45 protein-coding genes, 2 tRNA genes and 1 pseudogene are annotated in these 44068 nt (G+C 61.1%); 21 read left to right on the top strand and 27 right to left on the bottom strand.

All coding sequences use genetic code 11. From position 1 onward, the window contains the following. Positions 1-93 precede the first annotated feature (93 nt). Positions 94-225, top strand: a pseudogene (locus GOQ25_RS02125) (transposase); the annotation flags it as partial. A 139-nt stretch (positions 226-364) separates the two neighbouring features. On the opposite strand, the gene GOQ25_RS02120 reads toward GOQ25_RS02125, so the two are convergent. Continuing rightward, a tRNA-Leu gene (locus GOQ25_RS02120) sits at positions 365-449 on the bottom strand. Positions 450-761: 312 nt separating this feature from the next. Here GOQ25_RS02120 and GOQ25_RS02115 point away from each other — a divergent pair. Continuing rightward, the gene (locus GOQ25_RS02115) at positions 762-1199 is read left to right on the top strand and encodes a hypothetical protein (RefSeq protein ID WP_160348782.1); all 438 of its coding nucleotides are present in this window, start codon (positions 762-764) and stop codon (positions 1197-1199) included. A gap of 4 nt (positions 1200-1203) precedes the next feature. On the opposite strand, the gene GOQ25_RS02110 is transcribed toward GOQ25_RS02115, so the two are convergent. Continuing rightward, positions 1204-2598, bottom strand: a complete 1395-nt coding sequence (locus tag GOQ25_RS02110) for a uracil-xanthine permease family protein (protein ID WP_160348781.1) — start codon at positions 2596-2598, stop codon at positions 1204-1206. 213 nt (positions 2599-2811) lie between these two features. Here GOQ25_RS02110 and htpG point away from each other — a divergent pair, with 213 nt between their 5' ends. Beyond that, the gene (htpG, locus tag GOQ25_RS02105) at positions 2812-4716 is read left to right on the top strand and encodes a molecular chaperone HtpG (RefSeq protein ID WP_160348780.1); all 1905 of its coding nucleotides are present in this window, start codon (positions 2812-2814) and stop codon (positions 4714-4716) included. A 178-nt stretch (positions 4717-4894) separates the two neighbouring features. Here the strand turns inward: htpG and GOQ25_RS02100 are convergent, their stop codons facing one another. From GOQ25_RS02100 to GOQ25_RS02090, 3 genes are all read right to left on the bottom strand, one after another. After that, positions 4895-5860 (bottom strand): tripartite tricarboxylate transporter substrate binding protein, encoded by a 966-nt coding sequence (locus GOQ25_RS02100; protein WP_160348779.1) that lies wholly within the window; start codon positions 5858-5860, stop codon positions 4895-4897. A 112-nt stretch (positions 5861-5972) separates the two neighbouring features. Further along, positions 5973-6443 (bottom strand): DUF3237 domain-containing protein, encoded by a 471-nt coding sequence (locus tag GOQ25_RS02095; protein WP_160348778.1) that lies wholly within the window; start codon positions 6441-6443, stop codon positions 5973-5975. Then, on the bottom strand, positions 6440-7702 hold the full coding sequence (locus GOQ25_RS02090) for a flavin-dependent oxidoreductase (RefSeq protein ID WP_160348777.1): 1263 nt from the start codon (positions 7700-7702) through the stop codon (positions 6440-6442). The genes GOQ25_RS02095 and GOQ25_RS02090 overlap by 4 nt, the downstream gene beginning before the upstream one ends. A 167-nt stretch (positions 7703-7869) precedes the next feature. On the opposite strand from GOQ25_RS02090, the gene GOQ25_RS02085 reads away from it, so the two are divergent. After that, entirely contained in the window at positions 7870-8361 is a 492-nt protein-coding gene (locus tag GOQ25_RS02085) for a MarR family winged helix-turn-helix transcriptional regulator (protein ID WP_160348776.1), read from the top strand. Positions 8362-8379: 18 nt separating this feature from the next. Here the strand turns inward: GOQ25_RS02085 and GOQ25_RS02080 are convergent, their stop codons facing one another. The 4 genes from GOQ25_RS02080 to GOQ25_RS02065 all read right to left on the bottom strand — a co-directional run bounded on the left by GOQ25_RS02080 (position 8380) and on the right by GOQ25_RS02065 (position 10773). Further along, positions 8380-9000 (bottom strand): glutathione S-transferase family protein, encoded by a 621-nt coding sequence (locus GOQ25_RS02080; RefSeq protein ID WP_160348775.1) that lies wholly within the window; start codon positions 8998-9000, stop codon positions 8380-8382. Between the two features lie 9 nt (positions 9001-9009). After that, positions 9010-9591, bottom strand: coding sequence for a 1,6-anhydro-N-acetylmuramyl-L-alanine amidase AmpD (gene ampD, locus GOQ25_RS02075; RefSeq protein ID WP_160348774.1), 582 nt, complete (start codon positions 9589-9591; stop codon positions 9010-9012). A gap of 80 nt (positions 9592-9671) precedes the next feature. Then, positions 9672-9929, bottom strand: coding sequence for a PP0621 family protein (locus tag GOQ25_RS02070; protein ID WP_160348773.1), 258 nt, complete (start codon positions 9927-9929; stop codon positions 9672-9674). Position 9930: 1 nt separating this feature from the next. Then, positions 9931-10773 (bottom strand): inner membrane protein YpjD, encoded by an 843-nt coding sequence (locus GOQ25_RS02065; RefSeq protein ID WP_160348772.1) that lies wholly within the window; start codon positions 10771-10773, stop codon positions 9931-9933. 177 nt (positions 10774-10950) lie between these two features. Between GOQ25_RS02065 and ffh the strand changes: the two genes are divergently transcribed. Continuing rightward, complete coding sequence (gene ffh, locus GOQ25_RS02060; RefSeq protein WP_160348771.1) at positions 10951-12360, top strand: signal recognition particle protein; 1410 nt, start codon at positions 10951-10953, stop codon at positions 12358-12360. A 196-nt stretch (positions 12361-12556) separates the two neighbouring features. Here ffh and lysM read toward each other — a convergent pair whose 3' ends face one another. The 5 genes from lysM to trmB form a co-directional block, all read right to left on the bottom strand. Continuing rightward, complete coding sequence (gene lysM / locus GOQ25_RS02055; RefSeq protein WP_160348770.1) at positions 12557-13003, bottom strand: peptidoglycan-binding protein LysM; 447 nt, start codon at positions 13001-13003, stop codon at positions 12557-12559. 163 nt (positions 13004-13166) lie between these two features. After that, the gene (locus GOQ25_RS02050; protein WP_160348769.1) at positions 13167-13874 is read right to left on the bottom strand and encodes a class I SAM-dependent methyltransferase; all 708 of its coding nucleotides are present in this window, start codon (positions 13872-13874) and stop codon (positions 13167-13169) included. 223 nt (positions 13875-14097) lie between these two features. Continuing rightward, positions 14098-14298 (bottom strand): sulfur carrier protein ThiS, encoded by a 201-nt coding sequence (thiS, locus tag GOQ25_RS02045; RefSeq protein ID WP_160348768.1) that lies wholly within the window; start codon positions 14296-14298, stop codon positions 14098-14100. A 9-nt stretch (positions 14299-14307) separates the two neighbouring features. Further along, positions 14308-15249 (bottom strand): prolyl aminopeptidase, encoded by a 942-nt coding sequence (pip, locus tag GOQ25_RS02040; RefSeq protein WP_160348767.1) that lies wholly within the window; start codon positions 15247-15249, stop codon positions 14308-14310. A gap of 2 nt (positions 15250-15251) precedes the next feature. Then, entirely contained in the window at positions 15252-16016 is a 765-nt protein-coding gene (gene trmB, locus GOQ25_RS02035) for a tRNA (guanosine(46)-N7)-methyltransferase TrmB (protein ID WP_160348766.1), read from the bottom strand. Positions 16017-16091: 75 nt separating this feature from the next. Between trmB and GOQ25_RS02030 the strand changes: the two genes are divergently transcribed. Beyond that, positions 16092-16994 carry a LysR substrate-binding domain-containing protein gene (locus GOQ25_RS02030; RefSeq protein ID WP_160348765.1) on the top strand — a complete coding sequence of 301 codons (903 nt, stop codon included), beginning with the start codon at positions 16092-16094 and terminating at the stop codon, positions 16992-16994. Positions 16995-16997: 3 nt separating this feature from the next. On the opposite strand, the gene GOQ25_RS02025 is transcribed toward GOQ25_RS02030, so the two are convergent. After that, a complete protein-coding gene (locus tag GOQ25_RS02025; protein ID WP_160348764.1) occupies positions 16998-17660 on the bottom strand; it encodes a glutathione S-transferase in 663 nt (220 codons plus the stop codon). Positions 17661-17919: 259 nt separating this feature from the next. Here GOQ25_RS02025 and GOQ25_RS02020 point away from each other — a divergent pair, with 259 nt between their 5' ends. The 4 genes from GOQ25_RS02020 to GOQ25_RS02005 all read left to right on the top strand — a co-directional run bounded on the left by GOQ25_RS02020 (position 17920) and on the right by GOQ25_RS02005 (position 21305). Beyond that, positions 17920-19113, top strand: coding sequence for a CaiB/BaiF CoA-transferase family protein (locus tag GOQ25_RS02020; RefSeq protein WP_160348763.1), 1194 nt, complete (start codon positions 17920-17922; stop codon positions 19111-19113). Continuing rightward, on the top strand, positions 19110-20057 hold the full coding sequence (locus tag GOQ25_RS02015; protein ID WP_160348762.1) for a hydroxymethylglutaryl-CoA lyase: 948 nt from the start codon (positions 19110-19112) through the stop codon (positions 20055-20057). Before GOQ25_RS02020 ends, GOQ25_RS02015 begins: the two co-directional genes overlap by 4 nt. A 105-nt stretch (positions 20058-20162) precedes the next feature. Next, on the top strand, positions 20163-21149 hold the full coding sequence (locus tag GOQ25_RS02010) for a tripartite tricarboxylate transporter substrate binding protein (protein ID WP_160348761.1): 987 nt from the start codon (positions 20163-20165) through the stop codon (positions 21147-21149). A gap of 82 nt (positions 21150-21231) precedes the next feature. Continuing rightward, a tRNA-Gly gene (locus GOQ25_RS02005) sits at positions 21232-21305 on the top strand. An 81-nt stretch (positions 21306-21386) separates the two neighbouring features. On the opposite strand, the gene GOQ25_RS02000 is transcribed toward GOQ25_RS02005, so the two are convergent. After that, positions 21387-22934 (bottom strand): hypothetical protein, encoded by a 1548-nt coding sequence (locus GOQ25_RS02000; protein ID WP_160348760.1) that lies wholly within the window; start codon positions 22932-22934, stop codon positions 21387-21389. Between the two features lie 337 nt (positions 22935-23271). Here GOQ25_RS02000 and GOQ25_RS01995 point away from each other — a divergent pair, with 337 nt between their 5' ends. Both GOQ25_RS01995 and GOQ25_RS01990 read left to right on the top strand, forming a co-directional pair. Beyond that, positions 23272-23514, top strand: coding sequence for a hypothetical protein (locus GOQ25_RS01995; protein ID WP_160348759.1), 243 nt, complete (start codon positions 23272-23274; stop codon positions 23512-23514). Positions 23515-23649: 135 nt separating this feature from the next. Beyond that, entirely contained in the window at positions 23650-24312 is a 663-nt protein-coding gene (locus tag GOQ25_RS01990; protein WP_160348798.1) for a GntR family transcriptional regulator, read from the top strand. A gap of 120 nt (positions 24313-24432) precedes the next feature. Here GOQ25_RS01990 and GOQ25_RS01985 read toward each other — a convergent pair whose 3' ends face one another. The 5 genes from GOQ25_RS01985 to GOQ25_RS01965 are packed head-to-tail and all read right to left on the bottom strand — an operon-like array spanning position 24433 to position 27078. Continuing rightward, entirely contained in the window at positions 24433-25356 is a 924-nt protein-coding gene (locus tag GOQ25_RS01985) for an ornithine cyclodeaminase family protein (RefSeq protein WP_160348758.1), read from the bottom strand. A gap of 27 nt (positions 25357-25383) precedes the next feature. Then, positions 25384-26136 (bottom strand): sulfite exporter TauE/SafE family protein, encoded by a 753-nt coding sequence (locus GOQ25_RS01980; protein ID WP_160348757.1) that lies wholly within the window; start codon positions 26134-26136, stop codon positions 25384-25386. A gap of 17 nt (positions 26137-26153) precedes the next feature. After that, entirely contained in the window at positions 26154-26432 is a 279-nt protein-coding gene (locus tag GOQ25_RS01975) for a 2Fe-2S iron-sulfur cluster-binding protein (protein WP_160348756.1), read from the bottom strand. A 3-nt stretch (positions 26433-26435) separates the two neighbouring features. After that, the gene (locus tag GOQ25_RS01970) at positions 26436-26756 is read right to left on the bottom strand and encodes a ferredoxin (protein WP_236844448.1); all 321 of its coding nucleotides are present in this window, start codon (positions 26754-26756) and stop codon (positions 26436-26438) included. Positions 26757-26778: 22 nt separating this feature from the next. After that, positions 26779-27078 (bottom strand): 2Fe-2S iron-sulfur cluster-binding protein, encoded by a 300-nt coding sequence (locus tag GOQ25_RS01965; protein ID WP_160348754.1) that lies wholly within the window; start codon positions 27076-27078, stop codon positions 26779-26781. Positions 27079-27335: 257 nt separating this feature from the next. On the opposite strand from GOQ25_RS01965, the gene GOQ25_RS01960 reads away from it, so the two are divergent. The 4 genes from GOQ25_RS01960 (at position 27336) to GOQ25_RS01945 (ending at position 31155) form a co-directional block, all read left to right on the top strand. After that, entirely contained in the window at positions 27336-28064 is a 729-nt protein-coding gene (locus tag GOQ25_RS01960) for a TenA family transcriptional regulator (RefSeq protein ID WP_160348753.1), read from the top strand. Positions 28065-28158: 94 nt separating this feature from the next. Further along, positions 28159-29616, top strand: coding sequence for an aldehyde dehydrogenase family protein (locus GOQ25_RS01955; RefSeq protein WP_160348752.1), 1458 nt, complete (start codon positions 28159-28161; stop codon positions 29614-29616). A gap of 38 nt (positions 29617-29654) precedes the next feature. Then, on the top strand, positions 29655-30131 hold the full coding sequence (locus tag GOQ25_RS01950; protein WP_160348751.1) for a heme-binding protein: 477 nt from the start codon (positions 29655-29657) through the stop codon (positions 30129-30131). A 28-nt stretch (positions 30132-30159) separates the two neighbouring features. Beyond that, on the top strand, positions 30160-31155 hold the full coding sequence (locus GOQ25_RS01945) for a 2Fe-2S iron-sulfur cluster-binding protein (protein ID WP_160348750.1): 996 nt from the start codon (positions 30160-30162) through the stop codon (positions 31153-31155). Between the two features lie 95 nt (positions 31156-31250). On the opposite strand, the gene yghU is transcribed toward GOQ25_RS01945, so the two are convergent. The 5 genes from yghU to GOQ25_RS01920 form a co-directional block, all read right to left on the bottom strand. After that, positions 31251-32129: a glutathione-dependent disulfide-bond oxidoreductase gene (gene yghU / locus GOQ25_RS01940; RefSeq protein WP_160348749.1), complete on the bottom strand. Its 879-nt coding sequence runs from the start codon at positions 32127-32129 to the stop codon at positions 31251-31253. A 130-nt stretch (positions 32130-32259) separates the two neighbouring features. Continuing rightward, positions 32260-33318 (bottom strand): phosphotransferase family protein, encoded by a 1059-nt coding sequence (locus tag GOQ25_RS01935; RefSeq protein WP_160348748.1) that lies wholly within the window; start codon positions 33316-33318, stop codon positions 32260-32262. Next, positions 33311-34504 carry an acyl-CoA dehydrogenase family protein gene (locus GOQ25_RS01930; protein ID WP_160348747.1) on the bottom strand — a complete coding sequence of 398 codons (1194 nt, stop codon included), beginning with the start codon at positions 34502-34504 and terminating at the stop codon, positions 33311-33313. Before GOQ25_RS01930 ends, GOQ25_RS01935 begins: the two co-directional genes overlap by 8 nt. 10 nt (positions 34505-34514) lie before the next feature. Then, positions 34515-35261, bottom strand: coding sequence for an SDR family NAD(P)-dependent oxidoreductase (locus tag GOQ25_RS01925; protein ID WP_160348746.1), 747 nt, complete (start codon positions 35259-35261; stop codon positions 34515-34517). Between the two features lie 137 nt (positions 35262-35398). Continuing rightward, entirely contained in the window at positions 35399-37234 is a 1836-nt protein-coding gene (locus GOQ25_RS01920) for an ABC transporter ATP-binding protein (protein ID WP_160348745.1), read from the bottom strand. Positions 37235-37391: 157 nt separating this feature from the next. Here GOQ25_RS01920 and GOQ25_RS01915 point away from each other — a divergent pair, with 157 nt between their 5' ends. The 5 genes from GOQ25_RS01915 to GOQ25_RS01895 all read left to right on the top strand — a co-directional run bounded on the left by GOQ25_RS01915 (position 37392) and on the right by GOQ25_RS01895 (position 42829). Continuing rightward, on the top strand, positions 37392-38303 hold the full coding sequence (locus tag GOQ25_RS01915) for a dihydrodipicolinate synthase family protein (protein WP_160348744.1): 912 nt from the start codon (positions 37392-37394) through the stop codon (positions 38301-38303). A gap of 27 nt (positions 38304-38330) precedes the next feature. Continuing rightward, a complete protein-coding gene (locus GOQ25_RS01910; protein ID WP_160348743.1) occupies positions 38331-38987 on the top strand; it encodes an ATP-binding cassette domain-containing protein in 657 nt (218 codons plus the stop codon). After that, positions 38984-39784, top strand: coding sequence for an iron export ABC transporter permease subunit FetB (gene fetB, locus GOQ25_RS01905; protein ID WP_160348742.1), 801 nt, complete (start codon positions 38984-38986; stop codon positions 39782-39784). Before GOQ25_RS01910 ends, fetB begins: the two co-directional genes overlap by 4 nt. A 166-nt stretch (positions 39785-39950) precedes the next feature. Further along, positions 39951-41438 (top strand): amidase, encoded by a 1488-nt coding sequence (locus GOQ25_RS01900; protein ID WP_160348741.1) that lies wholly within the window; start codon positions 39951-39953, stop codon positions 41436-41438. Positions 41439-41509: 71 nt separating this feature from the next. Further along, positions 41510-42829, top strand: a complete 1320-nt coding sequence (locus GOQ25_RS01895; protein ID WP_160348740.1) for an MFS transporter — start codon at positions 41510-41512, stop codon at positions 42827-42829. A 101-nt stretch (positions 42830-42930) separates the two neighbouring features. Here the strand turns inward: GOQ25_RS01895 and GOQ25_RS01890 are convergent, their stop codons facing one another. Further along, the gene (locus GOQ25_RS01890; protein ID WP_160348739.1) at positions 42931-43911 is read right to left on the bottom strand and encodes a tripartite tricarboxylate transporter substrate-binding protein; all 981 of its coding nucleotides are present in this window, start codon (positions 43909-43911) and stop codon (positions 42931-42933) included. Positions 43912-44068: the final 157 nt, after the last annotated feature.

Below are 44068 nucleotides of genomic sequence, written 5' to 3'. Positions count from 1 at the left end.
GAAATTTTGAGAATTACCGCATGAGAGTCTTGGCTCAGTGCGGTTGGAACGGTGTGATTAACCGGGTCTGATGAATGCTCATCCCCCGTTTATGGGGTAGAGCCGGGCTTTCACACGAAGATGGAAATGCTCTCGCGCCGGGCGTTTGGGTTCAGAAATTTTGAGAATTACCGCATGAGAGTCTTGGCTCAGTGCGGTTGGAACGGTGTGATTAACCGGGTCTGATGAATGCTCATCCCCCGTTTATGGGGTAGAGCCTTACCGCATGAGAGTCTTGGCTCAGTGCGGTTGGAACGGTGTGATTAACCGGGTCTGATGAATGCTCATCCCCCGTTTATGGGGTAGAGCCCGGCTTTTCAAATTCTGGTGCCCGGGGCCGGAATCGAACCGGCACGCCTTGCGGCGGGGGATTTTGAGTCCCCTGCGTCTACCAATTTCACCACCCGGGCTAGGAGGTCGCGAGATAGTCTGATGACTAACTGCGGGAGATGCGAAGACAGCGATTATATGCTGCTTTTTCAAAAAAGTCAGATCCCTTTAATTTTTCGCCTGAAGACATCTAACGTTGCACCGGTCGCAGTAGAATCCTTTCGCTTCTAGCGGTGTGGTGCCCGCGACGTCTACCTGACGGTCCAGGGCTCGCGCACTGGATAAAGCCGGACATAGATCCCGGATATCCCGTCGTTTCTCCATCCCCGCCGACCGCTCAACGCTACGCCGGTTCACCTACAACTTCAACGACTATGACGCGCAGCACATTGATGTCATCACGCCGCTTTGCTCTGGCCGGGTTGGCAACGCTGATGCTGGGCGCCTGCTCGACCTCACCCAAGGCCCCCGCTACCGCAGAGGCCACTGGCCCCGTCGCCTATCTGGCGCCCAAAACCAGCGGAAACACCCTACGAGGCCCCGGCAGCGGCCGTGCCGTGCTCGAGTTGCACGTGATCGAAGGTCGCGATCACGTTAAGCAAATCGCCCAGTGCGACCAGATTTACACGGGCGCGGCCCTGGGTGGCGGCACGGCCCGCGAACTCCAGGTCGTCCTATGCGACGGCGATCTCAACAACGACGGGGAATATTCCCTGATCAGCGAAACGGGCGTAGTCATCGTGCGCCGCAAGCCCGACGGCGGTACTCCTTATACCGTCCTGGAATACCGCCTGCGCGACACACAAGCCCGGGCAATCGCAAAGAGATAGGCCGTTACGCCCGGCTCTTCTCCGGCAAGAACCAATTCATCACCAGCGCACAAATCCCGCCAGTCGCCACGCCCGACTCCAGCACGCTGCTCAACCCACGCGGCAGATGCGACAGAATCTCGGGCACCTGCGACACCCCCAGCCCCAAGGCCAGCGACACCGCGATCACCAGCAGCGCGCGCCGATCCAGCTGAATCCCGGCCAGGATATTGATCCCCGCCGCCGCCACTGCGCCAAACATCACCATCGCGGCGCCACCCAGCACGGGCTCGGGCACTGCCTGCAGCGCGCCCGCCACGGCGGGGAACAGACCCAGCACCACAAGCATCCCGGCAATCCAGATGCCGACATGGCGGCTGGCGATCCCGGTCAGTTGAATGACCCCATTGTTCTGCGCGAAAACCGAGCTGGGAAACGTATTAAAAATCCCCGCCAGCAACGAATTCACGCCGTTGACCAGCACGCCGCCCTTGATCCGCTGCATCCACACTGGCCCTTCGACCGGCTGCTTCGACACCTTGCTCGTCGCCGTCACATCGCCAATCGCTTCCAATGAAGTCACCAGATAGATGATCAACATCGGCACAAACAGCGACCAGGAAAAGCCCAGCCCGAAATGCAACGGCACCGGAATCTGAAACAGCGCCGCCTCGCGCGCACCGGTGAAATCCAGCCGTCCCATATACGCCGCCGCGATATACCCCACGATCAGCGCAATCACCAGCGCGGTGCTGCGTATCCACAGCACCGGCAGGCGGTTGAGCAAAATGATGGTGCCCAGCACCAGCCCGGACAGAATCAGGTTTTCCCCGCTGGCAAAGGTGCCATCGCCCATGGCCGAATAGCCGCCGCCCATGCTGATCAAACCCACTTTGATCAGCGTCAACCCGATCAGCAGCACCACGATACCGGTCACCAGCGGGGTGATCAGCCGCTTTACAAAGGGCAAGACCCGGCTGATGGCGATCTCGACAAAGGACCCGGCGATCACGACACCGAACATGGTGGCCAGCACCGTTTCCACGGGGGTGCCCGTCTTGACCATCGCCGAGCCGCCCGCAATCAGCGGCACGACAAAATTGAAGCTTGTCCCCTGCACGATCAGCAGCCCCGCACCCAACGGGCCAAAACGGCGGCACTGCATATACGTGGCGATGCCCGAGACCACCAGCGACATCGAGACGATCAAGGTGGTGTCGCGCGAACTGACGCCCAGCGCCTGGCAAATCAACAGACCCGGCGTGACGATCGGCACCAGGATCGCCAGCAGGTGCTGCAGCGCAGCAACAAAGGCAACCGGGGGCGATGGCCGGTCATTCGGGCCATAAACGAGGTCGTGAGTAGGGGTGTCCGCGCCGGAGGCCGGACGAGCTGTAGCGGCTAAGTCAGGGGATTGCATGAAAGGAGTTGCCGCACAGGCGGCGAGAGAGGAATTTGCGGAATTTTAACGGCTCCCGCCGCAGCCCTCCCGCCAGGGTCTTGAAAACCCATCGGCGAACCCCATGTGTATGGGGTTTCTCGGATTCTGTCGCGGCCGAGCCCTCGGTTCAAATCTCCGAGCCAGCCGCCGGAAACCGCCATTTTCACTCTTGTTTTTCTGACCGCTAAAACTATGAGCCAAACCGCCACGTCTTCCACGTCTGAAACCCTGGGATTCCAGGCCGAGGTGAAGCAGCTGCTGCACCTGATGATCCACTCGCTCTACAGTAACAAGGAAATTTTCCTGCGCGAGCTGGTCTCTAACGCGTCGGACGCTTGCGACAAGCTGCGTTTCGAGGCGATTGACCGCCCCGAGCTGATGGACGGCGATAGCGAACTGGCCATCCGGGTGGACTTCGACAAGGCGGCGCGCACGATCACGATTTCGGATAACGGTATCGGTCTGTCGCGTGACGAGGCGATCGCCAATCTGGGTACGATCGCGCGTTCGGGCACGCGGGAATTCTTCTCGCAGCTGACCGGCGACAAGCAGAAAGACGCACAGCTGATTGGTCAGTTCGGCGTGGGTTTTTACTCGTCGTTCATCGTCGCGGACAAGGTCACCGTCGTCAGCCGCCGCGCCGGCGCCGCAGAGAGCGAGGCGATCCGCTGGGAGTCGGACGGTCAAGGCGAGTTCAGCATTGCCTCGGCGGATAAGGCCACCCGTGGCACCGATGTCACGCTGCATCTGCGCGCCGACGAGGACGAGTTCCTGAACGGCTGGAAACTGCGCGAGATCCTGCGTCGCTATTCCGATCACATCTCTTTGCCGATCCGCATGTTCAAGGAAGACTGGGACTCGGAAAAGAGCGAACAGGTCAAGACCGAAGAACTCGAAACCGTCAACCAGGCCAACGCCCTGTGGACGCGTAACAAGAGCGATGTCACCGAAGAGCAGTACCGCGAGTTCTATAAGACCGTCTCGCACGACTATGACGACCCGCTGGCCTGGACGCATAACCGCGTCGAAGGCCGCAGCGAATACACGCAACTGCTGTATATCCCGAAACACGCGCCCTTCGATCTGTGGGATCGCGATGCGCGCCGTGGGGTGAAGCTCTACGTCAAGCGCGTTTTCATCATGGATGACGCCGAGCAGTTGCTGCCGTCGTATCTGCGCTTTGTGCGCGGGGTGATTGATTCGGCAGATCTGCCGTTGAACGTTTCGCGCGAAATCCTGCAAGAAAGCCGCGATGTGCGCGCGATCCGCGAAGGCTCGGCCAAGCGCATCTTGTCCTTGCTGGAAGACCTCGCCGAGAACAAGCCCGAGGATTACGCCACGTTCTGGACGGAATTCGGTCAGGTGCTGAAAGAGGGCACGGGCGAGGACCGCGCCAACCTGGAACGCATTGCCAAGCTGTTGCGCTTTGCGTCCACGCATACGGGCGAGGCCATTCAGAACGTGTCCTTTGCCGACTACGTGTCGCGCATGAAGGAAGGTCAGGACAAAATCTACTACGTCACGGCCGACACCTTCGCCGCAGCGAGCAACAGCCCGCACCTGGAGATCTTCCGCAAGAAGGGCATTGAGGTCCTGCTGCTCTCCGACCGCGTGGATGAATGGATGCTGTCGTACCTGCGCGAGTTCGATGGCAAGTCGCTGGTGTCCGTGGCCAAGGGTGGCCTGGATCTGGCCGAGCTGGCGGACGAGGAAGAAAAGAAACGCCAGGAGGAAGTCGAAGAAAGCTTCAAGCCGCTGGTCGAGCGCCTGAAGGAAACGCTGAAAGATCAGGTCAAGGACGTGCGTGTCACGCTGCGTCTGGTGGATTCGCCGGCTTGCGTGGTGGTGGGTCAGAATGAACTGAGCCCGCATCTGCTGCGTATGCTCAAGGCCGCCGGGCAGGAAGCGCCGGACGTTAAACCGGTGTTGGAAATCAACCCCGAGCACGCCTTGATCGCGCGTGTGCGTGATGCGAGTGATGCCGACTTCGATCAGTGGGCGCGCTTGTTGCTCGATCAGGCCTTGTTGGCCGAGGGCGCGCAGATCGCGGATCCGGCGGCGTTTGTGAAGCGTTTGAATGCGTTGCTGCTGAAGTAAAAGACGTACGCTGCATTGCGCAGCGTGGATAACGAGACGCCCCGGTCGGCAAAGATCCGGGGCGTTTTTATTGGCTATCGGCCTAGTACAGTCACCGCACGTGGCGCACGATCCAGGCGTTTTGACCCGTGCATGGGGCTAGTTGGGGAATTCAGCCAGCCATGCCCCGAGCCAATGGCTAGTTCGCCTTGAAGCCCGTTGCCTTCACCACCTCGGACCAACGCTTCGCCTCGCTATCGAGCAGTTTCATGAGATCCTCGCGGCTGGAGCCGACCACGATGAAACCGGCGTCCTTCAACGTCCGGGCGGCCTCTGGCGCTTGCAGCGCGGCGGCACTTTCCTTTTGCAGACGATCAAGTACCGCGTCCGGCGTGCCTGCCGGTGCGAACAGTGCGAACCACGCGCCGAAATCCACCTTGTCGTGACCTTCCTGAGCAAAGGTCGGAACGCCGGGCAGGGCATCGGAAGGCTTGGCGCCCGTGATGGCGAGCGCGCGCATCTTGCCGCCTTGCACCTGGGGCGCCGCCAACGCGGTCGTGACAAAAGCAGCTTGCACGTTGCCGGACACGAGTGCGGTGACGGCGTCGCCAGTGGAGCGGTAGTGCACAGGCTCGATCTTCATGCCTGTTTCGCGCGCGAACAGTTCTGCGCCAAAATGCCCCGGTGTTCCCGCGCCAAAGGTGCCAAAGTTGACGCGGTCTTTTGCGTCCTTGCCCGCTTTGACGAAATCAGCGAGTGCCTTGTAGGGCGAATCCGCCGGCACCACCAGTGCGAAATCCGCGCGCACGACTTCGGAAATCGGTGCGAAGTCTTTGGCCGGATCGTAGTTCAGGTTGTCGTACGTGGCCGGTGAGATGCTGATCGAACCCACTTCTCCCAACAACAGGGTTTGGCCATCCGCCGGGCTACGGGCCACGGCCTGCGCGGCGATCTGCCCGCCCGCGCCGGCGCGGTTTTCCACCACAACGCTTTGTTTTAGCCGCTCGCCCAGCTGTTGGGAAAGCGTGCGTGCCACGATGTCAGGGCCGGTTCCTGGCGGGAAACCGACGTTGAGACGTACCGGTCCATTCGGATAGTCGGCCAGCACGACGGTGGGCAAGCACAGCAAGGCCGTAACGAGCAGTCGGCGCAAAGGGGATCGCATGATGTGTCTCCGTAGCAAGTGAGATAGCCAGTACTTTGCTGGCTGCTATAGGTGTTGAGATGAAGAAGTGGCGTGGTGGTAGCAGTGATCCCGGTTCGGGGTATCAGCCCGGTTAACCCACTCGATAAAAATTCAGTTCTACATGATCTGGGTAGCGCGCGCCGGTGCCCACGAATAGTTGCTCTTGCAAACAAGCCAGCTCGGGCGCAGCGGTTTCAAATCGCGGGTAGGTACGAAAGTAAACGCGCGCGGGATCCACCGCCTCGCCGCGCGCGAGCTTCGCGGTGTCTTCGGCGCTGCATGTGCGGATGCCGGTGTTCTCGACATAGACGCGATGGCCTTCGGTCGTCTCGATCACATAGCGTGCCTGGATATCGGTGTAGGTCGGCGAACGTATCGATTGAAAATCCGCCCCGCCCGGCAGGATCGTGCCGTTGAGCAGCGGGCCGGAGACATTACCGCCCAGGATGGGGATGATGCGGCGGCGGCCGCTAGGCGTCTCGCCCACTTCTTGTGGTGGACCCACATAGACGTGCAAGGTGGCGATGTGTTCCAGCAAGGGGGCGGTGGGCGTCGTCATCATGTTGCTCCGGTGGATCGGCGTAACGCGGCGGGGTCAAAGCCCGCCAGTTGTTTATATCGTAGCGAGATGGCTTGCAAGGTCTCTTGCGGAATGATGTCGTTGATGTGGGCAAAGCCGTCGGGGGCGCGGTCTTCGGCCATTTGCATGACCTGCTCGGGGCCGTTCAAGCGATTGCGCAGCACGATGCCCGCCGTACGCGGCAGACGTTCTGCCTCGTATTCCAGCAAGGCGGTCTCCAAACCGCGCAGCGCGCCTTGGCGCACTTGCGCCAGGCAATCGGCCAGACAGCGCGCATCCAGTATGGCTTGTGCCGATCCGTTTGACCCGATGGGATACATCGGGTGCGCGGCATCGCCCAACAGGGTCATGCGCCCCTTGGTCCAGCGTGGCAGCGGGTCGCGGTCCACCAGCGGGAATTCGTAGATTGCCTGCGCGCCATCGATGATGGATGGAATGTCGATCCAGTCCCAACGCCAGTCCGCGAATTTATCGGCGAAGACAGATTTATCCACGCTGCGGTTCCAGTCCGTGGCGGGCAGCGTGGCATCCGGGATGGCGAGCTCGGCGATCCAATTAATCAGCGAGCGGCCTTGGCGATGCAAAGGAGCCGAAATGGGATAGCAAACGAATTTCTGGTCCTGGTGCCCCGCCATGAACATAGTGCGGCCGTCCAGATACGGATCGGCCTCGGTCACGGCACGCCATAGCATCCGGCCCGAGAAACGTGGCTCGTCGCCGGTGGGGTAGAACTGTTTACGCAGCGCGGAATGAATGCCATCGGCGCCGATCACCGCATCTCCCGTCACGGTATGCAGCTGGCCGTCATGGCGGCTGCGAAAATGCGCGCGCGCCGTGGCGCCGTCCTGCTCGGCGGACTCCAGCACCATGCCCGTGACAATTGCGTCTTCGCCCAGGCGCTCGCGTACTGTTTCTGCGAGCAGGATCTGCAATTCGCCCCGGTGGATGGAAAATTGCGGCAGCGGATAACCGGCATTCAACCCGCGCGGCTCGCGCCAGATCGGTTGGCCAAGCTTGTTGTAGTAATGCAGCTCGGATGTCTGGATTCCGCGCGCTGCCAGCGCGTCGAGCAATCCCAGGGGTTCGAGCTCATTGACGGCGTGTGGCAGCAAATTGATGCCTACGCCCAAGGGGCGCAGCGTCTGGGTGCTTTCATAGACGCGGCATGGAATGCCTCTTGCATGCAGCATCAAAGCGAGCGTCAGCCCTCCAATGCCGCCGCCGGCGATTACGATATTCATAGCCTCACTCCAGCATGCGGGTAGGGCATGCTTGTTTGAATCTTATATTGTTATGAACCATAACAAAATCGCGGGAATGAGCGGCACTGGGACTAACCCGCAAACCGCGATGGCGCACGCCGCGCGTCTGCGGTAGTGTGTAGGTCCTTTGTATTTTGCATGTAATTATGTCCAGCGCTTCAGCATCAAGACCACGTCGGCCGCAAGCCCGTGGCGAGGCTTTTGACCCTCATGTTCCCGGCGTGAATTACGGGGCACTGGACTCTCTTGTGGGTTATGCGATCCGGCGCGCGCAGATTTTGATTTACGAGGATTTTCTGGCGGCGCTTGAGCCTTGGGATATCACGCCGCAGCGGTTTTCGGCGCTCACCCTGGTGGCGAAGAATCCGGATCTGAAGTTGACGGATCTGGCGCGCATACTGGGCATCGCGCGATCGGGGGCGGTGCAGCTGGTGAATCAGCTGGAGGTGATGGGTTATGTCACGCGCAGCGAGGTCAAGGAGGACAAGCGTGCGTATGCGCTGACGATGACGGCTGCCGGGCGACGCGCGCACGCCAGCATTACGCAGGCAGTACGCGCGCACGATGATCGGATTAGCGCGAGCCTCAGCACAGCGGAGCGTGAGCAGCTTTTTGCGCTGCTCGCCCGGCTGGGCTGATTGTCAGCGGCGTTTGACTCAGGAAAGCGGCAGTACCAGCACGCCCTGGGTGGCGGGGCGCGTCATCAGCCGGCGATACCACGCATTCATGGCAGGTGTCTTGGGGCGTTCGATCGGCATCGATAGCCATCGGTGTGCCACGCAACCCAGCACGATGTCAGCCATGGTCAGATGGCTACCGACGATGTATTCCTTTTGCTGCAGGGCGTCTTCGAGGATCTGCCCCAGCTGATTCGCTTTTGCCGTCGAAGCCTCGATCGCGGCCGTGTCGCGTTGATCTTCAGGAGTACGGATCAAGCCTAAAAACGCGGGCACCATGGCCGGCTGCCATTCCGTGGCTGTCCAGTCCATCCAGCGATCGGCCTGTGCGCGTACGGCGACATCGGTGGGCCACAGGGCGCCTTCACTGTATCGTGCTGCCAGATAGCGCACGATCGCGTTGGACTCCCACAGGATCAGTCCGCCATCGTCGATGACCGGCACCTTGCGATTCGGGTTCATCGCGCCATATTCGGGCGTGTCCAAACCGCCGAATTTGCCGCCGACTTGTTCGGCCGTATGCGGCAGCGCCAACTCGCGCGCCGTCCACAAGACCTTTTGTACATTGACCGAACTTGAACGTCCCCAGATCTTTAGCATGTTGATTCCTTAATATTGGCCGGGCAGCTGCCGGCGCAGAAAGCCAGTCAAGCGCCCGAAACGGGTCCATTGAAAAGCGGGCCCCGGATCGGTCTTGCGGCCGGGGGCGATATGTTCGTGGCCACGCACCGCGCGCAGCGGGTAGCGCGCACGCAGCGTGCGCGTCAATTTGGCCAGGCTCGTGTATTGCGCGTCGGTATAGGGCAAGGTGTCCGTGCCCTCGAGTTCGATTCCTATGGAAAAGTCATTGCAGCGCTCGCGGCGTTCGAACCGCGATACGCCGGCATGCCAGGCGCGCTTGTCAGCGGCGACGAACTGCACGACTTCACCGTTGCGGCGGATGAAAAAATGCGCCGATACGCGCATGCCTTTTAGTCGTGCGAACCAGGGATGCGCGTCGTAGTCCAGGCGGTTAAGGAACAGCCCCGCGACATGCGGGCCACCGAATTCATTGGGTGGCAGGCTGATGTTGTGTATGACCAGTAGAGAAACCGTCGTCCCGGCAGGGCGGGCGTCGCAGTTGGGCGAGGGCAGCAGGCGCACGTTCGTCGCGGGCCTGAGCCACCCGTGTCGATCTAAGCGAAAAGACATGGATGCGGCTCGTTATGGATACGTAAGCCTCATTATGCCTGCCTTGACTGCCGGTTCAAGGGGCCTCCGGGATGACTCGACTAGCGCTCGCCGAGTCGCGCGTGTTCCTGGCTGCACCAGGTCTTGCCATCAAGTAGCGTAGCTTCGGATCGGGGCAGGTGAATGCCGCAATGCGCGCAACGCACCATGGATTCGACCGGCCCCTGCCCAGGCTGGCGGGCGGGTGGCTTTGGGGGGGATTGGCGCGTCGTGTGCCGGGTGCTGTTGCGGGCGGCCACGATACGCATCACCATCATGACGGCCAGGATGATGATGACCCAGATTAGCAGCTTGCCCACTTCAGCTCCGTTGCAAAATGACTTCCAGCACGAACCGCGTACCGGTGTAGGCCAAAATTAAAAAACCGAATCCGGTCAAAGTCCAGCGCAACGCGACGCGGCCACGCCAGCCGCGTATATGGCGTCCCAGCAGTAATACGCCAAAGGTCAGCCAAGACAGCAGGGTGAAAACCGTTTTGTGATCAAAAGGCAGGATCTTGCCAGTCAGCTCCATCGACGCGACCGAGCCGGTAACCACAGCCGCCGTCAGGACCAGAAAGCCGATCCAGATGACGCGAAACAGCAGGCGTTCCTGCACCAGGAGCGGCGCCTGGGCGTCCAGGACTCGCCCTAGCAGACTGCGGTTTGCGGGCGTCTCGAGCGGGCGATGCAGATGCCGGTCCAACAGCGCCATCAGCAGGGCATGCAGCGCGGCTACGGTAATGAGTGCATAGGCGGCCAAGGCGATCAGCAGGTGGACGCGTATCGAACCATCCTCGGCATGCGGCACGCGCACGCCATCAGGAAAGATCGCTGCCAGCACACACACAATCGTGGCCGCGGGCAGCAGCAGCAACTGCAGGCCGTCGATTCGCACCACAAAGCTTTCCAGCCAGAACACCACCATGCCCAGCCACACCGTCGCCGACAGCGCCAGCGCCCAGCCTATGGTCAGGTGCGAGCCGCCCAGCATGGATTGTTGCAGGGCCACGCCCTGCAGAACCAGTGCGCCTAGCAGGCCCAAGCGCGCTACTTTGCCGGTTTTCTCGACGCGGCCGGCTCCGCGCAGGCGCTGCCAGAGGGCTGTGCCGAGCACGGCATAGGCCAGGGCGGCGGCTGCGTGAAATACAATGCCTAATGACATAAAAACCGTTGTCTGGATGGGGCCTCTCCGGCGCCGTGCGCCACAGGGGCAAAAAGCCCGTCGTCGCGCCCGCGCCTGGCTGCCCTCTACGGGGATTGGTACCTCGGGGGGTGGCCCAGCGGGAGTAGCCTGCCCGGGTCACCGTTCAATCAACTAGTGTAAGCGGAAACGCCTCTCATGCTCGATAACCTGACACAACGTTTGTCGCGCGTCGTCAAGACGCTGCGCGGCGAAGCCCGCCTCACCGAAGCCAATACGCAGGAGATGCTGCGCGAAGTGCGCATGGCGCTCCTCGAGGCCGACGTGGCTCTGCCTGTCGTGCGCGATTTCATCGCGCGCGTGAAAGAGAAAGCCTTGGGCGAGGAGGTCGTGGGTAGTCTCAGCCCTGGCCAGGCGCTGGTGGGCGTGGTCAGCAAGGAGCTGACTTCGCTGATGGGCGGCGATCTGGGCACAGGCGCCGGCGAACTGTCGCTGGCAGTTCAGCCCCCCGCCATTATCTTGATGGCCGGTCTGCAAGGTGCCGGTAAAACCACCACCACCGGTAAGCTCGGCCGCTGGCTGGCCGAGGGCAACCATACCCAAAACGGCCGCAATAGCGGCAAGAAAAAGGTCCTGACGGTCAGCGCCGACGTGTATCGCCCGGCCGCTATCGATCAGTTGAAAGCTGTCGCCGCGCAGGCCGGTATCGACTTTTTCCCCTCCGATCCCAGCCAGAAACCAGAAGATATCGCGCGTAATGCCGTAGACCATGCCCGCCGTCATCACTATGACGTGCTGATCCTGGATACCGCGGGCCGCTTGGGCATCGACGAAGCGATGATGCGCGAGATCCGCGCGCTGTACGATCTGGTCAATCCGGTCGAGACGCTGTTTGTCGTGGACGCGATGCAGGGCCAGGATGCGGTCAATACCGCCAAGGCTTTCGCCGAAGCGTTGCCGTTGACCGGTGTGGTGCTGACGAAGCTGGACGGCGATGCGCGCGGTGGCGCCGCGCTGTCGGTGCGCCATGTCACGGGCAAGCCGCTGAAGTTTGTCGGGGTGTCCGAAAAGCTCGACGGCCTGGAGCCATTCCATCCCGACCGGATGGCGCAGCGTGTGTTGGGCATGGGCGACATCGTGTCGCTGGTCGAGCAGGCGCAGAAGAACATCGACATCGCCGAGGCGCAAAAGCTCGCGACCAAGCTCAAGTCGGGCAACAAATTCGACCTGAACGATTTCCGCGAACAGCTCGGCCAGGTGAAAAAGCTGGGCGATATGGGCTCGCTGCTAGAAAAGCTCCCCGCGCAATTCCAGCAGGCCGCCGGTCAGCTGCAAGGCGGGCAGGCTGAAAAGCAACTGCGTCGCACCGAAGGCATCTTGAATTCCATGACCCCGGCCGAACGCGCCAAGCCCGAGCTGATCAAGGCGTCGCGTAAACGCCGTATCGCAGCGGGCGCCGGCGTGCCGGTGCAGGAGGTCAATCGTCTGCTGTCCCAATTCGATCAGATGCAGGGCATGATGAAGCAGATGAAAAAGGGCGGCATGGCGAAAATGATGCGCGCCATGGGCGGCTTGAAGGGCCTGGGACGCTTTGGCGGCTTACGCTAACGCTGTCCGTGCGGTGGTGGGGCCTGTGCTGCAGCGAGGCAGCGCGGGTGCCGCTGTGGCAAATGCGGATGCAAAAAAAGACGGCCAGACCGGAGTCTGGCCGAATTGACCGGCGCGAGCGGGGATAGTCCGCACCGGTACAAACCGGCAGCGCTGCGGGGGCTGCCAGTTTGAACGGATTTGCTATCGCAAGGGTTTATTGCAGGGGCGGGATACGCAGCACCTGACCGGGATAAATCTTGTCAGGGTGCGTCAGCATGGGCTTGTTGGCCTCGAAGATGACCGTATGCTTGGCACCTTGGCCCGCGCCATAGTGCGCCTCGGCGATTTTCCAGAGGTTGTCGCCTTTCTTCACGGTGTACATGGTGGCTTCTGGCGTTGCGTGCTTGGCGGTAAGCTGATTGTCGACTTGGGCCACGCCAACCGTGTTGCCCAGCGCCAAGGAGATTTTCTCGGCCTCTTCCGTCGAAGCCGCCTCGCCGGTCACGGTGACTTTGTCGCCTTCGACCTTGATGTCCAAACCATCGGCGTTCAGGCCATGCTTGTCCAGTTCCTTTTTCAACTCATCGACCGATGCCGCTTGGGCCTCGTGCGCGCCGAAGAGTTTCTCACCAACGTCCTTGATAAAGCTTAGTAGACCCATTTCGTTCCTCGCCCATGTTTAGGCACTTTTAGTGCCCGATTCGCCGCAGATCGCGTGATATCGCATGTCCGCATGCCATTGGAACATTCATTATGGGCCGATTTGCAGGCCTAGATGTGGCCGTTTGCCGTAATAGGGTAACAAATTGTATGGCGTCGTCGAATCAGACGCCTGCCGCAGTCCGACGCGTCAGTTTCCACACATGAGCCGGCGGCACATTCGCGATGACCGTTTCAACACGGCGTGCGCGCAAGTTCAGGCGGTCCAGCACCCGCAGCGGGACGGGGCAGCGCGGGCCGTAGGTGAACAATATCAGCGCGCCTGCTGGCCGCAGCTGCGCAAAGGTACCCCTCAGGATGCCGATCTGGGCTTTGAGCGGCATGTTGAGCAATGGCAAGCCGCAGATCGCGACCCCGGCCAAGCCATCGACAAATAGCGGGACATCGGCCAGGCGTGCAGCGTCGCCTTGGTAGACGTACGCCTCGGGAAACTCCTCGCGAAGTTGGCGTGCGAACTGCGGATCCATCTCGACCAGGGTGAGCTGGGCTTGAGTAAAGCCTTTTGCGATAAGGGCTCGGGTAAACGAACCGGTTCCCGCACCTAGCTCCAGACAAGGGCCGTCATTCGGTTGGAGGTCACGCGTCATGGCGGCGGCCAACCGCGCGCTGGAGGGCAGTATGGCGCCAATACTCTTGGGATTCGCACGCCAGGCTCGGACGAAGCGCACTCTTTCGGCAACCCAGGCGTGGCGATGCAGGCGCCGAACTACCTGGCCCGTCGCGCGCCGTCCGGCGCCGCCTGCCATGCGCAGCAGGCGAGCGCCCGCACCTTGAGCGGCCAAGGTATCTTCGGTAAATAGCTTGCGCAGCATATGGACTCCTCTGAAGGGAGCCGGCGCGTGGGAAACCGTCGGTGTTCCGGCGCCGGTGACAACCCAGGCGCCAGCGTACTCCTTAGAGGTTCTGGCGCAAGGGGGTCACCGGTGCCGGTAGCTCAGCGTTGAACATTTATGCACTCTGTAGCGTTGACGCCTAGTGCGGAAACGCTTGGTCACCAATGCGCGTCGCCGCTTGCCGCTTACGCTACAGGGAAGATCAACCCCCGCCCACGGCCACGACGATCTCGACCTGATCGCCATCTTGCAGCTTGGCGGCTGTATGTTGGCTCTTGGGTACGATCTCGCCATTGCGCTCGACCGCGACGCGCTTGCCGGCATAGCCGAGCGCTTCCAGCAATTGAATGACAGTGGTGTCGGCCGCGCACTCGCGTGCGGTGCCGTTTAGCATGATCTGCATCAGGGCTCCTTATCGGGTGGCGTAGGCATCGGTGGCGGCGATCAGGCGCGCGAGGATGCCAGGTTCATCGAAGGCATGGCCGGCGTCGGGCACGATATGGAATTCCGCCTCGGGCCAGGCGCGGTGCAGCTCCCACGCGGTGCGCGCCGGGGTGCAGATGTCATAGCGACCCTGCACGATGGTGCCCGGGATGTGGCGCAATTTATAGGCGTCGCGCAGCAGCTGGCCGTCTTCCATAAAACCGCCGTTCACGAAATAGTGGTTTTCGATCCGTGCGAAGGCCAACGCGGCGCGATCGGCCGCATGGCTTTGCTGATGCCGGGGGCTTGGCATGAGTGTGATGGTGCTGTCTTCCCAGCGGCTCCAGGCCTTGGCCGCGCGAAGTTGCTCGGCCGGATCATCGCCCGTCAGGCGCTTGTGATAGGCGGCAATCAGGTCGCCGCGTTCTTCGGGGGGAATGGGTTCGAGGTAGGCCTCCCAGTGATCGGGGAACAACCACGAGGCGCCTTCTTGATAGAACCACTGCAGCTCGGCGCGACGCACGCCAAAAATGCCGCGCACGACGAGTTCGCTGACGTGCTCCGGATGCTTCTGCGCATAGGCGAGCGCCAGAGTCGATCCCCACGAGCCTCCAAACACCAGCCAGCGGTCCGCGCCCATGACTTCGGTGCGCAGGCGCTCGATATCGGCGACCAGATGCCAGGTCGTGTTGTTTTCCAGACTGGCATGGGGCGTCGACCGGCCGCAGCCACGCTGGTCCAGCAACAGCACGTTATAGCGCTTGGGATCAAACAGTTGACGGTGCACGGGCGCGCAGCCGCTGCCCGGCCCGCCATGCAGAAATACCGCCGGCTTGCCCTGCGGGTTGCCACAGAGCTCCCAATACACCTGATGGCCGTCGCCGGTGTCCAGCATGCCCTGGCGATAGGGCTCAATGGCAGGATAAAGCATGGTTACTCGACTCGTTTAAAAATCAGATCCCACACGCCATGACCCAGCCGCAGCCCGCGTGTTTCGAATTTGGTTTGGGGGCGGTAGTCGGGACGCGGCGCGTAATCGGCGGCCGTGTTCTTCAGTAGCGGCTCGGCGCTCAAGACTTCCAGCATTTGCACGGCGTAGTCCTGCCAGTCCGTAGCGCAATGCAGATACCCGCCCGGCGCGATACGGCTGGCCAGCAGGGCGACGAAGGGCGGCTGTAGCAAGCGGCGCTTATGATGGCGTTTCTTTGGCCACGGGTCGGGGAAATAGACATGCACGCCAGCCAGACTATTGGGCGGGATCATGTCGCGCACCACTTCGACCGCGTCGTGCTGAATGATGCGCACGTTCTTCAGGCCGGAATCTTCGATGCGACGCAGCATGGCGCCCACGCCGGCGTTGAAGACTTCGACGCCCAGGAAGTTGTCGTCGGGGCGGGCCAGCGCGATTTTCTCGGTGGTCTCGCCCATGCCAAAGCCGATCTCGAGCACGGTCGGCGCGCTGCGCTCGAAGGGCGCGGCCAGATCAATACGCTCGGGGGTGTAGCGCAGGGACCATTTGTCCAGCAGCTGCTCCAGCGCTTCGCGCTGACCTTGTGTGATGTGGCCACGCCGATGGACGAAGCTGCGGATATGCGTGGCGCCAGGGCTGTTCGGTGCCTGGGTGGCCGGTTCCAGCGCGGCGCGGGTGGTGTCGGACAAAGGTGCCGTGTCCGGGGATTCGGGGGTGTTCGTATTCATGGGGTGGATTGTAGTAGGGCCGCAGACGAAATGTTGCGCGCCGGGCAGCGCCCGATGTGAGGTAGCATCTGCGGCATGAATGTCTCGCGTTTTGACCTCACGACTTTAGCCTTGTTTGCGGCCGTTGCCCGGGCGGGCAGTATTTCGGCTGGCGCGCGTCAGTCGCATCTGGCGGTGGGGGCGGCGAGCAAGCGGATTTCCGATCTGGAGGCCGCGTTGGGCACGCCGTTGCTGTACCGCAATCCCGCCGGCGTGGCCTTGACCGACGCGGGGCAGGCCTGTCTGGCGCATGTGCAACGGGTGCTGCACGAGGTCGAGCAGATGGCGGGCAGTTTGTCCGATTTCGCGCAAGGGGTACGCGGGCAGGTGCGGATCGCGGCGAATACCTCGTCATTGACGCAGTTCTTGCCCGAGGATCTGGCGGGTTTCATGGACGAGCATCCCGCTGTGCGCATCGATCTGGAAGAGCAAAACAGCACGGATATCGTGACCGCTTTGCTGGAGAATCGTGCCGATATCGGTGTATTTGCCGACCGTACGCCAGCAGAAGGCTTAAAGACCGCGCGCTATCGGCCCGACGAGCTTGTCTTGATTGCACCGCCCAGGCATCCCTTGGCAGGGTTGTCCCGGGTGGCTTTTGTGGATACGCTGGACTACGCCTATGTGACGCTGCCGCCCACCACCTCGCTGGCGTTGCGCTTGCATGAGGAAAGCCGTCGGTTGGGAAAGGCGATGCGTCTACGGATCCAGGTGCGCAGCTTCGATGTGCTGTGTCGCATGGTGGTCGCCACGGGTGGTGTGGGCGTGCTGCCGCGTATCGCTGCGGAACCCCATGCGCGTTCCATGTCGATCCGTTTGATCCCGCTGACCGACGAATGGGCGCATCGTTGGCTCTTGATCGGCGCGCGCGATGTCGAGGCGCTGAACGTGGCGGCGAAATTGCTTTGGACGCACTTGCACCGTGAATCCGTGCAGTGAAGATCAGCACTGCGGCGGAAACGTCACGGTTTCCGTGCCTACCTCCCAGGCAGCATATTTGTGCATGATGCGCTGAAATAGCGCAGTAGACAGAAAAGCCTTTAGCCATCGCTGCAGCTCCGGCCATGGCTGTTGATCGAACCATTGCGGTTCTACCTGCGCAAACTGACGCACAAACGGGGCAATAGCCATGTCCGCCAGGCAGGGGCGTGGGCCGAAGAGGTGATCGGTGCGCCTGAGGCGTTCATCCCAAGCGCCCAAGATTTCCCCGGCCGCCGCGCGATGCGTGAGGGGGTCTACGTTGTCGTAGCGTACCGGATACTTGTAGCGGTCCAGATGGGTTTTAAACGGCCCATCGCATTGTTCGATCAGGGCATCGTATTGGGCAGCGGTATCAGGGTCGGCGGCCAGCCAATGCTGTGGGTCATGCCGGTTAAGCGCCCAGCGCATGATATCCAGGCTCTGATCGATGACCGCGCCGTCGGGCAGCACGAGTACGGGTACGGTGCCTTTGGGCGAGGCGGCCAACAGTTGCGGCGGTTTGGCGCGCAACACGACCTCGCGCAGTTCGCAGGGTTGCTCGCTGACCGCCAGCGCCAGACGGGCGCGCATGGCGTAGGGGCAGCGGCGAAACGAATAGAAAACGGGCAGTTCGAGAGCGGTCATGCGAGGTCGCAGGCAAGGTGGTGCGTGACAGAGAAAAGTATCACGGCCGCGCTTTTCGCTCGTGCGCGGGCCATTGCGGGGAAAGGTGTGCGCAAGGTCGGGGCGGCGCTACCGGTGCAGCATGGCAGTGACGCGTGCGTGTCCCGCCAACCCAGGGGCTTTTCCATTTGCAGAAACCCGTTTCGCGTAACAATCATTCCCAGCCCACCCACTTTCGCGCACACTGCCGGCCTGGGAAAACCGCTTTCAAGGGAATGGCATGGCAGGACAGATTTTGGCCGGAATTCGCGTGTTGGAGCTGGGACAGTTGATCGCGGGTCCGTTCGCGGCGAAAACCTTGGCGGACTTTGGCGCGCAGGTCATCAAGATCGAGCCGCCCGGACAAGGGGATCCGCTGCGCAAATGGCGGCTGCTGCATGAGGGCACCTCTGTCTGGTGGGAGGCGCAATCGCGCAACAAGCAATCCGTCTGTGTAGACCTGCGCCAAAAGGAAGGCCAGGACATCGTGCGCATGTTGGCCGCGGAGGCGGATGTGCTCATCGAGAACTTCCGCCCCGGCACCATGGAAAAGTGGGGCATGTCGTGGGAGGAGCTGCACAAGCTGAACCCCCGCCTCATCATGCTGCGCGTGTCCGGCTATGGTCAAACCGGCCCCAAGGCGCGCGAACCTGGGTTCGCCGCGATCGGCGAGGCCATGGCGGGCCTGCGTTATCTGAACGGCGAGCCCGGCCGCGCGCCGGTGCGTGGCGGGTTGTCTCTGGGCGATACGATTGCCGGGCTGCATGGCGCGCTGGGTGTGATGCTGGCCCTGTATCAACGGGATGCCCGTGGTGGAGAAGGGCAGGTGATCGATGCCGCGCTTTATGAGAGCCTGTTCAATCTCACCGAGAGCCTTTTGCCGGAATACACGGTGTTTGGCACGGTACGCCAGCCCTCGGGCGCATCCTTGCCAGGCATCGCCCCATCGAACGCGTATCTTTGCAAGGATGGCTACGTATTGATCGCGGGCAACGGCGACGGCATCTATATGCGACTGATGTCACGCATCGGCCGCGACGATCTGGGTCAGGATCCGGCGCTCGCGCATAACGACGGTCGCGCCAAACGCGCGCAGGAGATCGATGACGCCATCAGCGCATGGACCATGCAGCGCGAGATCGACGAAGTGCTGGCGGCCATGCGCGAAGCCGATGTGCCCTGCGGCCGCATCTACAACGTGGCGGATATTGCGCGCGATCCGCATTATCGCGCCCGCAACGCGATCGCAGAGGTTCAGGCCGCAAGCGGCATCCGTGTCGAAATGCCCGCGGTATTCCCGGTCCTGTCCGACAACCCCGGAGAGATTCACGATCGGGCCCCGACGCTCGGCGAACACACCGACGCCGTGCTCGCGGAGGCAGGCCTGACCGAAGAACAACGCGCCATATTGCGCGCACGTGGAGTGATTGCATGAACACCGGTGCATCTCGTATCGAAATCAATGAGGTCGGCCCCCGCGATGGGTTGCAGATCGAAAAGGCCTTCGTCCCGACAGAGGAAAAGATAGCGCTGGTCGATGCGCTGTCCGATTGCGGTTTCACGCGTATTGAAGTCACGAGCTTTACCTCGCCTCGCGCGATTCCGGCGCTAGCCGATGCGCAAGAGGTGATGCGCGGCATCCGTCGCCGTCCCGACGTCATCTACACCGCGCTCGTGCCCAACGTGCGCGGTCTGGAGCGCGCCGTCGAGGCCGGGATGCAGGAGATCAATCTCGTGATGTCCAGCAGCGAGACGCATAACCGCGCCAATCTGCGCATGACCCGCGCGCAGTCGTTGGAGGAGCTCACCAACATCTTGCGTGCAGCGCAGGGCACGTCCACGCCGTGCAATGTGTCGCTGTCAACAGCGTTCGGTTGCCCGTTTGATGGCGATGTGTCGGCCGATGAGGTGCTGCGTCTGGCGCACGAGCTCGTGAACGCAGGCGCTGCCGGCATCACGTTGTGCGATACGACGGGCATGGCCTATCCCACGCAGGTGGCGGCGTTGTGCGAGAGAACACTGCGCGAATTTCCGGGGTTGCCTATCACGATCCATCTCCACAACACGCGCGGCATGGCGTTGGCCAATGCGATTGCCGCGTGGCAGACAGGGGTGATCCGCTTCGATGCGGCAGTCGGTGGACTAGGAGGGTGTCCTTTCGCGCCGGGCGCGAGCGGCAACGTCAATACCGAAGAACTCGTGCACATGTTCGAGTGCATGGGCGTGACCACCGGCGTGACGCTGGAGCCCTTAATGAATGTGGTGCGCGGATTGCCGCAGTTGGTGCAGCGGGAGTTCTCTACGCCGTTGCTGGCCGCCGGCCATCGCCTCGCCACGCATCAACCTCCGGCCTGGCTCGCGGAGAAATTCGGCGCGTAACGAGCACGCCAATGAATTGTTGTACCGGGGGCGTGTTTCGCTTCCATTAACACCGCGACATAGACGCGGGCAGCAGTATCCATAACACTTATCAGGAGACAACCCATGACGGTGTCATTTATCTTCAAACCGCTACGTGCCGGCATCGCCGCTGCTCTCACGGCCATCGCGTTCAGTCCCGCCGTGGCATCGGCGGACTATCCAGATCGTCCGATTACCCTGTTGGTGCCGGCCGCGCCCGGCGGCACCACCGATCTCGCCGCGCGTCTGATTGCTCAGCCTTTGGGCGAAGCGCTCAAGCAAAGCGTCGTGGTCGAGAACAAGCCCGGTGCTTCTGGCAGCATTGCCTCGCAAGCCGTGGCCAAGGCCGCGCCTGACGGCTATACCTTGCTATTGCAATACTCCGGCTATAACGCGATTTCGCCGCACGTGCAGCCGACGGACTGGGACCCAATCAAGGATTTCGCGCCCATCGCGAATATTTTGTCGGCGCCGCAAGTCATCGTCGTGCGGCCGAGCCTGCCGGTGAATTCGCTCAAAGAGTTGATCGAATACGCGCGCGCCAATCCCGACAAGCTCAACTATGCGTCCTCGGGCAACGGCGCGCTGCAGCATGTGGCGACCGAGCTCTTGAAACAGATGGCAGACGTCAAGATTGAGCATATCCCCTATAAGGGGACCGGCCCGGCCTTGAACGATCTGCTCGGTGGCGCCGTGGATCTGACGATCACCACACCGCCACCCTTGCTCGGCCATATCGCGGCGGGCAAACTGCGCGCCCTCGCCGTGACAGGACCGAAGCGCTTGGCCTCCTTGCCCGACGTACCCACCGTGGCAGAAGCAGGCTACCCCGATCTGCTGGTTTCCTCATGGTTCGCGATGTACGCGCCGAAGGACACGCCAAAAGCCATCGTCGACAAACTGGCCGGCACCATCGAAGGCATCATGAAAACCGATGCGTTCCGCAAGAAAGCCGAAGAGCAGGGCGCGGAAGCCGACTTCATGGGCCCGGCCAAGCTGGCCGAGTACACCCAGGAGGAATACGACCGCTGGGGTAAGGTGGTGAAAGCGGCCGATATCAAGGCCAACTAAGTCGCCCGGCTTCGCGCGGGTTCAATCCCAAGCTATAATTCACACCCTCTGCCGCACCCACGCGGTGCGGCACGACACCCGAGCGGGTGTAGTTCAATGGTAGAACGGCGGCTTCCCAAGCCTCAAGCGTGGGTTCGATTCCCATCACCCGCTCCAATCCCATTTTGTATTGCCATCGGCCCAGGCTTACGAGACATGCTCTGCGTAGCACTGGGCCGTCGGCGTTTGCGCGTGTTCTTATGCTACGGGGCTGCCCCAGAGCGTGACTGTCACCACCGCCGCTAGCAGCAGCCCACAGACCACCGGAATCAGCAGTGCTCGCGCGACTTCCAGTACGGGTACTCTCGCAAAGCCCGCCACCGCGATCAGCGACGACCATGCGATCAGTGTGCCGCCGCCCGTCCAGATCGCGCCCATCTGCCCGAGCGCGGCCAGTGCCGCGGGGTCGATGCCCGCTGCCGGGCCCAACGCGCCTGCGACCGTGCCGGTCAATGGCAGACCGGAAAATCCCGATCCGTCGATGCCGGTGATCATGCCCATCAACAGTACGCCGAGCGCGACGAGCAACTGGCTGTCCGGTATCCATTGCTGGCCCGCCTGAACCAGCTCGAACAGCAGGTTCGGCACCGGTTCTCCAGGCGGGATGCCCAGGATGCTGCCGGCGGTACCGTCGGAGCCGATGAAGAAAAACCCGGCGATGGGCAATACCGATCCCATTGCCTTGAAGGCAAACACGAATCCATCGGTGAGATGGTCCGCTGCCAAGTCCAGCGTTTTGCGGAACCCTTCGGCCGCCATGGTGGCCCAGATCATCAGCAGTGCCGCTGCGCCGCCAATGAGCATCGCGGCTTCGCCACCCTTGAGTTCTGGTGCGCCGTCGATCAGTTTAGGCGCGATCATCACCAGCACGATCAGCAGAAACGTCAGCGGCGTGACGATTGCGAACAGGCGTGATGCGCGCGTATGTGCATCGCGCCGCAACTCGGCCTCGATCTCTTCATCAGTCGCGAGGTCATGGTCGTGGGCGGTGCCGCGTGCGATTTCCGCTTTGTCGAACGGGCCGGCACCGGGAAGTGGGCCTTGGTTCAAGCCGTTGGGCGTGAGTTCCCAGCGTTCCAGTAGCGCGTCACTGCCAGGCTGGATAAAACGACGAGTCTTCCCATAAGAGAGTGCGAGCGCGACGGCACCCACCACTAGCGACAGCACCAGGGCACGGTCGCCTACCAGGGCGGCGCTGAGACCGCCGGCCGCCTTGGCGCTGATGCCCGGGGCGACACCGATTACATAGTCCGAAGACAAAGCCATGCCTTGGCCCGCAATGGCGATCGCCATGGCCCCCGCCAGCGGCGGCAGACCGGCGGCGATGGCGGCCGGCAGTAGTACGGCAGCCACTAGCGGGACGGCGGGCGTGGGCCAGAAGAACAGGGATATCAAATAGGTGACCAAGGCCAGGATAAAGAACGAGATGTGCCCGTTGGTCATCACCGCCCGAAACGGCCGCACCATACGTACGTCCGAGCCGATATGCTTGAGCGAATTCAATAGCGCGGTCATCAGCGCAATGATCAGAAAGATATTGAACAGCTCTCTGGCCGCCGTCATGCTGCCGCTGAAAATACTGCCGATGCCGGTAATCAAGCTGCCTGACCACGCGAACGCGACGACGGCAGTCGCGATGATCGAAGGGACCACCACGTTGGCTCGATAAATCATTGTGATGATGATCACCACTACGCCGGCCAAGTAGGCCCAATTCGCCGGTCCTATGGCGATCGATGTATCCATGACAGCTGCTCCCCGGATGATAAGTAGACTGTCTGTATACAATATACATTCTGAGCAGCAAAATCCCCTGGTGTTTACCCGCAAAAGGCCGGCGCATCCCGAGTTGGAGGCGGCCGTACGGCTAAAAAATTAACAATCGGTATACAAATTGGCGGATTCGGGTGCATTGCAGGGCGATAACGGTGCAGATTTCGGTGCATTTGCGGCCAAAAAGCATCGTTTCGGGGCCCTATGTACTAATGAAGGGATACGGTATCCGGATAAACCCTTATAATTAGGGTATTCCATGATTCGCCGCCTGACATGTGTCGGGCTGGCAACGACTCCACTTCCTGCCATGACCGATTCCGTAATTGAATTTATGAACCCGAACCGCGATCCCCGTCGGCTGACCGAGGGATGGAATACGCTGCGTCAGGCTCGCCGTCCCGGCCTGATTGCTCGACTCGAGCGCGCATTTGTTGGTTGGCAAGAAGCCCGTCTGCGCACCCTGTCGCCAGAGCGCCTCTGGGCGCCCGCCATGCAAGATCTGCGTTCTTTCGCGGAGATCCGCCGCGAACGTAACGCCGCGACGCGCTAGATCACGCCGCCGTTGGGTCGTATCGGCTCGACACATGAATCCATATCCGTATACATTAGCCCATTGAGTAGTGCAGCCGGCGCGGATTCTTGGCTCCATGCGTCGGAAGCCAGAGCGGATTAAAAGATGGACACCATGCAAAGCACGACGCCTGTTGGCGGAGACAATCGAATTGGGCTGACTCATTCGCCGTTGACGCAATTGGTCGTGGACGCGCTACGAGAAAAGATTCTGAGCGGCGCGATCGCGCCCGGCGAACGTCTGGTCGAGGGTCGACTCTCGGAAGAGTTCTCGGTGTCGCGTATGCCGGTGCGAGAGGCGCTGCGTCAGCTGGCGGCTTGCGGATTGGTCACCATCGAGCCGCGCCGTGGCGCCTCGGTGACGCAGTTCGAGCGCGGGCAACTGCGTGAGCTGGTCGAGGTGCGCGCAACGCTCGAGGCGCTGAATGCGAAGCTCGCCGCGCAGCGTCATGACCCTGCGCAGATCGCGGATCTGGAAAAGTTGCTTGCCGAGGGCACGCGCTTGGCCGCCCATGCCGATATCGAGACACTCTCGCAGCTGAACCGCCGCTTTCACGAAGGGCTAGGCCGCGTCGCCGCCAATTCCGTGCTGCAAGAAGTCATGCTGTCGCTACGCGACCGTACCGCCGTGCTGTTCGCACCGTTCAGTGCGGCGCGCGCGCAGCAGAACTGGGAAGAGCACGCCGCGATTCTGCGTGCGGTGATCAAGGGTGATGCGGAACTCGCGAGTTTGCTGGCCGCTCGTCACGTGTATAACGCCGCGCAGATGGAGCCTTGACGGCTCATAGCTGATAGCTCATACAGATGGAGCCTTGGAGGCTCCATCTCGATAACCGCTTGCAGTTTACGCATCGCAGCGATCCATGACGCCAGGAGCGGCGCGACACCGCCCGGCTCGCTAAATGCCCTTTGCGCCTTGCAACCGCTGATAGGCCAATCCTGCAAGCGCCACATCTTCGAGTCCGACTCCCACCGCTTTGTATAGCGTGATGTCGCTGGCATCTTGCCTCCCCGGGTGTGCGCCAGTGATCAAGGCGCCGAGCTCCACTGTCCGACCATCGATGCCTAAAGTCGTATCGGCTAATACCAAGTCGCCCGCTTCACGAAAGCTTTGGGGCAGCCATTCGACCGCGATCAATGCCGCCCGTGCAAGCGCGGTGTCGTCGAGTTCGCGCGTTTCGGGCAGGCTGGATCCAATGGCGGCGACGAATGTTCCGGGCGCCAGACGCAACCCATCGAATAGCGCCTCGCGTGAGCGCGTCGCGGTCACCACGATATCGCTGTGCTCGATGGGCGCCACGTCAGGGCTGCGACGCACCTCGACGCCGCAGTCGCGTTCCAATTCTTGTAGCAGGGCATCGCTGGCCCAGGGATCCGACACCGTGATGCGGTCCAAGGGGTAGGCGCGCGCCAGCTGCCGTGCATGCGCTTGTCCTTGCACGCCGGCGCCATACAGCATCAGCCGCCGACTTTCCGGGCGTGCCAGGTACGATGCCGCCACGACCGTGCTGGCGGCGGTGCGCAGGCGGGTAATGGCGTTGGCTTCCAGCGTGGCCAAGGGACGTCCATCTTCGGTGGAGAACAGCAGAATGACGAAGTCGAACTTTCCCTTGATGGTGGTGTAGACCTTGGCGCCCGCGACCCGCAGGCCGGGGATGACGGCGCCCATGGTCGACAGTTTTACGCCACCGGCCTCGGTGCGTTCGCGCGTCTGCATGGCGGCTTCGCCTTGTCCAAAGCAGGCGAAGGCTTCGCGCAAGATTTGCTGTGCGGCGGCAGCGTCGATGAGTTCATCGACCATCGCATCAGTGATATGTAGCATTCTTAGTTCCTTGTAGCCAGGTGCGGCTCAATCGTTTAGCAGCACTTGAATCAGAACGCCGGCGGCACCGAGTGATGCGATGGCCAGCAAATATCGGCGTATCCTTTGTTGAGAAAAACGTTTGGCCATTGGCGTCGATAACCAGAAACCGGCGCCCATCCAGGGCAATAACGCCAGACTGATCCACCATTGCAAGGACGACATGCGTCCCGCCCAGCTCAATGCAACCAGCGAGACAATGGTGCCGATGAAAAAAACGATGCCCAAGGTCGCGCGTATCGTGGCGGGACGCAGGCTTTGCATGGCAACCGCATAGGGCGGGCCGCCCGCGCTGGTGATGGTTCCCATCAAGCCCGATGCCACCCCCGCGACAGCGAGATTCGACATGCTGGGGCGCGCACGCCAGCCGATGAGACTCAAGGCCACGCCAGTCAGGATCATGAGCGCGAACATAAGTGACATGGTGCGCGTACTGAAATAGGCTAGGCAACCCGCCGCGAGCACGGTGCCCGCGACGCGCCCGGCCAGCGTCGCGCCAGCTATGCGCCAGTCCATCGCAGGACGTTCGCGTAAATAGGCTAACAAGGCCAGTGGCGCGCCCACGGCCAGCAAGGGCCCGGGCACCAACTGCGGAAAAAGCAGCGCCGCGATGGGCGCGCAAAACATCGCGTAACCCAAGCCGCCGATGCCTTGCAGCCAGGCGCCGGCAGCCACCATGAACCCCATGCCCAGGTAGACGTTCCAACTGAGCTCGTGCGTCAGCTGCGACACGCTTTGCATGACAGCCACGTCGCGCGCTACCAGGAGACAGAGATATCGCCGTGAACAAAGGTCTGGCAGGCCAGACGTCGACCCTGAGCCAGTTGTTCTTCGGTGAGATGCTTGCGTTCTTTGGGTTTAACGTCATCGACGTTTTCGCGGCCACTGTCGATGGTGCATTTGCAGGTGCCGCACAGACCCCCGCCGCATTTGAAGGGGATGCCGCCCTGAGCGCGCAACGAAGCACGGAGCAGGTTGGTTTTTTCGGGGAACTCGGCGGTCTTGCCGTCGTTGGTGGCGAATGTGATGCGGATCATGAGTCAGGCCTGTTTAATGTGACTGGTAGCGCTAGCGGGTTCAAGCCGTGCGTCGAGTCCGCCGTAAGAGCAGAGCTGATCCAGCTCGCGGCGCGCGGCCTCATAGCTGTCGAAGCGCTCGAGGAATTTCGAAGGCACGACGTTAATCACGCCGCTTTCGTCTTCCTCGATGACGCGCACGCGCGTCTCCTTGTGCAGCTCGCCGATTTGGAAGCAGGCGCGCAAACGACCGCACAAGTAGTAGTTCCATGCTTCGAGGACGGTGATGTCGTTGCCGGCTTCGGTTCGATACTGTCTGGGCTTAGAAGTCAGAATGACGTACATGGGGAATGCTCCCGCCGTTGGTTCAGGCTGTCGGTCCTTGACGCAGCTCGATGTCATGCTCGAGCCACAGTTGGCAGGCCAGGCGATAGCCTTGTTCAAGGCGATCCCCCAGTTGTTTTTTTTCTTTCCAATTCGGCGGCGGCAGGTGTTCGGCGCCGGCCAGCACTTCGCATGCGCAACGGGCGCACTTGCCCATGCCGCATTCATAGCTCAGGTGCGGGTAGGGGAATTGTTTGATTCCCGCCCGGACGACCAGGTTCGATCCCGTCTTGATTTCGTCTTCGAACGTCTGGCCGTTTTTGTGAAAGATGACTCGTGGCATGTGGCGACTCCCAGCCGATAAAGCGTGAACGTTTGGATACTGTATACTAAATCTAACGCGGCCGCCAGGTGATCCTCGCCGTCCCGCCACGCACAGGCCAGATCTCGCCTTGATTTATTGGGGATTTTGCGAGAAGTGGGGTTTTCCCCTAAACCCAAAGCGTTGACTGACGATCTATTTGGTATACAGTATTCACATCGTCGCATTCATCGGCATTCTGAACTTGCGGCGTCCTACCCACAACCGAGGTAATAGTCATGACTCAACTGTTGAACCGCGACGAATTCCGCACCGCTCTGGAAAACGCCATCACGGGCAAAAGCGCGAACAAGGCTCCCTTTAGCATCGCTTGGGCCGAAGGCAAGCTGACCCGTGCGCATCTGGCCCGCTGGGCAGAGAATCACTATCACTATGTTGGCCCCTTCGCCGACTATCTGGGCTACCTGTATGCGCGTACGCCCGACCATATGACCGAGGCCAAGGACTTCTTGCTGGCCAATATGTATGAGGAAGAAATCGGCGGCGATCGCCATACCGATCTGCTGATCCGTTTCGCCGAGGCATGTGGCACGACGCGCGAGCGCGTGGTGAATCCGGACAATATGTCGCCGACCACGCGCGGTCTGCAAGCCTGGTGCTACACCGTTGCCATGCGCGAAGACCCGGTGGTCGCCGTCGCGGGTCTGGTGGTGGGCCTGGAATCGCAGGTGCCCGCCATCTATCGCAAGCAAACGCCCACGTTGCGCGAAAAGTACGGCTTTACCGACGAAGAAATCGAGTTCTTCGATCTGCACATCGTGTCCGACGAAATCCATGGTGAACGCGGCTACCAGATCGTACTGGAGCACGCCAACACACCGGAGCTGCAACAGAAATGTCTGCGCATCTGCGAGATCGGCGCGCAGATGCGTCTGCTCTATACGACGGCGCTGTACTACGACTACGTGGCCAACGACGTTTCGCGCGAAGAGCTCGCAGTGGCTTGAGCGATTGAGGCGCCAGCAGGCGCTTCGCTGAGAGCGTCCCGCCGGTCATTTGCGCGGGACGCGACTCCCCATCCTTCTTTCTTCGAGCAGCGGCATGACTGATTCCATCAAGCATTACGACAACTACATTGACGGCCAGTGGCAGCCTTGCCAGTCCGGCCGGACGTTCGACAATATCAACCCCGCCGACACCGTTATGGTGGTGGGGCGGTTTCAAGCGTCGGGCGCAGCGGATGCGGAACTCGCCGTATCCGCTGCGGCGCGGGCGTTTGCAAGCTGGCGCGCGACGCCGATTGGTAAGCGCGCGAAGATATTGAACGATGCCGCTGCGTACTTGGAAGCGCATGCCGCGCGCTTTGCGGAAGATCTGACCCTCGAAGAAGGCAAGGCGTTGAATCAAGCGCGCGATGAAGTGATGCGCAGCGCGCAAACGCTGCGGTTTTATGCGGTCGAGGGGCAGACGTTTGGCGGAGAAACGTATCCGCAAGATGACCCTTCACAATATGTGTACAGCCATCGCGAGCCGCTGGGTGTTGTGACGGTCATATCCCCTTGGAACTTTCCGGCTTCCATTCCCGCGCGCAAGATCGCGCCGGCGTTGATCACGGGCAACACGGTGGTCTTCAAGCCTTCGTCGGATGCGCCGTTAAGCGGCCTGCACCTGGTCGAGGCGCTGGTGCATGCCGGCATTCCTGCGGGTGTCATCAATTGCGTGACGGGGCGGGCTGGCGATGTGGGGCCGGTCATCACCACGTCGGAAGCCGTGCGCGCGATTTCGTTTACCGGGTCGACCCAGGCTGGCGAACATATTCAGCGCAGCGTGCATCTGACGACGCGGCTGCAGATGGAATTGGGCGGCAAGAATCCGCTGATCGTGATGGAAGATGCGGACCTGGACGCCGCGGTCGATCTGGCGATCAAAGGGGGCTTCTCGCTGACCGGGCAAGCTTGCACGGGGACCAGCCGCATCATTGTGATCGCCGAGGTCAAGCAGGCATTTACCGAGAAACTGCTCGAACGGGTCAAGACGCTGAAGATCGGGCCGGGGATGACCTCGGGCATGGACCTGGGGCCACTGGCCACGGCCAAACAACTCGATACGGTGCTGCGTTACATCGACATCGGGCGCGGTGAAGCCAAGCATTTATACGGCGGCGAACGGCTCAAGGGCGGTGATTATGACCGTGGCTATTATGTGTCGCCTGCTGTCTTTACCGATGTGACGCAGGATATGCGCATCGCGCGCGAAGAAATATTCGGCCCGGTGCTCGCCATTATCGAGGCACGCGATTTCACCGATGCCATGGCCAAGGCGAACGACACCGAGTATGGGCTGTCGGCCGCAATCGCGACGCAGAACCCGCGTTATATGCACCAGTTCGCTAATGACATCGAGGCGGGCACGGTGAAGATCAATCGCACGACGACAGGCAATCTTGTGAACGCGCCGTTCGGTGGTCTTAAACATTCCAGCACGTCGACCTTCCGGGAATCGGGACGTGCCGGCCTGGATTTCTTTACGCAGATCAAAACCATCTATCGCGGCATCTGAGCCGTCGGTCATCACTCTTATTCGAAACGGATCGATCCATGAAGAACGCATTGAAACTGGAACTGAGCGAGGCTCGCATCATGGCTGCCGCTGCGTTGAAAAAAGCGCAGGAGATCGGTGTGCCCGAAACCGTTTGCATTACCGACGAAGGTGGTTTTCCCCTCGTGATGGAGCGCATGGACGGCGCGCGCGTGACGGGGCCGCAAATCGCTTGGAACAAGGCATTCACCGCTGCGGGCCACAAGCGTTCGACGCACTTGTTCAATACGCCGCCTAACGGTCCGGCCTTGCCGGGCAACGAGGCCTTTGGCATTCAATGGAGTTTCGACGGCAAGTTCGCGGTGTTCGTGGGTGGCTATCCTATTGTGGTCAACGGTGAAGTGATTGGCGGAGTGGGTCTGTCGGGTGGCAACGGCGAACAGGACACGGCCTGCGGCGTGGCAGCGCTGGAGGCCCTGCGCGAGCATCTGCAAGGCACGGCGGAAGTCGTCGTGCAGGCCGATATCAAGAAGTAAGCATCGCGCGCAAGACAGGAGATCGCACATGGCACATCGCGTCTTGTGGCTGCAAAGCCAGCAGCAATTCGAGGTCAGCGACGGCGAGACGTTGCTCGATGCAGCGAGCCGTCAGGGCGTGGAGCTGCCGCACGAGTGCACGTTTGGAGGTTGCGGTACCTGCCGCATTCAAGTCCTCGAAGGCAGGGTCGATTATGAAGAGCTGCCGCTGGCCTTGACGGAAGAGGAACACGCGCAGGGCGTGGGGCTGGCGTGCCAGGCACGTGCGATGACTGATCTCGTGATCAGCGTGGAGCGTTCGACTGGATGCTCCGACCCGACGCTGCTGGAAGCGGAAGTGGCCGATGTGCGACTGTTAAGCCATGATGTCTATCATCTGCAGCTGCGGTTGCCGGATGAGCACGGTATTGTTTACCGCCCCGGACAGTATCTCAATATTCATCTTGATGATGCGTCTCACCGTAGTTTTTCCATGGCGAATCCGCCCGATGCAGGACGAGTGGATTTGCAGATACGGCGTATCCAGGGAGGCTACTTTACGGACCGGCTGCTGAGCCAGATGCAGCCGGGGCATCGGCTCAGTGTGGAGATGCCGCATGGCGCGTTTTACTATCGGGCACAGGATTATCGGCCGATGGTGTTTGCCGCGACCGGCACGGGTATTGCACCCATCAAGGCGATTCTTGAATCGCTGCTCGACGACGATGATTGCCCGCCGGTGAGTTTGTATTGGGGCATGCGCAACGAGTTGGATCTTTATCTGGCAGAGCAAATCGAAAGCTGGCGAGATCGCCTCTATGAGTTCGAGTTTGTGCCCGTGCTGTCGCGCCCGTCGGGGCAATGGCAAGGTCGCAAAGGCTATGTGCAGGACGCCGTGCTGCAAGATCTGCCTGACCTATCCGAGCATTCGATCTATCTTTGCGGATCGCCGCTTATGATTCAGGATGCGAAGACGCGGTTCGTGGGCGCGGGCGCCGAGGCAGCGCATTTGTACAGCGATAGTTTTATCTTTCAATCGCGCTGAGGCGCGACGAACTGCACCGCTAGGCTGATTCGTGTACAGCCTATGCGGCGCAGTTTAAGGATCATTCTCGTTATCAGGCTGCGTAAAATATCCCGTTAGCCTTGATTGGCATCGAGTTTGTCCTGCGTCTTGGTGTCAAAATCGCTGGCGTCGTGGCGTTCGCGCAATTGCTCATGCGGCTCGCCGCTCAAGCGATTGACCATACGGCCCCGCTTGACGGCGGGGCGGGCATAGATCTTCTCGGCCCAGCGTTGAACGTTCTTGTATTCGTGCACGCTCAGGAATTCCGCGGCACCATACTGCCATCCCATGACGAGCCCACCATACCAGGGGAACACCGCGATGTCGGCAATGGTGTATTCGTCGCCGGCCAGATAAGGGGTTTCGCCTAGTCGGCGGTCGAGCACGTCGAGCTGGCGCTTGGCTTCCATGGCGAAGCGATCGATGGCGTATTCGATTTTCACCGGCGCGTAGGCGTAGAAATGGCCAAAGCCGCCGCCCAGATAGGGCGCGCTGCCCATTTGCCAGAAGAGCCAGTTCAGGGTTTCCGTCCGTTGCGCCAGATCCTTGGGCAGGAACGCGTCGAATTTCTCGGCCAGATACAACAGGATCGAACCCGATTCGAACACGCGGATGGGCTTGTCGCCGCTGCGATCCATCAGAGCTGGGATCTTGGAGTTCGGGTTCACGTCGACAAAGCCGCTGCCGAACTGGTCGCCATCGCGAATGTTGATCAGCCAGGCGTCGTACTCGGCGCCCTTATGCCCTAATGCCAACAGCTCTTCGAGCATGATGGTGACCTTGATGCCATTAGGGGTGCCTAGTGAGTAGAGCTGCAGCGGGTGACGTCCGACCGGGAGTTCTTTTTCATGCGTGGGGCCCGCGATGGGGCGGTTGATGCTGGCGAAGTGTCCGCCGCTAGGCTGGGTCCAGGTCCATACTTTTGGGGGGGTGTACTCGGGAGTATCTGCCATGCTGGTCTCCGTGTGGCCATAAGGTCGATCCGCGCACGCCGAAGCGTGCGCGCTTAGATGATCGATTCTAGTGGAATGTTCGCGAATGGCCGAGTGCGATGTGAGACCTGCTGCCGGTATAAAACCTCATTCACAAAGAGGTTACTTGAGACCAGGCAATGTCGGCGACGCGCGCAAATCGGTTGCCCATGTCCTCGGCATTCGCGTTGGCAGCCGTGCCTCGCAGCACGCGCCCTTTGATGCCATGCAAGATGGCCGCAAAGCGGAACATGTTGAAGACGATGTAGAAATCCAGGTTGGGGATGCTCGTGCGTTCTGTGCGCTCGCAGTAGGCCTGCACATACGCGCTCTCGTCGGGCAAGCCAGCCGCTTGCAGGTCCAGTCCGGCAATGCCACCCAGGATATCGGGTGGCATGCGAAACATCATTGCGTGGTAGGCGAAATCCGCCAACGGGTCGCCTAGCGTGGACAGCTCCCAGTCCAGCACGGCTAATACACGCGGCTCCGTCGGATGAAAAATCATATTGTCCGCGCGAAAGTCGCCATGCGTGAGCGCGACGGATTCGGTATCGGGGAGATGGGCGGGTAACCACTCGATCAGCTTATCCATCGAGGGGTGACGTCCCGCCAACTCATCGTCGAGATATTGGCGGGTCCAGCGGTCGATCTGGCGCTTGATATAGCCTCCTGGACGTCCATAGTCGGACAGGCCGATGGCCTGGTAGTCCACGCGATGCAACGCGGCTAGCGTGGCGTTCATCGCATTCATGTATTGTGCGCGGTCCTCTCGCGGTACGTCGCAGAAGCTCGCGTCCCAGAATATCCGGCCCTCGACCATGTCCATGACGAAGAACCAGCTGCCAAGCACGCTCTCGTCGGTGCACAGGCCATGCACGCGTGGAACGGGATAGCCCACTTGGGCCAGTGCCTGCATCACGCGCGCCTCGCGTTCGATGGCGTGTGCGCCCTTGAGTAAAACGCCGGGAGGTTTGCGCCGCAGGACATAGATGCGGCTTGGCGTGCGTAGGCGATAGGTGGGGTTGGATTGGCCGCCCTTGAATTGATCGATGCTTAGCGGGCCCTCGAAACCCGGGACATTGGCTTGCATCCAGGCGAGCAGGGCATGTGCATCGATGCGATGTTCGGCGCGCACCGGCATGGTGCCGGCATAGGTATTGGCGTCACCCATGCGTGGCTCCTTGCATTGCATCACGCTTGATTTTTTTGGCCAGGGACCATTTGTGTACTTCAGTGGGGCCGTCGTAGATGCGAAATGCCCGGACTTCGCGAAAGACTTGTTCCACGACCGTATCGCGCGACACGCCCGTGCCGCCCATGATCTGTACACACCGATCCGCGACGCGAAAGAGCGCGTCGGAGACAGCGACCTTGGCCATGGAGCTCTCTGTCGTGGCTTGCGACCCGGCATCCAACACATCGGCGCACCAATCGATCATGAGCGCCGCCTGCTGCAGATCGATCTGGTTATCCGCCAGCATGAAGCCCACGCCCTCGTGATCGATCAGCGCTTTGCCAAAGGCTTGCCGCTTGACGGCGTAAGCCGTGGCGATTTCGTTGGCGCGTACCGCGGCGCCGAACCAGCGCATGCAATGCGACAGGCGCGCGGGCGCGAGGCGTACTTGCGCATAACGGAAGCCTTCGTGGGCCTGGCCCAATACGTCTTCGTCCGGCACGATAAGATTGTCGATGACGATCTGTGCGTGCCCGCCGGGCATGGAGCTATCGATGGTGTCGAGAACCCGCTCGATACGGATGGCGGGATGCGGTAGCGCGACGAGGAACATCGTGGCCTGAATCTTTTCGCCGGTGTTGCTGCGGGCCATCACGATGCCGACTTCCGCGCCGTCAGCTCCCGTGATGAACATCTTGCGCCCCTTGATGACCCAATGCCCGTCTTGGCGGACAGCCGTGGTCTGCAGCATCGACGGATCGGATCCCGCGCCGCCTTCCGTAGCGGGCTCGGTCATGAAAAACGCGGACCGCGCATGGCCGCTGACGAGTCGATCGAGATACTTGGCTTTCTGTCCGGGCGTGCCAACTTTGCCTAGCAGAAACATATTGCCCTCGTCGGGCGCCATGGTGTTGACGGCGATAGGCCCGAGCGGTGACAGCCCGGAGCGTTTGAGCACGGCGGCGGTTTCGCGCTGCGTCAGGTGAGTGCCATCGTCAAGAATATGCGGCGTCATGACGCCTGCCTCGCGCGCGCGCGCCCGCAGTTCTTGCACCAGTGCCTGGGCGGGACCATGGCTGGTGCAGCGCGGGTCATTTTCGTAGGGCACGACCACGTTACGGACAAAAGCCTCGACGCGTTCTCCGATCTCGCGGCTGCGGTCGCTAGGGTAGGGCGTATACATGGCGATTCCCTTAAAGTGTATTGACCAGATGGCCACCATCGACTGCCAATACGGAGCCAGTCATATAACGCGACGCATCGCTGCACAGCAGGAGGATAGGCCCGTCGAGATCGGTGAGTTGTCCGAGCCGACGTTGCGGGATACGGTTAATGAGCGCCTGCCCGGCTTGCGTGGGCCAAAAATTCGCGTTGAATTCGGTTTCGATATAGCCTGGCGCGAGGGTGTTGACCCGCACGCCATAGCGAGCCCATTCCAGAGCGAGTGTCTTGCTGAGCTGAATCACCCCGGCTTTGGAGACGGCGTACGAGACCACGCCGCCCGCTTGGCGCAGGCCCAGAATCGAGGCAATGTTGACGATGCTGCCGCTGTTTTGTCGCAATGCCGGCAAGAGTGCTTGGGATAAAAAGAATATGCCGTTCAGATTGGTGTCCATCACGGCATTCCAGTCTTCGGCGGTATGTTCGGCTGCTGGGCCCGGGCGCACGATGCCCGCGTTATTGATGAGCACGTCAAGACTATCGATGCGGGCAGCGAGGTCCTGGCGGCTGGTCGCATCCGTGACATCGAATCGGATACAGACCGGCGCCACTTCGCCATCCAGCGTATCGGCAAAGGCTTGCAACCGGTCCAATCGGCGCGCCGCGAGGATGAGGTGAGCACCTTCGCCGGCGAGTAATCGCGCAAAATGCTGACCGAGTCCGCTGGAGGCCCCCGTGATGAGGATGCGCTTGCCTTTGACGGATAGAGTTGACGCCATACCGCTAGTCTCCACTATTGATCACGGCGTCTGTAGTTAGCGGCCGTGGCTTAAATTGTTTTGGGGTAAGGCTGCGACTGCTTCATTAATTGTAGGATGCTTTGTTGGCACCCGCTTGCCCGCGTGTGCGCGACGATTTACGTGGCGGGTTCCTCCTCACCCTGACCCAGAAAGCCGCCACTCTGATGCTCCCACAGTCGTGCATACACGCCATTTTTCTTCAGCAGTTCAGCATGGCCGCCCTCTTCGATGATGCGGCCCTGATCCAGCACGATGAGCCGGTCCATCGCGGCGATGGTGGACAAGCGGTGGGCGATTGCGATGACGGTCTTGCCCTGCATCATTTCGGTCAGGCTTTCCTGGATGGCGGCTTCGACCTCGGAGTCAAGCGCGCTGGTGGCCTCATCCAACAGCAGGATGGGCGCGTTTTTCAGCATGACGCGAGCGATCGCGATGCGTTGACGCTGACCGCCCGAGAGCTTCGCGCCGCGCTCGCCCACCTGGGTGTCGTAGCCCGTGCGGCCTTGCATATCGCTCAATCGCTGAATGAATTCATGGGCCTGCGCGTGCATGGCGGCGGCTTCGACATCGGCATCGGTCGCGTCGGGCAAGCCATAGGCGATGTTGTCACGGATACTGCGATGTAGCAACGACGTGTCCTGGGTCACCATGCCGATGGCCTGACGCAGGCTGTCCTGGGTCACCTGCGCGATATTCTGCCCGTCGATACAAATGCGTCCGCCGTCCACGTCATAAAAGCGCAGCAGCAGGTTGACCAACGTGGATTTACCCGCGCCGGAACGCCCGACGAGACCGATCTTTTCGCCCGGCTTGACGGTCAGGCTCAGGCCATCGAATACCTGACGCTTGCCGTTGTAGTTGAAGGTGATCTGGTCGAAGACGACTTCGCCCTTGGTGATCCGCAGCGGCACGGCGTCGGGGCGGTCCAGAACCTTGGCTCTGCGCGAGAATGTCGCGATACCATCGTGCACGGTGCCGATAGCCTCGAATAGGGAGGTCATCTGCCACATGATCCAGTGCGACATGCCGTTCACGCGCAAGGCCATCGCGGTGACGGCGGCCACGGCGCCGGGTCCCACCGCGCCGCCGTGCCACAGGTAAAGTGCATAGCCTCCGGCGGATAAGATCAGGCCCACCACGAGAATCTGATTGACGATTTCGAACTGGCTGACCAGACGCATCTGGCGGTAGCCGGTGAGCTTGAAGTCTTCCATCGCGGCGCGCGCGAACTGCGCCTCGCGCTGCGTGTGCGAGAAGAGTTTGACCGTCATGATGTTGGCATAGGCGTCTGTGACGCGGCCGGTCATGGACGAACGCGCATGCGCCTGTTCCTGAGAGACTTTCGCCAGGCGCGGGATGAAATAGCGCATGGACAGGCCGTAGAGAACGATCCACCCCAAGAATGGCAACATCAGCTTGGCATCGAAGCCGCCGGCCAGCGCGATGATCGTGACGAAGTAGATACCGATGCCCAGCACGATCTCGGAGAAGGTGAATAACACTTCGCGCACGGCCAGCGCCGTCTGCATGACTTTGGTCGTCACGCGGCCGGCGAACTCGTCGGTGAAGAACGACAAGCTTTGCTGCAGCATCAGCCGGTGAAAATTCCATCTGAGACGCAATGGCAGATTAATGGCCAGGATCTGATGCTGAATGATGGTGCGCGCGGCGACCAGACCAATACTGGCCACCAGCACGATGCCGATGGTCCACAGCACGCGGCTTTCATCGGTCGTGATGGCGTCGCTCTGCCAATCGGCCAGGAGATCGACGATCTGACCCAGGAACGCGAATAACCATGCTTCGTAGATGGATACCGCGGCGCTAAAGAGCGCCAGTAGCGCTAGATAGCCCCTTGCGCCTTTTGAGCAGGCCCATAGGAAGCGCAACAGTCCCTTGGGCGCCGTCGCGGCAGAGGTGGCTGGGAAGGGATCAAGTCGGTCTTCGATCATCGTGGGAGTCGCCGGTCGGCAGGTCGGCGTATGTGATTCAATTTTTATATCATTGCATACCTTCTTGGGATTGGACGCGCGGCCGCTGAACGTGTTCAATCTGACCGGAACCTGTCTGGCTGTCACAGACCGGTCGGCAACTTTAGTGAGAGAGACAATGAGTCAAGCCCCCACCGCGCTACGCAATGCGCTCAATGGAATTTCCGGTATTTTGGTCACCCCGTTCGATAACGAGGACAAGCTCGCGCCCGCAAGGCTCGCGCCTATCGTCGATCGCGCCGTCAATGCCGGCGTGCACGTGCTGGTGACCAATGGCAATACCAGCGAGTTTTATGGGCTGACCACGCAAGAGGCCGAACAGATGGTGCACGCTGCGGCCGAGCAGGTCGGCGGGCGGGTGCCGCTGGTGGCGGGCGTGGGACGCAGCTTGCATGACGCGCGCGCGCTGGCGCGGGCCTCCCGTGCGGCGGGGGCCAGCGCGCTGATGGTGCACCAGCCGCCAGATCCGTTTGTCGCCCCGCGCGGCGTGGTGGAATACGTCAAGCGCATCGCGGAAGCGGGCGATGGGCTGCCACTGGTGCTCTATCTGCGCGATGACGGTATTGGTTTCGATGCGATTGAGGCGTTGTGCGCGATCCCCGGCGTGGTCGGGGTCAAGTGGGCCTCGCCCACGCCGCTACGCCTGGCCGAGATGATTGAGCGCACCCGCGAGCGCGATCTCGCCTGGGTGGGGGGGCTGGCCGAGCACTGGGCGCCGCCCTTCTATGCCGTGGGATCGCGCGGTTTCACCTCGGGCTTGATCAATGTGCTGCCCGAGCGTTCCGTGGCCATCCATGCCGCGCTGGAAGCGGGTGACTATCCCCAAGCCATGACGCTGATTCGCGGCATGGCGGAATTCGAGGCCCTGCGCGCGCTCGAGCGTAACGGTACGAACGTGACCGTGGTCAAACGCGCATTGCAGCTATTGGGCGATGATTGCGGCGCCGTGCGCGCGCCGGGCGCTTGGCCGCTGTCGCCCGAGGCCGACGAGACGCTGCGTCGACTGCTGAATCAATGGGGTCTGATCTGAGGGCGTCGCAAGACGCTGATAGTTGCTATGCCCGAGTTGCCTGAGTTGTCTGTGTCCCGTGGCGCGGGAGAGGTGCGTGACGGCGGCGTGCCCGTCTTAAGGCTGCGCGGGCTTGGCAGCGCCAGGCTCGCACCGGTGTCCTTGGAGATCGCCGCCGGCGAGTGTGTTGCGATCGTAGGGGCTTCCGGTTCGGGGAAGTCCCTGCTTTTGCGGCAGATTGCCGATCTGGATCCTGGCTCCGGGACGGCCGAGCTGAAAGGACGTGATCGCGCCGCGATGCGGGGATACGAATGGCGACGACACGTCGTGTACTGCCAGGCCGAGGCGGGCTGGTGGGACGACTCGGTGGCCGCCCATTTCGCGGACGTGCCTGCCGCGGGCATCATCGCTCAACGGCTGGAGGTGTCCCCCGCGAAGTTGCAGGCTGCGGTGCGCGAACTATCCACGGGTGAGCGGCAACGTCTGGCGCTGGTACGCGCATTGATGCTCTCGCCCGCCGTCCTCTTGCTGGACGAGCCCACGGCTGCGTTGGACGAGGCAGCCACACAGCGGGTCGAACAGGAATTGCATCGGTTCCTCGAGCAAGGCGGCGCGATTGTGATGGTCACGCATAACCCGGCGCAGGCCGGGCGATTGGCGCAACGGACGTTCCGCATGCGCGCGGGTGCATTGGAGGCCGCATGAACGTGATCGCATTACATGCCTCGGACCTCGCGATTGCCTCTTGTCTGGTGCTGCTCTGCGCGGCAATTTCGTTGGTGCTGCGCCTTAATCTGCAGAGACAGATCCTATGGTCGGCAACCCGCACGATTGTTCAATTGTTGTTGGTGGGACAGTTGCTGCGGGTGGTGTTCACCCATGCCAGCGCGGGATTGACCTTGCTCATCATCACCGTGATGATGGCGCTCGCCATCCGCGAGGTGGCGGTGCGTCCCAAAGCGCGTCTGCAGCGGCACGGCAATCTGGTCATCAGCGCGATGGCCGTTGCTTCGGCAACCTTGATCTGCGTATTCTTCATCACCAATACGGCAGTGGAGCCCACGCCTTGGTATGACCCACGCTATGTGGTGGCACTGGTGGGCATTGTGTTGGGCAGCGCGTTAAACGCGGCGAGTCTGGCTTTAGATACCATGCTCACGGGCGCTACGCGCGAGCGTTTGGCGATCGAGGCGCGCATTTCGCTGGGCGCGCCGGCACGCCAGGCGTTCGCGGGACTGCTGCGCGAGTCGGTGCGACGTGGCATCGTGCCTAGCATTAATCAGATGGCTGCGGCGGGCATCATCACCTTGCCGGGCATTATGACGGGGCAAATCCTCGCGGGAATGGACCCCAGTGAGGCCGCGAAGTATCAGATCCTGTTGATGTTTTTATTGTGCGGCGCCAGTACCTTGGCGGCGATGGGGGCGGCTTTCGGGGCGATGCGTCATTTGAGCGATGAGCGCGGCCGGCTGCGTTTGGATCGACTGCGAAACCCCTCTTGATCTCCGTTCTGACCAACGGCCTGTTGGCACGCGTGGCTGCCGAAGAACTTATCCTGCGGTGTCTGGCAGGCATGAGTTGTATACGGAGTTTCCCTAGTTAAGGCGTATAAAGCCATTTCAACCCCGGAATTTATGTATATAGTATACAAAACGGGAGGGAAGCAACGTGGCATTCGCAAGTTCGACGAGTGTGATCGAGGCGACGGCCGGGGTCAATGACGCCGAGTCGCTATGCTATTGGCCCCTATGGCGATTAACGCAAGCGCTACAGACGCAAGCACTATCGGCGCAGACGCTGTTAGATGCCTGCGAGGCGGCCTTCACACGCGATCATGAGACCGTCCATGCGCTGGTGATACATGACCACGCCGCGGCCCGAGCCGAGGCTAGTCGCATCGACGCGGCGCGGCGCGCGGGCGAAGCGCTGGGACCGCTGGCCGGGATTCCCTTTTCGATAAAAGAGTCGTTCGATGTCGCGGGCTGGCCCACGACATGTGGCGATCCGGCGCATGCGCAGAACATCGCCGATCAGGATGCGGCGGTGATCACGCGACTGCGTCGTGCGGGTGCGGTCTTGCTCGGCAAGAGCAATGTTCCCCTGCATCTGCGTGATTGGCAAAGCCATAACGCCGTGTATGGCACGACGCGCAATCCGCATGATCCCACCCGCACCCCGGGGGGCTCGTCAGGCGGTAGCGCGGCAGCGGTCTGCGCGGGTATGAGCGTATTTGATGTCGGCTCGGATATCGGTTCGTCGTTGCGCAATCCGGCGCATTACTGCGGCATTTTTTCGCATAAAAGCACGCATGGGCTGATCTCGCTGGCCGGTCATGGCATACGCAGTGATGACCCAATGCCCGATATCAATGTGGCCGGGCCGCTGGCGCGTTCCGCTAAAGACCTGGAAATCTTGCTGCGTGTGCTGGCGCAAGACGGCCGTGAGCTGCGCGCGCCGCGTCCGGTGCAATTGGATCACTGTCGCATTGGCGTGCTGTCCAGTCATCCGTTCGCGCCGGTGGATAGCGAAGTGTCCTCGGTGATCGAATCATTGGCGCGCAGGCTGGAGCAAAGCGGCGCGAAAGTCACGATGCAGTCGATGCCGTCGATTGAGGCCGAGGAGCTGTGGCGCACGTATGTGCTCATGCTGCGTGCGGCGACCTCAATGTACATGAACGACAGCGCCTATGCGCAAGCGCAAGAGCGCGCGCGCGCATGCGATCCGCATGACTTGAGCTATGCGGCCCTGCAGCATGTCGGGACGGTGCTGGATCATCGGGCCTGGCTGCAACTGGCCCAAGCACGCCGGCGGTTCGCACGTGCTTGGGATGACTATTTTCAGTTGTACGACGTGCTGTTATGCCCGGCGGCGGCCACGCCTGCGTTCGAACTGAACCAGGCTGGCGAGCCTTGGCAGCGCATGTTGTCGGTCAATGGGCGGCCCCAGCCCATGACCACGCAGTTGTTTTGGGCTGGGTTCTCAGGTTTGTGCGGCTTGCCATCGACGGTGACGCCAGCGGGCCTCAGCACCGAAGGGCTGCCGGTTGGCGTGCAGATTATCGCGGGGCATGGTGAAGATTTGACTTCCTTGCGCGTGGCGCAGTGGCTCGAGGACCTGGGCTATTGCTATCGACCGCCGCGTATGCGCAGGCAGTAGTAATGACACAGGGGCAGTGTCTCTTGACGCCCCGCCGATTTCCATAACGCAGCACAACTGAGGGAAAACCGATGTTCAGTTGGTTTAAAGAGTTGACGAAGATGGAGCGCAAGGGGTTCTATGGCGCGTTCCTGGGGCATGCTGTCGATGTATTCGACTTCATGATTTATTCGTTCCTGATTTCGACACTGCTCACGCAGTGGAATATGAGCAAGTCGGAAGCCGGTGCGATTGTGACGTATACGTTGGTGTCGTCGCTGGTGGGCGCGATTGTGGCGGGTATGCTCGCCGACCGTTATGGTCGTGTGCGTGTATTGCGCTGGACGATTGTGGTCTTTGCCGGCGCTTGCTTTCTTTGCGGGCTGGCGACCTCACCCGAACAGTTGATGCTGTTTCGCATCATTCAGGGTCTGGGCTTTGGAGGCGAATCGTCGCTGTGTATGGTGCTGGTGACGGAGATGATCCGCAATCCCGCACACCGTGGCAAGTATTCAGGTTTTACCGCCAGCAGCTATTCGTTTGGCTGGGCGGCCGCGGCGCTGGCGTATGCGCTGATGTTCAGCATCTTGCCGCCGGAGCAGGCATGGCGCGCGTGTTTCTTCCTGGGCGTATTGCCGGCCTTTGTGGTGGTGTATCTGCGCCGCAATCTGGTTGAACCCGAGGTCTATCTGAAATCGCGCGATAAAGCACAGGCCGTGCCTCTGACCCAGAACCTGTCTCGCGTATTCAAGACGCCCTTGCTGGGCAAAACCATCCTGTGTAGTTTGCTGTCCGGCGGCATGTTGGGTGGCTATTACGCGATTGCCACTTGGTTGCCGACCTATCTGAAAACGGTGCGTGGTCTGTCGGTGTTTGGCACCAGCTCGTATCTGGTGGTGCTGATCCTGGGTTCGTTCCTGGGTTATGTCGCCGGCGCCTATGCCACTGACCGTCTGGGCCGTCGTGCAACGTATGCGGTGTTTGCGATCGGTGCATTGACCATGGCGCTGTGCTACATGATGATCCCCATTTCCAACACCGCCATGCTGTTCCTGGGCTTGCCGTTGGGAATCCTGATGCAAGGCATGTTCTCGGGTATCGGCGCGACGATTTCCGAGTCGTATCCCAGCAGCGTGCGCGCGACAGGCTATGGCGTGTCGTATAACGTAGGCCGCGTGATCGGCTCGTTTTTCCCGCTGGCTGTGGGGGCTCTGAGCTCGGGCTCGTTGGGGCTGGGCATGTCTATCGCAGTTGTCGCCGGGGTGGGCTATGGCATGGTGATCATCGCCGCGATCTTGCTGCCCGAGACCAAGGGGCTGGATCTGAATCAGATCGAGGATACTGCGCCGGCTCCCGCCGCGTCGGGGGGGACGGCCTCCGTGGCGCCTGCCAATCCGGTGGCTGGGCAGTAAAACAAACGTCGCGGGTTCGAGAGGACGCGCGACGAGTTCTTTATTCAAAATTGCCGGTCCCTGAATTCAGGGGGCCGGCAAGTGTTTTGTTGCTGCAGTACTTAATTGACGTTTATCCCTTCGGCTTTCAACACCGGGGTCCACTTATTGATTTCGGACTGGACCCAGTTCTGCAGGGATTCGGATGTCTGCCTTTCTTCGGAAACGATTTCCGCACCGAGGTCAGCCATCTTCTGCTTGAACGCCGGTGAGTTCAAGGCCGTCTTTAACGCGTGGTTGAATACCGCAACATCCTGAGCGGGCGTTCCCTTGGGCGCGTAAATCCCGTGCCAGACTTTGACTTCAAAGTCCTTGAGACCCTGCTCGTTAAGCGTAGGTGCATCGGGCAGTTTCGAGATGCGATCCTTCGTCGTCACGCCATAGAACTTCACGTTACCGGCCTGGATATGCGGAATGGTCTGCGTGGTCTGGTCGCACAAGACATCTACCTGGCTACCCAGCAACGCTGTCATGGCCGGACCCGTGCCTTGGTAGGGAATAGTGGTGAACTTCAGACCGAGGGCCTGTTGCAGCAGGGATCCGCAAAGTTGTGACACGGCGCCGGGACCCGCGTTCGCGAGATTGATCTTATCGGCGTTCGCCTTCGCATACTCGATGAATTCCGCCATATTGTTGGGGGGGAAGTCTTTACGAGCCAACAGCGTCATGGGGACATCGACGACTTCGCCGACATACTCAAAGCTTTTCAGCGGATCGTATTTCAGCGAAGAATATAAGGCCGGGGCGGTCGCCATGCCGTTGTGGTGAATCAAATACGTGTATCCGTCCGGCTGCGCATTCGCGACATGAGCAGCCGCGACCGTGCCGCCAGCACCCGTGCGATTTTCCACGACGATAGGTTGTTTGAGTTCCTTGCCCAACTCTGCGCCTAATGAACGCGCCACGACATCGGTAGGTCCGCCCGCGGCGAAGGGCACAACAAGCGTGATGGGCCTTGAAGGATAGTCTGCTGCCATGGCGGCAGAGGCCATCGTCAGAGTCATGGTTGCGATAGCAACATATAGTGGGCGATGAGTAGCCATATTGTCTCCTGTTAGCACACGATATGGTTTCGCATTTGCGGGCAGAGAACAATTCGGCTTTGTGAAAGCGACGCTTCAAGCAATAGAAAGCAGGGGAAACCCTAAGGTTTGAGCTTCAAGCATTCGTCGTGGGTTTTTCCGAGGCTAGGCAGTATCT

This window comes from Bordetella sp. 15P40C-2 (assembly GCF_009763235.1).
Taxonomy (GTDB): Bacteria; Pseudomonadota; Gammaproteobacteria; order Burkholderiales; family Burkholderiaceae_B; genus Bordetella_A.
This window is presented reverse-complemented; position numbering and strand designations above follow the sequence as displayed.

Bases quoted from the DNA above. Each gene is read 5' to 3' on its own strand.
- GOQ25_RS02115 (WP_160348782.1), top strand. From the start codon at position 762: ATGTCATCACGCCGCTTTGCTCTGGCCGGGTTGGCAACGCTGATGCTG.
- GOQ25_RS02110 (WP_160348781.1), bottom strand. From the start codon at position 2,598: ATGCAATCCCCTGACTTAGCCGCTACAGCTCGTCCGGCCTCCGGCGCG.
- htpG (WP_160348780.1), top strand. From the start codon at position 2,812: ATGAGCCAAACCGCCACGTCTTCCACGTCTGAAACCCTGGGATTCCAG.
- GOQ25_RS02100 (WP_160348779.1), bottom strand. From the start codon at position 5,860: ATGCGATCCCCTTTGCGCCGACTGCTCGTTACGGCCTTGCTGTGCTTG.
- GOQ25_RS02095 (WP_160348778.1), bottom strand. From the start codon at position 6,443: ATGATGACGACGCCCACCGCCCCCTTGCTGGAACACATCGCCACCTTG.
- GOQ25_RS02090 (WP_160348777.1), bottom strand. From the start codon at position 7,702: ATGAATATCGTAATCGCCGGCGGCGGCATTGGAGGGCTGACGCTCGCT.
- GOQ25_RS02085 (WP_160348776.1), top strand. From the start codon at position 7,870: ATGTCCAGCGCTTCAGCATCAAGACCACGTCGGCCGCAAGCCCGTGGC.
- GOQ25_RS02080 (WP_160348775.1), bottom strand. From the start codon at position 9,000: ATGCTAAAGATCTGGGGACGTTCAAGTTCGGTCAATGTACAAAAGGTC.
- ampD (WP_160348774.1), bottom strand. From the start codon at position 9,591: ATGTCTTTTCGCTTAGATCGACACGGGTGGCTCAGGCCCGCGACGAAC.
- GOQ25_RS02065 (WP_160348772.1), bottom strand. From the start codon at position 10,773: ATGTCATTAGGCATTGTATTTCACGCAGCCGCCGCCCTGGCCTATGCC.
- ffh (WP_160348771.1), top strand. From the start codon at position 10,951: ATGCTCGATAACCTGACACAACGTTTGTCGCGCGTCGTCAAGACGCTG.
- lysM (WP_160348770.1), bottom strand. From the start codon at position 13,003: ATGGGTCTACTAAGCTTTATCAAGGACGTTGGTGAGAAACTCTTCGGC.
- GOQ25_RS02050 (WP_160348769.1), bottom strand. From the start codon at position 13,874: ATGCTGCGCAAGCTATTTACCGAAGATACCTTGGCCGCTCAAGGTGCG.
- thiS (WP_160348768.1), bottom strand. From the start codon at position 14,298: ATGCAGATCATGCTAAACGGCACCGCACGCGAGTGCGCGGCCGACACC.
- pip (WP_160348767.1), bottom strand. From the start codon at position 15,249: ATGCTTTATCCTGCCATTGAGCCCTATCGCCAGGGCATGCTGGACACC.
- trmB (WP_160348766.1), bottom strand. From the start codon at position 16,016: ATGAATACGAACACCCCCGAATCCCCGGACACGGCACCTTTGTCCGAC.
- GOQ25_RS02030 (WP_160348765.1), top strand. From the start codon at position 16,092: ATGAATGTCTCGCGTTTTGACCTCACGACTTTAGCCTTGTTTGCGGCC.
- GOQ25_RS02025 (WP_160348764.1), bottom strand. From the start codon at position 17,660: ATGACCGCTCTCGAACTGCCCGTTTTCTATTCGTTTCGCCGCTGCCCC.
- GOQ25_RS02020 (WP_160348763.1), top strand. From the start codon at position 17,920: ATGGCAGGACAGATTTTGGCCGGAATTCGCGTGTTGGAGCTGGGACAG.
- GOQ25_RS02015 (WP_160348762.1), top strand. From the start codon at position 19,110: ATGAACACCGGTGCATCTCGTATCGAAATCAATGAGGTCGGCCCCCGC.
- GOQ25_RS02010 (WP_160348761.1), top strand. From the start codon at position 20,163: ATGACGGTGTCATTTATCTTCAAACCGCTACGTGCCGGCATCGCCGCT.
- GOQ25_RS02000 (WP_160348760.1), bottom strand. From the start codon at position 22,934: ATGGATACATCGATCGCCATAGGACCGGCGAATTGGGCCTACTTGGCC.
- GOQ25_RS01995 (WP_160348759.1), top strand. From the start codon at position 23,272: ATGACCGATTCCGTAATTGAATTTATGAACCCGAACCGCGATCCCCGT.
- GOQ25_RS01990 (WP_160348798.1), top strand. From the start codon at position 23,650: ATGCAAAGCACGACGCCTGTTGGCGGAGACAATCGAATTGGGCTGACT.
- GOQ25_RS01985 (WP_160348758.1), bottom strand. From the start codon at position 25,356: ATGCTACATATCACTGATGCGATGGTCGATGAACTCATCGACGCTGCC.
- GOQ25_RS01980 (WP_160348757.1), bottom strand. From the start codon at position 26,136: ATGCAAAGCGTGTCGCAGCTGACGCACGAGCTCAGTTGGAACGTCTAC.
- GOQ25_RS01975 (WP_160348756.1), bottom strand. From the start codon at position 26,432: ATGATCCGCATCACATTCGCCACCAACGACGGCAAGACCGCCGAGTTC.
- GOQ25_RS01970 (WP_236844448.1), bottom strand. From the start codon at position 26,756: ATGTACGTCATTCTGACTTCTAAGCCCAGACAGTATCGAACCGAAGCC.
- GOQ25_RS01965 (WP_160348754.1), bottom strand. From the start codon at position 27,078: ATGCCACGAGTCATCTTTCACAAAAACGGCCAGACGTTCGAAGACGAA.
- GOQ25_RS01960 (WP_160348753.1), top strand. From the start codon at position 27,336: ATGACTCAACTGTTGAACCGCGACGAATTCCGCACCGCTCTGGAAAAC.
- GOQ25_RS01955 (WP_160348752.1), top strand. From the start codon at position 28,159: ATGACTGATTCCATCAAGCATTACGACAACTACATTGACGGCCAGTGG.
- GOQ25_RS01950 (WP_160348751.1), top strand. From the start codon at position 29,655: ATGAAGAACGCATTGAAACTGGAACTGAGCGAGGCTCGCATCATGGCT.
- GOQ25_RS01945 (WP_160348750.1), top strand. From the start codon at position 30,160: ATGGCACATCGCGTCTTGTGGCTGCAAAGCCAGCAGCAATTCGAGGTC.
- yghU (WP_160348749.1), bottom strand. From the start codon at position 32,129: ATGGCAGATACTCCCGAGTACACCCCCCCAAAAGTATGGACCTGGACC.
- GOQ25_RS01935 (WP_160348748.1), bottom strand. From the start codon at position 33,318: ATGGGTGACGCCAATACCTATGCCGGCACCATGCCGGTGCGCGCCGAA.
- GOQ25_RS01930 (WP_160348747.1), bottom strand. From the start codon at position 34,504: ATGTATACGCCCTACCCTAGCGACCGCAGCCGCGAGATCGGAGAACGC.
- GOQ25_RS01925 (WP_160348746.1), bottom strand. From the start codon at position 35,261: ATGGCGTCAACTCTATCCGTCAAAGGCAAGCGCATCCTCATCACGGGG.
- GOQ25_RS01920 (WP_160348745.1), bottom strand. From the start codon at position 37,234: ATGATCGAAGACCGACTTGATCCCTTCCCAGCCACCTCTGCCGCGACG.
- GOQ25_RS01915 (WP_160348744.1), top strand. From the start codon at position 37,392: ATGAGTCAAGCCCCCACCGCGCTACGCAATGCGCTCAATGGAATTTCC.
- GOQ25_RS01910 (WP_160348743.1), top strand. From the start codon at position 38,331: ATGCCCGAGTTGCCTGAGTTGTCTGTGTCCCGTGGCGCGGGAGAGGTG.
- fetB (WP_160348742.1), top strand. From the start codon at position 38,984: ATGAACGTGATCGCATTACATGCCTCGGACCTCGCGATTGCCTCTTGT.
- GOQ25_RS01895 (WP_160348740.1), top strand. From the start codon at position 41,510: ATGTTCAGTTGGTTTAAAGAGTTGACGAAGATGGAGCGCAAGGGGTTC.
- GOQ25_RS01890 (WP_160348739.1), bottom strand. From the start codon at position 43,911: ATGGCTACTCATCGCCCACTATATGTTGCTATCGCAACCATGACTCTG.